Origin of the sequence: Azospirillum sp. BE72, assembly GCF_031455875.1 — a bacterium.
Taxonomy (GTDB): Bacteria; Pseudomonadota; Alphaproteobacteria; order Azospirillales; family Azospirillaceae; genus Azospirillum.
In genome coordinates this window covers 170,644-222,960 of record NZ_JAVDTO010000009.1, presented here as the reverse complement: position 1 = coordinate 222,960, position 52,317 = coordinate 170,644, and the positions used below count along the sequence as shown (strand labels likewise).

Below are 52,317 nucleotides of genomic sequence, written 5' to 3'. Positions count from 1 at the left end.
CCAATGGTACTGCGTCTTAAGACGTGGGAGAGTAGGTCGCCGCCAGGTCACTCAGGCTCAAGAGACGCACAATCCAAAGCACAAACGCTGGCATCTTCGCACATATCGGAAACGCCCCGGCTCCCATGAGCCGGGGCGTTTTTGCGTTCTGGACCGTCTTCTTCAGATCTCCCGCTTCGTCATCTGGTCGGCGATATACTCCGCCTGCCGGATCGCCAGCGCGACGATGGTGAGGGTCGGGTTCTCCGACGCTCCGCTGGTGAACTGGCTGCCGTCCGACACGAACAGGTTCTTGATGTCGTGCGCCTGTCCCCATTTGTTGACGACACCGTCGCGGGCGTTGGCGCTCATCCGGTTGGTGCCGAGGTTGTGGGTGGACGGGTAGGGCGGCGTGTGGATGGTCCGGACAGCACCCACTGCGTCATAGACCGCTGAGCCTCGCCCGTAGGCATGGGTGCGCATGGCGATGTCGTTGGGGTGATCGTCGAAATGCACGTTGGGAATGGGCAGGCCGAACTTGTCCTTCTCGGTGGCGTGCAGGCTGACGCGGTTGGTCTCGCGCGGCATGTCCTCCCCCACCAGCCACATGCCGGCGATATGGTCGTAGGCATCCATCGCCGAGCTGAAATCGCGGCCCCAGGCACCCGGATCGAGGAAGGCGGCCATGAAGGGCACGCCAAGCGACAGCGTTTCCATCTCGTAGCCGCCGACGAATCCGCGCCGCGGGTCGAAGCGGGACTCGTCCTTGATGATGCCGGCCATGGTGGTGCCGCGGTACATGTGGACCGGCCGGTCGAACACCGCATAGACCGAACCGGTCATGTGCCGCATGTAGTTGCGCCCGACCTGACCGGAGGAGTTCGCCAGCCCGTCCGGAAACATCGTCGAGGCGGAGTTCAGCAGCAGGCGCGGGCTTTCGATGGAGTTGCCGGCCACCGCGACGATGCGGGCCTTCTGCCGCTGGATGGCGCCGGTGCCGTCGGCATAGAGCACGGCATTGACCCGGCCCTTGGCGTCATGCTCCACCTTCAGGACCTGGGCGTTCGGCCGGACCTCCAGATTGCCGGTGGCCTCGCCCTTGGGGATCTCGGTGTACAGGGTGGACCATTTCGCGCCCGACTTGCAGCCCTGGAAACAGAAGCCGATCTGCTGGCAGGGGCCGCGGCCGTCACGCGGCTTGCTGTTGATCGACATGTTGCCGGTGTGGAAATCGGTGTAGCCCAGCTTCTTGGCGCCGGCCGCCAGCACCTTGTAATTGTTGTTGCCGGGCAGGCGCGGGATGCCGTTGGTGCCGGTCGTGCCCATCTTGAATTCGGCCTTGGCGTAATAGGGCTCCATCTCCGCCAGCGTCACCGGCCAGTCGAGCAGGTTGGCCCCCTCCACCTCGCCATAGGTCGTGCGCGCCTTGAACTCATGCTCCTGAAAGCGGAGCGAAGCGCCGGCCCAATGGACGGTGGAGCCGCCGACCGCCTTGACGATCCAAGCCGGCAGGTTGGGGAAGTCCTTCGCCACCCGCCAGGCACCCGAGGTGGTGCGCTTGTCCAGCCAGGAGATCTGCGAAAAGCTCTTCCACTCGTCGTTCACGAAATCCTGGATCTCGTGGCGCCCGCCGGCTTCCAGGCAGACGACCTTGATCCCCTTCTGGGCCAATTCGTTCGACAGAGTGCCGCCGCCGGCACCCGATCCGATCACCACCACGACGCCGTCGTCGTCCAATGAGAATTTCGCGGCCATGTCTCGATCCTCCCCGTTGCGGGTGTTTTGTGGGCGTTCATTGAGGCTGGTCGGCAGGGATGTCAGGCGTCCTTGATCCAATCAAGATCGTCGAACCCGCGATGGATGTAGCCGCCATATTCGGCGGACGCCCCTTCGTAGCCGAGCTTCGCCCACACCTCCGGCTGGTTGTAGAGGGCGACCACCATGTCGCCGCGGACCTTGCGGAAGAACGGGGTTGCTTCGATGGATTTCAGCACCATGACGCGGTCCGCCTCCGCCGGAATGGCGGCGTAGGGGGCGTTGCGCAGCTTGCGCGCGGCGGTATCGAGTGCCACGGCGCCTTCATTGAGCTGGCCGGCCAGAGTCGCGTCCTTGGCCGCTTCCTGATCCATGGAGGCCAGCGCCTTCTCGTAATAGGCGTCTCCCAGCCGGTCGTGCGGATAGAGGTCGCGGACCATGACCAGAAGCGTTTTGGCAGCGTCGGGCTTGATGGCCGTGAGCGCACCGGCCCAGGCCGGCGTCGCCGCGATCGACACCACACCGCTGGAAACCGCGCCCGCCGCCGCCACCGAAGCGGCCGAGGTTTTGAGGAAATTCCGCCTGTTGAACCGTGTCCGTTTGTCGAGAACGCGCATGATTGACGTCTCCTTCCCAAGTGGTTTGTTCTTGTCGTCAAAACTCAGCGGTAGCGGCCGTGGCGTTGCAGGACCTCGGTCTTGTAGCCGTCCGGATCGGTGACGAAGAAAAAGCGGGCCAGCAACGCGCCGCCGGGGGCGAACTCCTTCACCGGCGTCACCGGGAAGCCCAAGGCCGACAGCCGGGCGTGCTCCCGCTGCAGATCGTCCACCGCGACCGCCATGTGGCCATAGCCGTCGCCATGGGTGTAGGGGGTGGTGCGGTCATGGTTGACGGTCAGTTCCAGTTCGAAATCGTTCTCGGCATTGCGCAGGTAGATCAGCGTGAAGCCTTCGAAGGCCAGCCGCTCGGCCGGCTCAAGTCCAAAGGCCTTCGCGTAGAAGTCCAGCGACCGCTGTTCGTCGAGGACGCGCACCATCATGTGAATGATCTTGGCCATGATGCTTCCTGCGATGTCGTTGTGGGGCCGGGTCAGCGGGTGGCGCTGGTTTCCAGGAAATTGACGATGCTCTTGCGGACGCTGCCGTCTTCCTGCCGGTAGTTCATGTAGCTGCCCGGGAGGAACTCGTTCGAATTCGCCAGCCAGCGCTCCAGATGGCCGGCGTCCCAGGCGAAGCCGGCGCCGCGCAACGCGTCGGAATATTCGAAGCCGGCCGCCGAGCCGACCTTGCGGCCGATGACGCCAAACAGCGGTGGTCCGGCGCGCGGGCCATCGTCCTTCTTCACTGTATGGCAGGCTCCGCATTGCTGCCGGAACAGCGTCTCGCCTTCCGCCGCCGCGGACTTCCGCGTAAAGGGCGAGAGCGGTATGGACAGCAGGAGCAGCAGCATCACCCAGCGGTGCGGCGACAGTTTCGCGTGCATCGCATGCCTCATCTTTCAAAAACCCTCCCGATGCGTGGGGCGGCGCCTGCGCTTTTCTTTGCCGGATCAGCCGGGCAGGTGGCCGGGGCGGCGCCGTTGACTGGGAATAGCAAGCGTCATGCCACCTTGCGGGCGGTTGCCGGGAGCTTGGTGGCGGGACGTTTTCCCGTGGTGTCGCCGGTATCGAGTGTCTCGACTGTTTCGTTTTGAGACACCCGCCCGCGACAAGTCGTCTCATGATGGGACAGTGCGTTACACGAACGTTCTTTAAAATCGGTTTGCCGCCGCCGATTGCCGGCTTGGCATGGCCGTTGCTTTACAGGGTCGACGGTGCAGCCGCCCCCGTTCGGCGGACGCAATCGGTCTGAAGCCGGACGATCTCGGAACTCACGCCGTCGGCATCCCAAAGGCAGGCCGGCACGACTTTGCCCGGCAGCCAGTCGCCTGCCACCGGCGAACGACGCGATCCTTCAGGCCCGATCCTTAAGCCCTGTCATCGGATCAACATCATCAAAATCATGGGGAGAGACGACATGCCGGATGGATTGACGCTGAACAAGATCACCAGCCAGAAAGGCATCGGCATCAGCGAGGCGGCGCGCCGCGTCGCCGATCTCGGCTGGACGCCGTCCTACGTCAAGGAGGCGATGGCCTTTCCGACCGACTACAAGATCTCCAAGGCGCCGCGCGACCCGATGAAGCAGGTCCTGCGCTCCTACTTTCCGATGCAGGAGGAGAAGGACAACCGCGTCTATGGCGCGCTAGATGCGGCGCTGCGCGGCGACATGTTCCGCAATGTCGAGCCGCGCTGGATCGAGTGGATGAAGCTGTTCCTGGCGATCATCCCCTTCCCGGAAATCTCGGCGGCGCGGTCGATGGCGACGCTGGGCCAGCTGGCGCCGGGCGACGACCTGCGCACCGGCTTCACCATGCAGATGATCGACGAGTTCCGGCACTCGACGATCCAGATGAACCTCAAGAAATGGTACATGGAGAACTACATCGACCCGGCCGGCTTCGACATCACCGAGAAGGCGTTCGGCAAATGCTACGCCACCACCATCGGCCGGCAGTTCGGTGAGGCCTTCCTGACCGGCGACGCCATCACCGCGTCGAACATCTATCTGCAGGTCGTGGCGGAGACGGCCTTCACCAACACCTTGTTCGTCGCCATGCCGTCTGAGGCGGCGCGCAACGGAGACTATGCCCTGCCCACCGTCTTCCTGTCGGTGCAGAGCGACGAGTCCCGCCACATCGGCAACGGCCATTCCATGCTGATGTCGGTGCTGAAGGAGCCGGACAACCATCTGCTGCTGGAACGCGACATCCGCTATTCCTTCTGGCAGAACCACATGATCGTCGACGCCGCCATCGGCACGATCATCGAATACGGCACCAAGAATCGCGACAAGAACAAGGAATCCTACGCCGAGCTGTGGCACCGCTGGATTTTCGAGGATTACTATCGCACCTACATGCTGCCGCTGGAGAAGTACGGCATCAAGATCCACCATGACGACGTTCACGAAGCCTTCGACAGCATCGTCAAGAAGAATTACGTCCACAAGATCGCCCAGTTCTTCTCGGCCGGCTGGTGGGCCAATTTCTGGCGCATCGAGGCGATGACCGAGCGCGACTTCGAATGGTTCGAGAGCAAGTATCCGGGCTGGTACGACGAGTTCGGCGTCTGGTGGGAAAATTACGCCAAGCTCAGCAAGCCCGGCAGCGTACCGATCACCTTCGCCGACACCGGCTATGTCTACCCGCACCGCTGCTGGTCGAGCCTGGTGCCCTGCGTCATCCGCGAGGATTTCCAGATCGACGAGGTCGACGGCGAGCTGTTCACCTACGCCTCCGAAGTCGACCGCTGGACCCACAAGGAGGCCTTCGCCGCCGAATACCAGGGCCGCCCGACGCCGGCGATGGGCCGCTTCTCCGGCCGGCGCCAGTGGGAGGAGGTCTATGACGGCTGGGATCTCGCCGACGCCATCCAGGACATGGGCTTCGTCCGTCCCGACGGGAAGACGCTGGTCGCCCAGCCGCATCTGTCCTTCGAGGAGAAGGACATGTGGACGCTGGATCATGTGCGCGGCCACACCATCCGCAGCCCGCTGCTGGCCCTGCGCGAAATGACGCCGCAACAGCGTCAGGCGCATGTCGACGAGTACCGCAAGGGCTTCAAGATCCGCCGGGTCTGATTCCAGGGCTATCGCATAAGGAGCTCGTTCGCAGGGAAACGCCCTTCTCCCGCAAGGGGAGAAGGGCATCCGAACCGCAACGTCATTACTCCGACATCAAATGCGATGACCCATGGGTCTGATCCCCTGCCTCACCGATCGGGGCCGTTGCCTTTCCCAATGAAAAGAGGCGAACGCGCTCCCTTGCGGAGATCGACAGACCATGACCGCACAAGCGCTGCACAACAGTCCGGCCGTCCACACGGTGCGGCTGGAGCCGGTCGGCATCGAAATGGAGGTTGCAGAAGGGGAAACCATCCTCGACGCGGCCTTTCGCCAGGGCGTCTCGCTGATGCATGGCTGCAAGGAGGGGCAATGCTCCGCCTGCAAATGCCTGCTGATCGACGGCGACGTGGAGATGCTGAAATACTCCACCTTCGCGCTCTCCGATCCGGAGCGCGACAGTAACCACATCCTGCTCTGCCGCTCGCTGGCCTACAGCGACGTGGCGGTGGAATTGCTGAACTATGACGAGGATCTGCTGTCCCGCTCCATCCCGGTGAAGGACTTCAACGCGCGGCTGGCGGCGGTGGAGCCACTGACCCACGACATCGTCGCCATTGCGCTGGAACTGGACCAGCCGATGAAGTTCTGGGCCGGTCAATATGCCGACATCACGCTGCCTGGCATCGGCCTCACCCGCTCCTTCTCCATGGGCAACCCGCCGGCGGATGGCAATCGGCTGGAATTCATCATCAAGAAATACCCGGACGGCGCCTTTTCCCGGCAACTGGACGGAGGCCTGTCGGTCGGCGATCGGGTGAGCGTCCGCGGTCCCTACGGCACCTGTTTCCGCCGCGAGGGGCGAGAAGGGCCGATGATCCTGGTCGGCGGCGGGTCGGGCATGGCGCCGCTGCTGTCGATCCTGCGCGATCAGGCCGCCAGCGGCGAGACGCGGCCGGTGCGTCTCTTCTACGGCGCCCGCAGCCGCAGGGACCTGTTCCACCTCGACCTGTTCGAGGAATTCACCCGCAGCCTGCCGGACTTCGCCTTCGTCCCCGCCCTGTCGCATGCGGAGGAGGGCGACGGCTGGGCCGGCGAGACCGGCTTCATCCACGAGGTGCTGCGCCGGCACCTGTCCGACATGGCGGAGGTGGGGGAGGCCGACGTCTTCTCCTGCGGGCCGCCGCCGATGATCGACGCGGTGCTGCCGGTCCTGCAGATGGCCGGCGTCGATTCCGCGCGCGTCTATTTCGACAAATTCACCCCCGCCACCCGCTGAGCCGGGATTTTGCAAATTCGGGAGGAAAGACGATGACCATGCAGGAAACCGAAACCACATCCGCTGCCGCCGGGGCCAAGGTCTTTCCGGGATCGGACAGCCGCCGCTACAACTACTTCGAGCCGAAGGGGCGCAAGGCGACCCATTACGAGGACGTGACGGTCGATGTCCAGCCCGATCCGGATCGTTATCTGCTCCAGAACTGGATCATCTCCTTCGGCGACGGGACGCCGACCTATTCCAAGGACTGGACCGCGCTGAAATGCGCCGACTGGCACGGTTTCCGCGCGCCCGACCAGGAATGGGAACGCACCCATTACCAGCGCCAATCCACCATCGTCGGCATGATCCAGAACGTGGTGGAGAACGCACGCCGCGCCGGTGCGCCCCAGCGCTTCGACAAGGCCTGGGTCGCCGTGCTCCAGAACCATGTCGGTGCCTTCAAGCATGCCGAATACGGGCTGGGCACCGCTTTGATGCGGGCGCAGCGCTACGGCTACACCCAGATGGTGAACAACGCCATCCTGACCAACGCCTCTTACAAGCTGCGCTTCGCCCAGGATCTGACGCTCTATCTGGCGGAGGTCGGCAGCGACATCGGTGGGTTCGATCTGGACGCCGGCAAGGCGCACTGGCTGGACGACCCCATCTGGCAGCCCTGCCGCGAGGCGGTGGAGCATATCCGCGCAGCCACCGATTTCCTGGAGCAGTATTTCGCCGTCAACCTCGTCTTCGAACCGTTGGTGGGCGAGCTGTTCCGCAGCGGCTTCGTCATGCAGGTGGCGGCGGCGCAGAACGACTTCTCCACCCCGTCGGTCATCTCGGCGGCGGAGGCCGACTATGAACGGAACCTCGCCAACGCGGTGGAGCTGTTCGCCCTGCTGCTGCGCGACCCGGCGCACGGGCAGGATAACCGGACCATGCTGCAGAGCTGGTTCGCCCATCACGGCGGGTTGGCTGTGAAGGCGGCGTTGCAGTTGCAGCCGCTGTGGTCGCTGCCGCGGGTCAAGGCGGCGAGCTTCGCCGATGCCTTCGAGCGGGCGCGCAACCGCGTCGCCGCCATCGGGCGCGAGATCGGCATCGATGCCGACCTGCCGGCGCTGCCGCCGGTCGAGGTCGGGCAGCCTGCCGCGGCTGCCGTCACCGACGCCGCGGCCGAGTGATCCTTCCCGCATCTCCGCCACAAGAGGACGAAAACCATGAGCGTCACCACCGTGCAGCAGCTTTTCAAGCCGCTGAAGGACATCACCCAGGACGGCACCATCTCCCACCAGTGCGGCGTGACGATGAACGACAGCGTCGAGGCGCGCTGCATCGCCGAGGTGATGGAGAGCAAGCCCGGCATCACCGTCACCTATCTGCCGGCGATGATCCGCATCGACGGCGAGGGCAAGATCGAGTTCAAGATGAGCGAGATCGGCGAGGCCCTCGGCCGCGAGATGACCCCGCATATCTTCGAGATCTCCACCTCCACCCACTATGGCCGCATGGTCATGATCGACGAGGACACCGTCGTCCTCTTCGGCAACATGGATGACGCGCTCGCCTACGAATGAGTGGGCAGGCGGGGCTCGCTTCAGGTCCGGCGGGCTCCGCCTCTTTTTCAAATCCGCAAAATCAAGAATGGGAGGGAACGAGACCATGCCGAAGATGATGCTGCACCGTGCCGAGGCGCGGACCGCGCTTGCCCGTGGGGTGGGCAAGCTGGCGCTGGCGGTCCGCGGCACGCTGGGGCCGAAGGGGACGAACGCGATCATCGACCGCCCCATCGGCACGCCGATGATCTCTCGCGACGGCGTCAGCATCGCCGCCGAGATCGAGCTGCCTTGCCGCTTCGAGAACATGGGCGCCCAGGTGGTGCGCGAGGTGTCGAAGCAGACCAACGATGTGGCCGGCGACGGCACCACCACCGCCACCGTGCTGGCCGACGCGCTGATCCAGGATGGCGTCGCCGTGCTGGCGGATGGCCATGGCTCGGTCGAGTTGGTGGAGGGAATGGAGCGTGCCTGCGGCTTCGTCGTCGACCGGCTGCGCCGCATGGCCCGGCCGCTGGAAGGCGATGCGCAGCTGGAGCAGGTGGCGACGGTCGCGGCGACCGATCCGGCGCTCGGCCGGCTGGTAGCGGATGCTCTGCGCCGGGTGGGGATGGCGGGGGTGATCGACATCGAATACGGCCAGCCGGGCGCGCCGACCGCGCTGCATGTGCTGGAGGGCATGGTGCTGGACCGCGGCTTCCTGTCCCACCACATGGCGACCGAGCCCACCGGCCAGACCGCGGTGCTGGAGCGGCCCCACATCCTGATGACCGACCACAAGATCACCGATCCGGACCCGCTCCTGCGCCTGATCGACCGCATCGCCGCCGGGGGGCGGCCGCTGCTGGTCGTCGCCGATAGCGTGGCGCCGGAGGTGGTGGCTGCCCTGATGGAGCTGCGCCGCGGCGGACGCGCCACGGTGGTGGCGATCAATCCGCCGGAATTCGGCCATTGGCGTACGGCGACGATGGAGGACATCGCGATCCTGACCGGCGGGCGCGTCATCGCCCGCGACCTGGGCGGGCGCCTCGACAGCGTGACGGCGGAGGATCTGGGGGGCGCCGACCGCATCGAGGTGTCCGCCGGCCGCACCACCATCCTGCGCGGGCACGGCAATCCGGACATGCTGGCCGCCCGCCGCGCGCTGGTGCAGCGCCAGTGGGAGGAGGCGCCGCCCAACATCGAACGCGACAAGCTGTCCCAGCGGCTGGCGAAGCTGACGCATGGCACCGCCCTGATCGAGGTCGGCGGCGCCACGCCGGTGGAACAGAAGCGCACGGCCCAGCTTCTGGAGGATTCGCTCGCCGCCGCCCGTGCCGCGCTGGCGGAGGGTGTGCTGCCCGGCGGCGGCACTGCGCTGGCCCGCATCGCCCCGCTGCTCGACCGGCTGGCCGAGGATGTTGGGGAGGGCGAGCGCGCAGGGATACGGCTGGTGCAGCGGGCGATGCTGCAGCCTCTGGTCTGCATCGCCGAGAATGGCGGACTGGACGGGGCCGGCATCGCCGCTCGCCTCGCCGAGCTTCCGGACGGCGCCGGGTTCGATGCGCGCACCGGCCGGTTCGGCGACCTGTTCGCCGCGGGGATCATCGACCCTGCCAAGGTCACCACGCTGGCCCTGTTGAACGCGGTGTCGGTCGCCAAGCTGGTCCTGACCACCCACACCCTGATCGCCGACATCCCCGACGACGTCGATCCAACCGCCGGTCCGGCCCGCGGCGGCGGGATGGAGCGCTACGGGCGCGACTGATCCGCATCCGGCGGCACGAAACCTCCACCTTCGGGGAAAGGGGCAGGGAAAAAAGCCATAGAGTATTCCGCTACTACCGCTCCCGCTTCGGTTCGGCTTATGATTTTTTACACGAACAATCAGAAATGCGGAGGATCGGGGGCGGTCCTCCGCATCCGGACCGAAGGACAATCGGCGCACGGGCAATAAAACAGCAAAAGACGCCGGGAAGCAGGGAGGGGACAGTGTTGGCCAATGAAGAGGTCGCCATCGGCCGTTCGGCCGTTGCGTCATCCGGTCCGGCGTTCCATGCGCTGGCCAAGAGCGAACGTGACGGCGAACGGGCGACGATGAAGGCATGGGAAGACTTCGTTTCCGGATCGAGGCAGGAAAACCTGCCGGTCCGTGACGTGGTCATCCGATCCTGGGCACGGTGCCAGAGTTTTCTGGTCGACGCACGGGCGGACGCGGCGCCGGTGGTCGGCGCCGACCATGTGGAAGCCCTGAGACGGGAGAACCGCGAACTTCTGCAGGCCGCTGCCACCACGATGGCGGAGGCGGCGGATCTTCTCGCCGGCACGCGGACGGTGATGCTGATCACCGATGCCAACGGCGTGGTGCTGGAGGCGGCGGGCGACCGGGCCACCTTGAGCGCCGCACGCGACATCAGCCTGGGCTGTGGCGGCCATTGGAGCGAGAGCTGCGCCGGGACCAACGGCATCGGCACGGCGCTGGCGTCCAAGACGCCGGTGCTGGTCCAGGCGGCCGAGCATTACTGCGCCGGCATCAAGGGGTGGAGCTGCGCCGGGGCGCCGATTCACGATCCGCTGGACGGGTCGGTCGTGGGGCTGCTCGACATCTCCGGGCTGAAGCAGGGATTCAGCGCCCAGGCGCTGGCGCTGGCAGTGGTAGCCGCCCGGCAGGTGGAATGGAACCTCGCCCGCCAGACCGAGGCGGAGCATGTCCGTCTGCTGGAAGCCTGCCTGGAGGACAGCCAGAAATATGCCGGAGAGGGACTGATCGCACTGGATGCGCGTGGCCGCCTGCTCTACGCCAGCCGAAAGGCGGCGCATCTGCTGAAGGCCAGTCTCGGGTCCGACCTGCCTCAGCTCAGCCGCGGCACGAAGCTGCCCATCGTCGGGATCGCCGGCACGGTGGCGGGCAATCCGGCGGATGGCCAACTGCCCGTGCCCGCCGACTGGGTCAGGCCCCTGATGCTCGACGGCGAGCGGCGGGGCACGCTGCTGGTCATTCCCCGCGCGGCCGCCTGCCGCCTGCCGTCCGGCCGCCGCACGGCGTCCGACGAGACCGACCATGCGCGGTCGCGCTTCGGCGGCATCGTCGGGGCCAGCGACAGCCTGCGCGTGGTGATCGGCCAGGGGGAGCGGCTGGCGCCGTTGCCGGTCCCGATCCTGATCGAGGGGGAAACCGGCGTCGGCAAGGAACTGTTCGCGCGGGCCATCCACGGCCACAGCGCCGTGGCCGGTGGTCCCTTCATCCCCTTCAATTGCGGGGCCGTGTCGCGCGAGATGCTGGGCAGCGAGCTGTTCGGCTATGTACGTGGCGCCTTCACCGGGGCGGCGGCGGAGGGACGGACCGGCCGTTTCGAACTGGCCGATGGCGGAACGCTGTGCCTGGACGAGGTCGGCGAACTGCCGCTCGACCTCCAGCCCTATCTGCTGCGGGTGCTGGAGGAAGGGGTGTTGTACCGCATCGGCGACAGCACGCCGCGCCGGGTGTCGGTCCGGCTGCTCGCCATGACCAACCGCAACCTGCGCCATGAGGTAGCCGCCGGCCGCTTCCGCCGCGACCTGTATCACCGTCTGGCCGTCACCGCCCTGCGGGTGCCGCCGTTGCGGGAGCGGCAAGGCGACGTGCTGCGGCTGATCGCCCATTTCAACGACCTGCTGGCCGACCGGCACGGGCGGGATCCGGTCCGGTTCACGGCGGCGGCGCTGGAACGCCTGCACCGCTATGACTGGCCGGGCAATGTCCGGGAGTTGAGGAATTTGGTGGAACGCGCGGTCCTGCTGTCCACCGGCGGAATGGTGGACGTCGGCGATCTTCCCGAGGAATTGCGGGATGGCTGCGGCGGCGTGGACGCGGAGGGCTGGCCCCTGCCGGGTCCGCCGATGCCGATGCAGATGCCTGCGTCTCCCGGTCTGCCGGCGATATCCCCGCCGGCCATGTCCCTGACGGTGACGGAGCAGCGGACCATCGAGGACGTGATCGCCGCCACCGGAGGAAACCTGTCGGACGCCGCCGCGGTGCTGGGCATCTCGCGCAGCACCCTGTACCGCAAGCTGAGCCAGCATGGCATCCGGCGCGAGGCTATTGGAAAGGGAGTGGGCGCCGCCCGTGCCTGATCCCGTTTGCCGCAGGACAGCGTAACCGCTTCAGGGAGGGCCGGTGCATGTGCCAGATCTTCGTCAACACCGACCCCATCCTGTACGAGGCGCGGTCCCGCTCGGTCCGCATCCACGGGATGGTGACCAGCATCCGGTTGGAGAACCTGTTCTGGAACGTCCTTGCCGACATCGCGGCGGAGCAGGGAATCACCACCAATCGCCTGATCGTCACCCTGCATGACGAGGTCGTGGAGGTCCATGGCACGATCCAGAATCTCGCCTCGTTCCTGCGTGTCAGCTGCGTGCGCTATCTGACCATGGCTCCCGGCTCTGTATCCGAGGCTGGCGGGCAGGCGAGGATTGCGGTTCCCGCATCGGATGGCGGCGCGTCCGTCCTTGCTTTCCAGCGGGACCGTCGCCTGCCCGATGACGCGTGACGGTGCGGTCAGGAAGCCGCGTCAGCTTCCGGACGCAAGCGCCCGGTGGCCGGCTTGGATGCTGTCGATGATCGCCTGCCCACGCTCCAGCAGGTAGCTGCGCAACTGCGCATGCACCGGCAGCAGCGGCAGGCTGCGGCGGTGGGCGATGTACCAGGAGCGCATCAATGGCAATCCTTCCACCTTCAGCTCGCGCAGCATTCCCAAAGCCAGTTCCAGGTCTACGGTGTGGCGCGACAGCAGGGCGACGCCGATGCCGGCCATCACCGCCTGCTTGATCGTCTCGTTGCTGCTGGAGGTCATGACGATGCGCGGCGAGAAGCCCTGCCCGTGGAAATAGGCGTCGGTCAGCGCCCGCGTGCCGGCCCCTTCCTCCCGCGCGATGAAGCCGCTGTCGGCCAGATCGGACAGGCGCAGGGCCGGGGCGTCGGCCAGCGGATGGGTCGGCGCGCAGATGATGATGCTGGGATGGCGGGCGAAGGGTTCGGCCAGCAGTTCATCCGCGTCCAGTGGGCGGCCCATGATGGCGAGATCGACCTCGCCCTTGGCGACCATCGCATTCACCTCCCGCCGGTTGCCGTCCTGGAGATGGATCGACACGCCCGGCCGTTCCACCTGGAAGCGGGAGACCATGTGCGGAGCGATGTATTTGGCGGTGCTGACCAACCCGATGGTGACGTTGCCGCCGGTCACCCCCTTCAGCGCCTGCATCCGCCGGTCGGCATTGTCCAGCGCCTGGAGGATCAGCGTCGCATGCTCCAGCAGGTCACGCCCGGCCTCCGTCAGGACGACGCGGCGGCCGACCCGCTCGAACAGCGGGAAGCCGCAATGGCCCTCCACCTGCTTGATCTGGAACGAGACCGCGCCGGGCGTCAGTCCGAACCGCTCCGCCACCCGGGCGAAGGACAGGCTGCGGGCGGCGGCGGTGAAGATTTGGAGCTGGCGCAGCGTGGCATGCTGGATGGTCATCGGCCGGCCCATTCATCAGGAATCCCTATCCATACTGTGCTGTGTATTTGAATTTTCCTCAATAGTACGTGGGGCTAACGTTTTCATCGGAACGAACCGAACGCCACCGGCGAGGTGAAGACGATGAACTACGTATCGACGACTCTTCCAACGGATCAGAAGGCCGCCGATGGAGTTGTCAGCGACCCGAAGGCCCGCTACCGGCCTGGCGTGTTGAAATACCGCCAGATGGGCTATTGGGAACCCGACTACGAACCGAAGGACACCGACGTGCTTGCCGTCTTCCGCATCACGCCGCAGGACGGCGTCGATCCGGAGGAAGCGGCGGCGGCTGTCGCCGGCGAAAGCTCCACCGCCACCTGGACCGTGGTGTGGACCGACCGTCTGACCGATTGCGAGCGCTACCGGGCCAAGGCCTTCCGCGTCGATCCGGTGCCCGGCACGCCGGGGCAGTATTTCGCCTACATCGCCTATGAACTCGACCTGTTCGAGGAAGGGTCGATCGCCAACCTCACCGCATCGATCATCGGCAATGTCTTCGGCTTCAAGCCGCTGAAGGGGTTGCGGCTGGAGGACATGCGGATCCCCATCGCCTATTTGAAGACCTTCCAGGGGCCGGCGACCGGCATCGTGGTGGAACGCGAGCGGCTGAACAATTTCGGCCGGCCGCTGCTGGGCGCCACGATGAAGCCGAAGCTGGGCCTGTCCGGCCGCAACTATGGCCGCGTGGTGTACGAGGCGCTGAAGGGCGGGCTCGACTTCACCAAGGACGACGAGAACATCAACTCGCAGCCCTTCATGCATTGGCGCGACCGCTTCCTCTACTGCATGGAAGGGGTGAACCGCGCCATCGCCGAGACCGGGGAGGTCAAGGGCACCTATCTGAACGTCACCGGCGCCACCATGGAGGACATGTACGAGCGCGCCGAGTTCGCCAAGGAACTGGGCAGCGTCATCGTCATGATCGATCTGGTGATCGGCTACACCGCCATCCAGTCGATGGCGAAATGGGCGCGGCGCAACGACATGATCCTGCACCTGCACCGCGCCGGCCATTCCACCTACACCCGGCAGAAGAGCCACGGCGTGTCCTTCCGCGTGATCGCCAAGTGGATGCGCATGGCCGGCGTCGACCACATCCATGCCGGCACCGTCGTCGGCAAGCTGGAGGGCGACCCCAACGTCATCCGCGGCATCTACGACACCTGCCGCGAGACCCATGTCCCGCAGAACCTGCAGCACGGCATCTTCTTCGACCAGCCCTGGGCTGGCCTGAAGCGGGTGATGCCGGTGGCGTCGGGCGGCATCCATGCCGGGCAGATGCACCAGCTGCTGACCTATCTGGGCGAGGACGTGATCCTGCAGTTCGGCGGCGGCACCATCGGCCATCCCGACGGCATCCAGGCCGGCGCCACCGCCAACCGCGTCGCGCTGGAAGTGATGGTCAAGGCCCGCAACGAAGGCCGCGACATCTGGAACGAGGGGCCGGAGATCCTGCGCGACGCCGCCCGCTGGTGCGCCCCGCTGCGCGCCGCGCTCGACACCTGGAAGGACGTGACCTTCGACTACGCCTCCACCGACAGCGTCGATTACGTCCCCACCCCCACCGCGGCGATGTGAAGGAGCGAGTCCCATGCGTCTTAATCCTATGCGTTTGACTCAGGGCCAATTCTCCTTCCTGCCGGACCTGACGGACGAGGAGATCACCAAACAGGTGCAATACGCCCTCGACCAGGGCTGGGCCGTGGCGGTGGAGTTCACCGACGATCCGCATCCGCGCAACAGCTATTGGACGATGTGGGGCAACCCCATGTTCGACCTGCGCGACGCCAAGGGCGTGATGATGGAGATCGACGCCTGCCGCACCGCCCATCCCGACCAGTACGTGAAGGTCCTCGCCTTCGACAGCTCCCACGGGTTCGAGACGGTGCGCATGTCCTACCTGATCAACCGCCCGGCGGCGGAGCCCGGCTTCGAGCTGCTGCGGTCGGAGGGGCCGGGGCGGCGCATCGGCTACACGGTGCGCAGCTATGCCACCGGCCGTCCGCCGGGTGAGCGCTATGGCGGGGAGGTCCGTCATGGAGCGTGAGATCAGGCCGGGCAATCTCCTCGCCCCCTCCATCCTGTCCGCCGACTTCGCCCGGCTGGGCGAGGAGGTGGAGCGGGTGGTGGAGGCCGGTTGCGAGGTCGTCCACATCGACGTGATGGACAACCATTACGTTCCCAACCTGACCATCGGCCCGCTGGTCTGCGCCGCCATCCGTCCGCGCACCCGCGCAACGCTCGACGTGCATCTGATGGTGCGGCCGGTCGACGCCCTGGTGCCGCAGTTCGCCAAGGCCGGCGCCGACATCATCAGCTTCCACCCCGAGGCGTCGGACCATCCCGACCGCACCCTGGCGCTGATCCGCGAGCAGGGCTGCCGCTCTGGACTGGCGCTGAACCCGGCCACGCCTCTGGCGTATCTGGACCATGTGATGGACCGGCTGGACCTGATCCTCGTCATGTCGGTCAACCCCGGCTTCGGCGGCCAGTCCTTCATCCCCTCCGCGTTCGAGAAGATCGCCGAGGTCCGCCGCCGCATCGACCGCCACCGCGAGCGTACCGGCCGCGCCATCCGGCTTGAGGTGGACGGCGGCATCAAGCCCGACAACATCCGCGCCGTCGCCGAGGCCGGGGCCGACATCTTCGTCGCTGGTTCCGCCATCTTCGGCGATGCTGACGCCGACGGCGGCTATCGCGGCGTGGTCGGCCGCATGCGTGCCGCCCTGGTGGCCAAACCGGAATGGAGGGCGGCATGAGCGGGGCGGCCGACCTTCTCGCCCCGGAAACCCGTGACCAGCCGCGCGACGCTCCGTCCGTCGATCTCGACGCGCTCTACCGCGAGTCCGGCATCGGCGAAATGCTGGCGGGGATGGACCGCGAACTGGTCGGGCTGATGCCGGTGAAGACCCGCATCCGCGAGATCGCCGCCCTGCTGCTGGTGGAACGGGCACGGCGCAGCATCGGCCTTCGGGCGGAGCCGCCGTCGCTGCACATGTGCTTCACCGGCAATCCCGGCACCGGCAAGACCACGGTGGCGCGGCGCATGGCCGGGCTTCTCCATGGGCTGGGCTATATCCGGCGCGACCATGTGGTCAGCGTCACCCGCGACGATCTGGTCGGCCAGTATATCGGCCACACCGCGCCGAAGACGAAGGAGGTGCTGAAGCGCGCCATGGGCGGCGTGCTGTTCATCGACGAGGCCTATTACCTCTACCGGCCGGAGAACGAGCGCGATTACGGCCAGGAAGCCATCGAAATCCTGCTCCAGGTGATGGAGGACAACCGCGACGATCTGGTCGTGATCCTCGCCGGCTATCGCGACCGCATGGAGGTGTTCTTCCGCTCCAACCCCGGCATGGCGTCGCGCATCGCCCATCATGTCGATTTCCCCGACTACGAAGCAGCGGAACTGCTGGAGATCGCCCGGCTGATGACGGAGGGCATGCAGTACCGCATGGCTCCGGAGGCCGAACGGGCGATGGGCGACTACATCCTCCGCCGCATGGCCCAGCCGCGCTTCGCCAACGCCCGCTCCATCCGCAACGCGCTGGACCGCGCCCGCCTGCGTCAGGCCAACCGCCTGTTCGAGGCGCGCGGCAGCGCCATCGCCGCCGCCGACCTGCTGACCATCGCCGAGGAGGACATCCGCCAAAGCCGCGTCTTCACACAATAGGCCGCCAACGAAGCCGGCCGCAGAAAACATGAATGAGAGGGGGAACCGATGCCGCACCGTCACACGACCTTCAGCAAATTCATCATCGAGGACCAGCGCCGACGCGGCGGGGCCGACACCGACCTGACCGCGCTGCTCAACGACGTGCAGACCGCGTGCAAGTTCATCGCCAGCGCCGCCGCCCGCGGGTCGCTGACGCCGTCCGCCGGCCAGCCCGCCACCGCCCATTTTGCGGCTCCGGCTCCCGAACCCGGCGTCAACGTCCATGGCGAGACGCAGAAGCCGCTGGACCTGATCGCCAACGAGATCATGCTGCGCACCTGCGAGTATGGCGGCAAGCTCTGCGGCATGGCGTCGGAGGAGATGGAGGAGCCCTACCGCATCCCCCGTGAATATCCGCGCGGCCGCTATCTGCTGGCCTTCGATCCGCTGGACGGCTCGTCCAACGTGGACGTCAACCTGACGGTCGGCACCATCTTCTCCATCCTCAAGGCGCCCGACGGGGTGGACGAGCCCGAGGTGGAGCATTTCCTGCAGCCCGGCACCCAGCAGGTGGCGGCGGGCTTCGCCCTCTACGGTCCCGCCGACATGATCATCGCCACCTTCGGCGAGGGCGTGCACGGCTTCACGCTGGACCGCGAGATCGGCGCCTACACCCTGACCCACCCCGACATGCGCATCCCCGACCATGTCTGCGAATTCGCCATCAACAGCTCCAACGCCCGCTTCTGGGAGCCGCCGGTGCGCCAATATGTCGAGGAATGCATCAAGGGCAGTTCCGGCCCGCGCGAGGCGGATTTCAACATGCGCTGGATCGCGTCGCTGGTGGCGGAGGTCTATCGCATCCTGATCCGCGGCGGCGTCTTCCTCTATCCGCGCGACGCCCGCCCCACCCACAAGCCGGGACGGCTGCGCCTTCTCTACGAGGCCAATCCCATCGCCATGCTGGTGGAGCAGGCGGGCGGGGCGGCCAGCACCGGGCGGCAGCGCATCCTCGACATCAAGCCGATGGCCCTGCACCAGCGCGTGCCGGTGATCCTGGGATCGAAGGCGGAGGTGGAGCGGTTGGTCGCCTATCACGCCGCCTACGACCGGGGGGAGGAGCTGGCCTTCCACGCCCCGCTGTTCGGCAGCCGGTCGCTGTTCCTGCCGTCCGAAACCGCGGCACTCGGCTGAGGGAGGAACACACCATGTCGGCCCGTCATCCGATCATCGTCGTCACCGGCTCATCCGGCGCCGGGACTACCACCGTCACCCGCACCTTCCAGCAGATCTTCCGGCGCGAGGCCATCGCCGCCGCCATCGTCGAGGGTGACAGCTTCCACCGCTACGACCGCCGCGAAATGCGCGCCAAGGTCGCCGAGGCGCAGGAGGACCGCCATTCGACCTTCAGCCATTTCGGTCCCGACGCCAACCTGTTCGAGGAGTTGGACGACCTGTTCCGCAGCTATGGCGAGACCGGCGGCGGCCGCTCCCGCAAATACCTGCATGACGAGAAGGAGGCCGAACCATACGGCCAGGATCCCGGCACCTTCACGCCGTGGGAACAGATCGAGCCCGGCACAGACCTGCTGTTCTACGAGGGGCTGCACGGCTGCGTGCGCACCGACCGCGTCGATCTCGCCCGTCATGCCGACCTGAAGATCGGCGTGGTTCCCATCGTGAATCTCGAATGGATCCAGAAGATCCACCGCGACCGCAACATGCGCGGCTATTCGGAGGAGGCCATCGTCGACACCATCCTGCGGCGCATGCCCGATTACGTGAAATACATCTGCCCGCAGTTCAGCAGCACCGATGTGAATTTCCAGCGCGTGCCGACGGTGGACACCAGCAATCCCTTCATCGCCCGCGACATCCCGACCTCGGACGAAAGCATGCTGGTCATCCGCTTCACCCGGCCGAAGGGCATCGATTTCCCCTATCTGCTGTCGATGCTGAAGGACAGTTTCATGACCCGGCCCAACACCATCGTCTGTCCGGGGGACAAGATGGCGCTGGCCATGCAGCTGATCTTCACGCCGATGATCTGGCAACTGGTCGACCGCAAGAAGAAGGCGTTCTGAGGGGGCGCCCCTCCTGCCGCCGCAAGAACACCCACCAGGGGAAGGACACCAACCATGAACGCGTCGATGACCGCGGCCGTCGAGGTCCGCGAACAGGACCGGCTTGCCTTGCCGCCTGCCGATACTCCCGACCGTGGTTCCGGACGCCGCCTGCTGGCGAACGCCTTGCGCGTGCTCGCCATCGATGCGGTGGAAGCCGCGAACTCCGGTCATCCCGGCATGCCGATGGGAATGGCCGACATCGCCGAGGCTCTGTGGCGGCGCCATCTGCGCCACAATCCGGCCGACCCGCGCTGGCCCGACCGCGACCGCTTCGTGCTGTCGAACGGGCACGGCTCCATGCTGCTCTACGCGCTGCTGCATCTGACCGGCTACGATCTGCCGATGGAGGAACTGCGGCGCTTCCGGCAGCTCGGCTCGCGCACGCCGGGGCATCCCGAGTATGGCCTCACGCCGGGGGTGGAGACGACCACAGGGCCGCTGGGGCAGGGCCTTGCCAACGCCGTCGGCATGGCGTTGGCCGAACGGCTGCTGGGGGCGGAGTTCAACCGGCCGGGGTACCGGATCGTCGATCACCGGACCTTCTGCTTCGTCGGCGACGGCTGCCTGATGGAGGGGATCAGCCACGAGGCCTGCTCGCTGGCCGGCACGCTGGGGCTGGAAAAGCTGGTGGTCTTCTATGACGACAACGGCATTTCCATCGACGGCCCCGTCACCGGCTGGTTCGCCGACGATACGCCGCAGCGGTTCGAAGCCTATGGCTGGCGGGTGATCCGCGAGACCGACGGGCACGACGCCCACGCGCTGGACACCGCCATCGACGATGCGCTGGCCCCCTGCGGCAAGCCGACTCTGGTCTGCTGCCGGACGGTGATCGGCCTTGGCTCCCCCAACCGGGCCGGCTCGGCGGACGTGCATGGCGCGCCGCTGGGCTCGGCCGAGGCCGCCGCGACCAGGGCCGCACTCGGATGGAGCTACCCACCCTTCGAGATGCCGGACGAGGTGCGCGCCGGCTGGGATGCGCGGCGGCGTGGTGCGGCGGTGCAGGCCGACTGGCAGTCCCGGTTCGACGCCTATGCCGACGCCCACCCGCAGGCCGCCGCCGAGTTCCTGCGGCGCATGCGCGGCGACCTGCCGCAGAGCTTCGCCGAGGCCGCCGATGCCTGGATCGCCGCCGTCGCACGGCAAGCCGAGCCGATGGCGACGCGCAAGGCCTCCCAGCAGGCAATCGGCGCGCTGGCGGAATTGCTGCCGGAACTGCTGGGCGGATCGGCCGATCTCACCGGTTCCAATCTCACCGACTGGCGGGGGAGCGGCGGGCGCCACCTGCATTACGGCGTGCGGGAATTCGCCATGGCCGCGGTGATGAACGGCCTCGCCCTGCATGGCGGCTTTCTGCCCTTCGGCGGAACCTTCCTGGCATTCTCCGACTACTCCCGCAATGGCCTGCGCCTGTCGGCTCTGATGGGGCTGCGCGTCGTCCATGTCTTCACCCATGACGGCATCGGCCTGGGCGAGGACGGTCCCACCCACCAGCCGGTGGAGCATGCCGCCAGCCTGCGGCTGATGCCGAACCTCGACGTCTGGCGCCCCTGCGATGCCCTGGAGACCGCCGTCGCCTGGCGCGCCGCGGTGGAGCGGGCGGATGGACCGAGCGCACTGCTGCTGTCGCGCCAGACCCTGCCGGCCCAGACAGGTGAGGACCGCGCCCGTGATGCCGCCCGCGGCGGTTATGTGCTGGCCGACGATGAGGATCTCGACGTGGTGCTGATCGCCACCGGGTCGGAGGTTGCCATCGCCATGGAGGCGCGGCGGCTGCTCGCCGGCCGGGGCGTCGCCGCCCGCGTCGTCTCCATGCCCTGCTGCGAGGTCTTCGACCGCCAGGATCCGGATTGGCGCCGTGCCGTGCTGCCGGCCGGCGTTCCCCGGCTGGCGGTGGAGGCCGGGGCGACCGGGCTGTGGCGCGCCCATGTCGGGCTGGACGGCGACGTGGTCGGCCTCGACCGCTACGGCGAATCCGCCCCCGCAGCCGACCTCTACCGCCATTTCGGCATCAACGCGGAGGCGGTGGCGGAACGCGCCCAACGCCTCTGCTCCCCCCAGAACTGAACCGGAGACCTCCCCCGATGGCCCTGATCTCCCTCCGACAGCTCCTCGACCATGCGGCCGACCATGGCTATGGCGTGCCGGCCTTCAACATCAACACCATGGAACAGATTCAGGCGATCATGCAGGCGGCGGACGATTGCGCCAGCCCGGTGATCCTGCAGGCGTCCGCCGGCGCGCGCAAATATGCCGGCGAGCCGTTCCTGCGCCACATGGTGCAGGCGGCGGTGGAGATGTGGCCGCACATTCCCGTCTGCCTGCACCAGGACCATGGCGCCAGCCCGGCCGTCTGCCAACAGGCCATCCGCTCCGGCTTCACCAGCGTGATGATGGACGGCTCGCTGCTGGACGACATGAAGACGCCGGCCGGCTACGACTACAACATCCGCGTCACCCGGCAGGTGGTGGAGCAGGCGCATGCCGTCGGCGTCTCGGTGGAGGGCGAGCTGGGCTGCCTCGGCTCGCTGGAGACCGGCCGGGCAGGGGAGGAGGACGGCTCCGGCGCCGCCGGCATCCTGTCGCACGACCAGTTGCTGACCGATCCGGAGCAGGCGGCGGATTTCGTGGCGCGGACGGGGGTGGATGCGCTCGCCATCGCCATTGGCACCAGCCACGGCGCCTACAAGTTCAGCCGCCGACCGGACGGCGAGGTGCTGGCCATCGGCCGCATCCGCGCGATCCACAACCGCATCCCCGACACCCATCTGGTGATGCACGGCTCCTCCAGCGTGCCGCAGGAGTGGCTGGAGATCATCCGCGCCCATGGCGGCAGCATCCGGGAGACCTACGGCGTCCCGGTGGAGGAAATCCGCGAGGGCATCCGCAACGGCGTGCGCAAGGTCAACATCGACACCGACATCCGCCTCGCCATGAGCGGCAGCCTGCGCCGTGCGATGATGACGCGGCCGGAGGAGTTCGACCCGCGCAAGTTCCTGGCCGAAGCCACCAAGGCCGCCCGCGCGCTCTGCCGCGAGCGGTTCGAGGCCTTCGGGTCGGCAGCGCAGGCGGAGCGGATCGCCCCGCTTCCGCTGGAACGCATGGCCGCCCGCGCCGCCTGATTCCCCAACAATCCCAACACCCCATCCGACATTCCCACCCAGCGGAAGGCGATGATGATTTAGGATGCTGACTTTCAGCAAAGGATGCGTTACCGTGGCATCTGGTATACGAGACACCAGGAACTCGGATCGCGACACCCAGAAGCGCGGACCATCCAGCAGAGGCCAGAAACGCCGTGACCGCATTCCCTCCGATCATCAGCGCAAAGCCGCCGGGCGGCGTTCCTGCCCGCAGTATCCATCCCGGCTCCGGCCGCCGCAAGACGCGCGACCAGCAGAAGGGCCGCCAAGTCGACCCCGTCAGCCTTGAGGAGGTTCGGGCGCTTCTCGGCGACCGCTCCCGTCAGGCGGACCTGCTGATCGAGCATCTCCACCTGTTTCAGGACCATTACGGCTGCCTGCATGCCCGCCACCTCGCCGCTCTGGCGAAGGAGATGAAGCTGGCACTGGTCGAGGTGTTCGAGGTCGCGTCCTTCTACGCCCATTTCGACATCGTGATGGACGGGGAGCCGGCGCCGCCGAAGCTGACCATCCGCGTCTGCGATTCGCTGAGTTGCGCGCTCGCCGGGGCGGAGCAGCTGCACGAGGCGCTGAAGGCCGGCGTCGACGAGCGCGAGGTCCGCATCCTGCGCGCCCCCTGCATGGGCGGCTGCAACAACGCGCCCGTCGTGGCGATCGGCCATGCCCCGCACGAGAACGCGACCGTCGAGAGCGTGCTCGACGCCGTGGCCCACGGCCATGTCCACCCGGACATCCCCGACTATCTCGGCTTCGACGAGTATATCCGCGGCGGCGGATACAAGATGCTGGCCGAATGCCTGGACGGCGCGCGCGACGTCGATCAGGTGCTGAAGATGCTGGAGGATTCCAGCATCCGCGGCCTCGGCGGCGCAGGCTTCCCCACCGGCCTGAAATGGCGCTATGTCCGGGCGGAGCCGGGGCCGCGCATGATGGCGATCAACGGCGACGAGGGCGAGCCCGGCACCTTCAAGGACCGCTTCCATCTGGAGCGTGACCCGCACCGCTTCCTGGAGGGGATGCTGATCGGCGCCTGGACGGCCGAGGCGACCGACGTCTACATCTATCTGCGCGACGAATACCCGCAATGCCGGGAAATCCTGCTGCGCGAAATCCCCAAGGTCGAAGCCGCCGGCTTGGCCCGCCACACCCGCATCCATCTGCGCCGCGGCGCCGGCGCCTACATCTGCGGCGAAGAGTCGGCGATGCTGGAAAGCATCGAGGGCAAGCGCGGCCTGCCGCGCCACAAGCCGCCCTTCCCGTCGGTCGTCGGCCTGTTCGGCCGCCCGACCCTGATCAACAACATCGAGACGGTGTTCTGGGTCCGCGAGATCCTGGAGAAAGGAGGGGCGTGGTTCTCCAGCCACGGCATGAACGGGCGCAAGGGGCTGCGCACCTTCTCGGTCTCCGGCCGGGTGAAGGAGCCGGGGGTCAAGCTGGCCCCGGCCGGCATCACCCTGCAGGAACTGGTGGACCAGTATTGCGGCGGCATGGCCGACGGCCACACGCTGAAAGGCTATCTGCCCGGCGGCCCGTCCGGCGGTATCCTGCCGGCGTCGATGGCGAACATCCCGCTCGATTTCGGCACGCTGGAGCCGCACGGCTCCTTCATCGGCTCGGCCGCCGTGGTCGTGCTGTCCGACAAGGACAACATGCGCGACGTGGCGCTCAACCTGCTGAAATTCTTCGAGGATGAGAGTTGCGGCCAATGCACCCCCTGCCGGGTCGGCACCGAGAAGGCCGTGCGCCTGATCAGCGAACCCGAGTGGGACGAGGAGTTGCTGACCGCGCTCGCCACCGTGATGGGCGATGCGTCGATCTGCGGCCTCGGTCAGGCGGCGATGAACCCGATCAAGCTCGTGATGAAGCACTTCCGCGAAGACTTCGTGTCGCGCCAGGGTACGGCGCAGACCGTGGCCCCGGACGCAACCGGATCGCAGGGGTAAGGAGACCGACATGTCAAACGGCATCACTTTCACCCTGGACGGCACCGAGGTCGAGGCACGCAACGGCGAGACGATCTGGCAGGTCGCCACCCGGATCGGCACCGAGATCCCGCATCTCTGCCACCGGCCGGAACCGGGATACCGCCCCGACGGCAACTGCCGCGCCTGCATGGTGGAGATCGAGGGGGAGCGCGTGCTCGCCGCCTCCTGCATCCGCAAGCCCAAGCCCGGCATGACCGTGCGCACCGCGTCGGAGCGGGCCAAGGCGTCGCGCAAGCTGGTCTTCGAACTGCTGCTGGCCGACCAGCCGGAGCGGGAGACCGCGCACGACCCCAACTCCACCTTCTGGAACTGGGCGGACAAGGTCGAGATCGCCGGCAGCCGCTTCCCCACCGTGGACCGGCCGAACAAGACCGACGACATGTCGCACCCGGCGATGGCGGTCCAGCTCGACGCCTGCATCCACTGCAACCTGTGCGTCCGCGCCTGCCGCGAGGTCCAGGTCAACGACGTCATCGGCATGGCGGCACGCGGGCATCTGGAAAAGATCGTCTTCGATTTCGACGACCCGATGGGCCAATCCACCTGCGTCGCCTGCGGCGAGTGCGTGCAGGCCTGCCCGACCGGCGCGCTGATGCCGGCGACCATGGTCGACGAGAAGGGCGTCTATACCAACGCGCCCGACCGCGAAGTGGACTCCGTCTGCCCCTATTGCGGCGTCGGCTGCCAGCTGACCTACAAGATCAAGGACAACAAGATCGTCGCCGTCGATGGCAAGGATGGCCCGTCGAACCAGAACCGGCTCTGCGTGAAGGGCCGCTTCGGCTTCGATTACGCCCATCACGGCGACCGGCTGACCGTGCCGCTGATCCGCAAGGAGGGCGTGTCCAAGCACGACGTCGACATCGACCCGATGAACCCCTTCACCCATTTCCGTGAAGCGACCTGGGAAGAGGCTTTGGCGGTTGCGGCCGGGGGCCTGCGCAAGATCCGCGACGAGCGCGGCGGCAACGCGCTGGCCGGCTTCGGGTCGGCCAAGGGCTCCAACGAAGAGGCGTATCTGTTCCAGAAGCTGGTGCGCACCGGCTTCGGCACCAACAACGTCGACCATTGCACGCGGCTCTGCCATGCCTCGTCGGTGGCGGCGCTGATCGAGGGCGTCGGGTCGGGGGCGGTGTCGGCACCCTTCATGGCGGCGGAGGATGCCGAAGTCATCGTCATCATCGGCGCCAACCCGACGGAAAACCACCCCGTCGCCGCGACCTTCTTCAAGAACGCGGCGGAGCGCGGGGCGAAGCTGATCGTCATGGATCCGCGCGGGCTAGCCATGGCGCGCCATGCCACGCACATGCTGCAGTTCACGCCCGGCCGCGACGTGTCGATGCTGAACGCCATCCTCCATACCATCATCGCGGAGGGGCTGTACGACCGCCAGTATGTCCAGGCCAACACCGAGGATTTCGAGGCGCTTGCCGAGACGGTCAAGGATTACCCGCCGGAGGAGATGGAGAAGGTCTGCGGCATCCCCGCCGCCACGTTGCGCACGGTGGCGCGTCTGTTCGCCCGGGCCAAGTCGTCCATCATCTTCTGGGGCATGGGCGTGTCGCAGCACATCCACGGCACCGACAACAGCCGCTGCCTGATCGCGCTGTCGCTGGTCACCGGCCAGATCGGCCGTCCCGGCACCGGCCTGCACCCGCTGCGCGGCCAGAACAACGTCCAGGGCGCGTCCGACGCCGGCCTGATCCCGATGTTCTACCCCGACTACAAGTCGGTCGAGGATCCCGAGGTCCAGTCCTTCTACGAGAATTATTGGGGCACCAAGCTGGACGGCAAGCGTGGCCTGACGGTGGTCGAGATCATGGACGCCGTCCATGACGGCCGGATCAGGGGCCTCTATATCGAGGGCGAGAATCCGGCGATGTCCGATCCGGACGTGACCCACGCCCGCGAGGCGCTGGCCATGCTCGACCATCTGGTGGTGCAGGACATCTTCCTGACCGAGACGGCGAAATACGCCGACGTGGTGCTGCCGGCCTCGGCCTGGCCGGAGAAGGACGGCACCGTCATCAACACCAACCGGCAGGTCCAGATGGGCCGCGCGGCGGTGCCGATGCCGGGCGAGGCGCGCCAGGATCTGTGGATCATTCAGGACATGGCGCGTGGGCTCGGTCTGAACTGGAACTACACCCATGTGTCGGAGGTGTTCGCGGAGATGGTCGGCGCCATGCCGTCGCTCGCCAACATCACCTGGGAGCGGGTGGAGCGCGAGGGCTCCGTCACCTATCCGGTCGACGGCCCGGACGAGCCCGGCCACGACATCGTCTTCGGCAACGGCTTTCCCACCAAGACTGGGCGCGGTCGCTTCGTGCCGGCGCGGCCGATCAACCCGGCGGAGACGCCGGATATCGACTACCCGCTGGTGCTCACCACCGGCCGCCAGTTGGAGCATTGGCACACCGGGTCGATGACCCGGCGGTCGAGCGTGCTCGATGCGGTGGAGCCGGAGGCGGTCGCCTATGTCTCCCCGCACGACCTGACCCGTGCCGGAATGAGGACCGGCGACTACATGCTGGTGTCGAGCCGGCGCGGCACCATCCGGCTGAAGGCCCGCATCGACGACCGCATGCCGGTCGGGCTGGTCTTCATCCCCTTCGCCTACGCGGAAGCGGCGGCGAATGTGCTGACCAACCCCCAGCTCGATCCCTTCGGCAAGATCCCGGAGTTCAAATACTGCGCGATCAAGATCGAGAGGGCGGAGATGGCCGAGGCGGCGGAGTAGTGCCAGGAAAACCGCTCATGGCGGCGGCGACCCGCGCCACCGCCTGCGGGTCGAGGCCCGCGGTCCGCTCCCCGCCGCAGAGCGCGCCGCGGAAACCGAGGTAATCGGGCGACAGGGCCGAGAGGGCCGGGATGTCTGCAACGCGCAGCGACCCGGCCAGCCCGGTCAGCAATCCGTGCGCCCGTGTGCAGCACACGAACGCGGATAGATTCTCATCGTGCCAGTGGTGGCGCAGCCCATGGCGCTTGCCGGCCGTGTCCAGCATCGCCCCGTGAAAGCCGGCGGATGCCAGCCGGTCGATGGGCAGGCAGCCGGGATCCGGCGGCCAAAGGTCGGCGAAGAGCACGGCGACCAGTTGCACCCCTTCCGCCGCCAGCGGAGCCAGCGCGTCGATGCAGCGGTCGGGCGCTCCATCCGGCGCAAAGCCGATCTTGACGAAATCCACGCCGGTCCCGGCGACCCGGCGCGCTGCCGGTTCCACCGCCTCGGGCCGCATCGGATGGTCGCCGATGGTGGCGCTCAGCCGCGGGCGTTCGGGCAGGGCCGCCAGGTCGCGCACCGTCGCGGCGATATCGTCCGCTGCCCATGCACCCAGTGCCCCGGCGGAGGGATCCTTCAGATCCAGGATGTCGGGGCCTGCCGGCAGGAGCAGGGGGATTTCCGCCGCGGTCGCGACGCTGGCCAGCCATCCGGTCATGACTCCTCCCCTGTGCGGTGGGCTGCGATGCGGTCCATCAGCCAGCCCCAGCCCTCCAACTCATGTGGGCCGGCGGTCTTGCCGATGGCGATGGAGAGGTATTCGACCTCCCGTTCAATCTTGTCGGCGGGCAGCATGTGCAGCCGGCTGACCAGGATGGCCGCCTCGATCACCGCCGCCTGCGCCCGGTTGTGGCCGCGAAAAGGGGCATGGGTCGCGGCATGGATGCTGCGGCAGTGGAAGCGCGGGCGGACCGGGTCGTCCTCCACCTCTACCACCACGATCTCCTCGTGCGACAGGCAGTCGGCCAGACGGGGGGCGTCGATCCGCTCCGCCGGAACCGTCGGCCAGTCGCGGCGGCGTCCACTGATGCAGCCGGCGAAGACCCGCACGTCGTCGGTGTGGTTGACGACGGCGCAACGGCGGGCGAGCAGGTTGTCGAGCGTCCGTGACGGCCGGAACGGAGCCAGGATGAAGCGCTCCCCGTCGCCGTTCCACTCCACCGTCACCCCCATCGGCGCCACATGGGGCTGTCCGTCGTCGCCGGTGGTGGTGATGATGGTCTCGCGGATCAGGGGCATGGGTCAGCCGCCTCGCTTGGTCGGGCCGATGGCGTGGAAGCCGGTCGGGTCGTCCTGCGGCTCGTCCGTCGCGACACCCCAGCGCAATTCGCTGTCCTGGGCGTAGCGCTTGCCGAGTTGCCACGCGATCTGCGCCCGCGCCAGTTCCACCCCCAGATAAAAGGCATGGCCGGTGTCGGTTCCCAGATCAAGTTTCGTGAACAGGTCGAACGGATCGGTGGCGCGGTGATGGCCGTCGCGGTTGTAGAGATGGATGCCCTCCGCGCTGACCTCCACCCGGTAATTGGGGTCGCGGATCTGCGCTGCGGTCTCGGCGACCTGTTGGGCATTGCGGACGAAGGGCCGGCGGTCGCGCAGGCAGAGCAGGCCGCTGCCGAAGCCGCGTGGCATGCTGTGCGCCGCGCGGGCGGCGAAGAACTGGCGCCGGGCGGCGTCGAATTCGCGGATGGCGCGGCGGCAATGCGGGCTGACCTGCACTGCCAGGACACTGCCGATCCGCAGTTCGGACACCACCCCCATCAGCACCGCGGTGATGCCGGAGGTGTCGGCGTCGGTCAGCTCGGTCACATTGCCGATGCCCATCAGGATTTCGGCTTCGGGCCAGCGCTCCCGCACCGTACGGTAGCGCAGCAGGGAGTCGGTGAAGCCATGGTGGATCGGCTCCAGGATCGGATCGACCAGGAAGCGCCGCCCACGGCGGGTCATGGCGTCGACGGCGCGTCCCAGGCTGTCGAGATCCGGCGGGGTGGTCGGGATCAGCACCGGCACCGCATCGCCCTCCTCGGCGAGGTGGACCGTTTCCTCCGTCAGGCTGAGCAGATAGTCGGCACCGGCCCTCGTGGCGCGGCGCAATTCGTCGGCATTCAGGGAATCGACGCTGACGGCAAAGCCGGCGTCTTGCAGTGCGCCGATCGCCTCCTCCAGATGCGGGAAAGGCGTGTCGGGCAGGCAGCCGAGGTCGATGACGTCGGCACCGTCGGCGCGAAGCTCCGCCGCCTTGGCGAGGATGGCGGCGGTGTCGCGCGAGGGCGCGTCCACGATCTCGGCGAAGATGCGGGTGTCGTGCCGGCTGAGGTCGAGGGGGCGGGCCTGACGTTGGAAGTACTGGGGCAGATCCTCCAACTCGTCGGGGCCGCGTTCGACCGTCGTGCCGAAATGGGCGGCGAGGGCGGCGAGATCGCCGCGGAACCGGCCCGGCAGCAGGATCAGGTCGGCGCCCCGCGCGGAGTCCAGCCGCCGCAGCACGATCTCGGTGGTGGCGAGCGCCGCGACCTTGACGCCGAGATTGACGATGGTCGCCTCGAAGGGCAGGGGGGCGAGCGAGTCCAGCACCTGACGCAAGCGGCTCTCAGCGAGGGAACCGGTCAGGAAAAGGATGTGCCGGGCCATGCCGCCTCCCGTTCCCGCTCCACCCACAGCCGGGTGCCGGCCGGCGGACCGCCACGCAAATCCGCCACGAACAGCGGCAGGTCGTCCCGGCCGACGCAGCGGACCTCCGCCGACAGCCGCTCCATGCGGCCGGGCAGGACCGGGTCGATCACGCCGGCCCGCGCCAGCGCCCGCGCATCCGCCGTTCCCGGCGGCAGCGGCGCCGATTTCACCAGCACCAGCCGCTCCGCTTCCAGCCGTTCGGCGAGCCATGCCGCCAACGTGTCGGAGGTGACGTCCCAGCTCTCCTCCACATCCGCGTCGGCCGACAGGGTCGCCGGCAGCCACACCGCCGTTCCGTGCGTGTCCGCCAGATCGGTCATGGTCCGTGCCGGCTGCAGTCGCGGCTCGAGGTCGAGCAGCGCCAGCCCATATTGTTCCATGCCCAGGATCGCCATCTGGTGCGCCGCGGACGCGCCATAGCCCAGCACCGGCTGCGCATCGCGGACCGCATCGGCGAAGGGACCGCCGCCGGGAACGATGACGATGCGCCGCGCCCGCTCCGCAGCCAGCGCGGCGAGCCAGGGGCGCAGGGCAGGGCCGTTCCACAGGCTGCCGCCCAGCTTGACGACCCAAGTGGTGGCCGAAATTCCGCTCATCGCGCTTGGTCCCGCGCGCCGGTCAGCACGACGCCGACGCCGGCCGACTGGGGGACGATCTCCAGCTTTTCCACCTGCACCCGTGCGAAGACTGCTTCCGGCGGCGACAGGCACAGCGCCAGCAGCTTTTCGGCCAGGACCTCCAGCAACTGGATGTGCGGACTCTGCTGGAAGGCCTCGACACCCTGGATCAAATATTCGTAGGAGACGACGGCGTCGAGATCGTCGACAAAGGGGCGGTTCGGCACCTCGACCGTGACGGTCAGGCTGACGCGCACGCGCTGGGTGCGGGTCTTCTCGTGGTCCCAGACGCCGATGCGGAACTCCCCGACATAGTCGCGCAGCACAAGGTCGTAGCGGCGCATGACGGCGCTGGCGGGCGGCGGCCGCAGGACGTTCATGATGGTGAGGTAGCCGCTCTGTGAATCGTCCGGCATCTTCTGGTTCCTCTTTGCCGCCTGTCCTTCTTGGAGCCGCCCGGCTCACCGCCCGGCTCATCGCTTGGCCGGTGCATGCTCCGCCAGCCGGTGTTCGACCAGCCAGGCGACGCCGCGCGACCAGGCGGCGGCATTGTCGCCGCGGATGTCGCCGCGGGCCGTCGTCACCGCGCGGCCGGTGCCGACATCCTCGACCGCCACGGCGATCCACAGGATCAGGCTGCTGATCTTGCGGACCGCGCCAAACACGACCAGATCGGCACCGGCGGCACGCGCGATGTCGGTCTCGCAGCCGTTGCAGGTCCGGATCTGCGTCCCCGGCGGCACCAGCCCTGCCGTGGTCGCGTCGTCGATCACGTCATACCCCTTGGCGTCCAACGCCCGGCGCAGCTCCGCGCTGACCCGTTTCAGACGCTCAGCATGCTCCGCCGACTGGGGTTCGCCGCTGCTGTCCTCAAGCTCCAGATCGAGAACCAGCGTCCGCGCCGACGCGGCTCCGGCGCCCGTGAAGCCCGGTGCCAGACCGAGGACGAGCCCTGCGATCATAGCGGCTCCGATCCTCCTCCCCGCATGATCCATCGGGCTTCCCCTTTTGCGCAGCGGTTCCGATTGCACCGGATCGTTGGTGTTGCCATCATTCTCGGCATGCATCGATCATCTCCCATCGCCGCTGCGGTGTTGGCCGCGGCACTGATCGCAGGACTGCCCGCCCTTGCGGCAGCCCAGCCGGCTTCTTCGGATCCGAAGAATCCCGACTGGCCCTGTCCGCAGGTTCTGGTCCCGGCCCTGTCGCCGGCTTCGGTCTGGGACGGTCCGTCGATCGACGGGCTGGGGGACGAGTGGCAGCGCGATTCCGCCATCGCCACCCTGGTGCGGCGCGCGGCGGACGACAGCATCGACCCCGCCCGCCTGGAACCGGAAGCGAACGCGCTGGCCGGCCCGGTGCAGAAGGGGGCGGAGCAGGAGCATGACCGGAAGCTCGCGCTGGTCTTCGCCGGGACCTTCCAGACGCTTGACCGCCAGCGCACCGCCGCCATCGCGTCCATCGAGCGCTATGCCCAGCATCAACGGGCCCTGCGCGAGCGTATCGCCGCCGCCCTGCGCGACCTCGATGCCGTGTCGGCCGACGCCGCCCGCGCGCAGGAGATCAAGGCCGCCATCGCCTGGGATCGCCGCATCCTCGACGACCGCCGCCGGGCGCAGACCGCGGTTTGCGAGCAGCCGGCCCGCATCGAACAGCGGCTCGGCCAGATCGCGCGCATGCTGTCGGCGCTTCTGTCCTGAGGGCGGCACTCAGTTCGCCACCTTGGGTTCGGGTTCGACCGTGACGAGGTCGCGGCCCGTGGCCGTCCAGCCGTCAGTGCCGGCCGGATACCATTTGACCGCCTGATACCCGAGCGCCACCGCCCGTTTGGCGGCATTCCAGCTCATCCAGCAATCCGGCTGGCAGAACACCACCAGCGGACGCTTGCGGTCGCCGGCAGTCAGCGCCTCCAGGCTGGTGCGGAAATAGGCCTCCTGATCGGCGGAAGGGGCGCCGTAGCCGACATTCGGCAGCCAATGGGCTCCCGGAAGGCTGCGATGCGGCGGTGGGACCCAGCGGCTTCCCGGCGCCAGCCCTTCGGGCTTCGGCGGGGTGGGCAGCACGTCGACCAGGACGGCGCCGGCCTTCGCCAACCGCTCGACCTCCTCCGCTCCCACCGTCTCGGCGCCGCGCAGGGCCGGTGGGGTGGGGGCGCGGTAGTCGGCCATGCGGTAGCCGTCCGGTTCCGGCACCCCTGCTCCAGTCGCCGCCGCCTTGGCCGACGCCGCGCGGATCGACCCGTCGGGATTGGCAAGTGGGACATGGTACTCGGCAAGGATGCGGTCGATGTCGCCCTGGCGGCGGACGATGAAGTCGTTCAGCCAGTGGCGCCAGTCCGGCTCGTCCGGGCGGATGCCCATGGAGATCATGTATTGGAAGGGTGAAGCGCCCGGCTCGTCCTTCAGCGGCACGACCGCCAGCGGCACGGACTGCCGGGCGGCGAAGAAGCCGGCGATGGGACCCCAGACGATGGCGGCGTCGGTGTGGGCCGCCGCGACATCCTCCACCGCCTGTTGGGCAGGGTGGTGGGCGCGCGTGTCGGTGTCGAGCTGGTAGGGTTCCAGGTTGGTCAGCCCGTGGCGCAGCATCACCGCGGACGGCGGCGTGCGGGCGACGACGCCGATGCGCGCCCCCTGCAGCGACGGATCGGCCAGCGTCGTGGCCGTGATCCCGGAATCCTTGCGGTAGACCAGCGCGTAGGTGGACCGGTAATAGGGGTTGGTGTTCTGCATCAGCTCTTCGCCGACCGCCGTCCCCATCACCAGATCGCATTGCCGGGTGCGCAGCGTGTTGCGGACGAAGCCGATGGTCTGCGGCCACCAGGTGAAGGCCAGCGGCACCTTCAGCTCGTCGGCGATCAGCTTGGCGATGCGGTTCTCGAACCCCTCCTGCCGGTCGTTGGAGAAGGGAAGCAGGTTGCCGTCGGCGCAGACGCGCAGAACCTCCGTCGGAATGCCTTCCGCAGCAAAGGCGGACCGGCCGGCGGGAGCCGCCGCACAGAGCACGGCGGCCAGCATCAAGGAAAGGGCGGGCCGGCGGATCATGCCGGACTCACGATGCCGACTTGATCCGTTCGGGCCGGCCGCGGCCGACCTTCTCGTCGGAGCGGGCCTTCAGATACCGGTAGATGTCGGCGAGATTCGACATCACGTTCGGATCGGTGCCGAAGGTGGGCATCACCCGGTCGCCGGTGGCCCCCATGTTGGTGCGGCCGTTGGTGACCACGTCGGTGAACTGCCAGTAGTCCATCCGCTTCAGCGAGTCGGTCAGGGCCGGGGCGAAGGACGATCCAAGCCCGTCCGGCCCGTGGCACACATGGCAGGACGAGGCATAGCGCCGATAGCCGTTGTAGGTTCCCTGGTCCACCTTGCCGTCCCGCACGGCGTAGAGCGGCACCCCTTCGTCGTCCACCAGTTCCTCGGGCTCGGCGATCTTCGCTTCCTGCGGTGCGCTTCCGCTCGACGGTGCCTGAGCCGTCTGGTTTTGTGTCGGCTGGTTTTGCCCCGGCTTCTGGGCGGTATCCTGCTGGCCGAACGCGCTGCCGAGGGCCACCGTCGCGGTGAACCCAACAGCGGCGCACAGCCCGATCAGGTATTTGGGCATCTCACTGTCTCTCCCCACTGCCTTTGTTCGTGTCTTGCCATCAGCTTGGAAAAAAGGGCTTGGCGCCGGCCCCTTTACCGGGGTGGCGCCAAGCCTTGGCCATTACTGGTTGTCCGGAAGCGCAAAGACGGTCAGCGTGCCGCCAAGCTGGGTGTATTCGCCCAGCGACTTGTGCGCGCCGACGGCGCCAAGGCCTTCCTGTTCGCCGGTCAGCCCGGCGGCCAGCCCGATGCCGGCCCAGCCGCCGACACCCGACAGCACGGCGATGTACTGCTTGCCCTTGTGCGTGTAGGTGTTGACGTTGCCGATGATGCCGGACGACGTCTTGAAGTTGTAGAGGTCCTTGCCGTCACGCAGGTCGAAGGCCTTCAGATAGCCTTCCAGCGTGCCGTAGAAGCCGATGCCCCCCTTGGTCGTCAGCGCACCGCTCCACACCGCGAAGCGTTCCGGCTTCGACCAGACGATCTTGCCGGCTGCCGGATCCCAGGCGATGAAGTTGCCCATGCCGCCGTGCGAGTTCGGGGCCGGATACATGCTGAGCGTCGCGCCGACATAGGGCTGGCCGGCCGAATACTCCACCTTGAACGGCTCGTAATCCATGCAGATGTGGTTCGTCGGCACATAGAGCAGGCCGCTGTCCGGCGAGTAGGAGGCCGGTTGCTGGTCCTTCGAACCCAGCGCCGCCGGGCAGACGCCGGTGGTGTTGGTGTCCTCGCCCTGGGCGAAGGTGCTGTACTTGTCGACGACCTTGGGCCGGCCGGTCGCCATGTCGATCTCGGTCGCCCAGTTGACAGTCGGATCGAACTTCTTCGCCACGAGAAGCTCGCCGGTGTTGCGGTCGAGCGTGTAGCCGAAGCCGTTGCGGTCCATGTTGACCAGGACCTTGCGCTGCTGACCGCCGATGTTGATGTCGGCCAGAATGTTCTCGTTCACGCCGTCATAGTCCCACTCGTCGAACGGCGTCTTCTGGAACACCCACTTCGCCTGTCCGGTATCGGCATCGCGGGCGAAGATGGTCATCGACCATTTATTGTCGCTCTTGGCCCGGTCCTTGTTGACGGCGCGCTGCGCCGGATTCCAGGTGCCGGGGTTGCCGGTGCCGTAATAGATCAGGTTGAGGTCGGGATCGTAGGTGTACCAGCCCCAGGTGGTGCCGCCGCCGATCTTCCACTGGTCGGCCGGCCAGGTCTTGATGCCGAGGTCGGGCTCGCCGATCGGCTTGCCCATCATCAGCGTCTTCTGCGGGTCGATCATCACGTCCTTGTCGGCACCGGTCGAATAGGCCCGCCACACCATCTTGCCGGTGTTGATGTCGTAGGCCGTCAGATGGCCGCGGACGCCGAACTCGCCACCGCTGATGCCGACATAGACCTTGTCCTTAACGACCAGAGGTGAGGCGGTCAGCGTCTCGCCCTTGCTGGCGTCGCCGTTCTTGGCCGACCACAGCACCTTGCCGGTCTGCGCATCAAGCGCCACCAGCGTGTTGTCGGCCTGACCCAGGAAGACCTTGTTGCCGGCCACCGCGACGCCGCGGGTGACGGTGTCGCAGCACATCACCGGGATGACGGACGAATCCTGCTTGGGTTCATACTTCCACTTGATGCGGCCGTTGTCGTTCAGGTCCAGCGCATAGACGATGTTGGGGAAGGGCGTCGATATGTACATCGTATCGCCGATCACCACAGGACCGCCCTCGTGCCCGCGCAGCACGCCGGTGGAGAACTGCCAGACCGGCCTGAGGTTCTTCACGTTCTCACGGGTGATCTGGTCGAGCGTGCTGTAGCGCTGGCCGGCATAATTGCCGAGCTGCATCGCCCAGTTGGCCGGATCCTTCTGATTTTTCAGGGTGTCTTCGTTGGCATAGGCGACCGTGGCGGTGGCCGCCTGGATCGCGGCGGTGACGAGCAGACAGCGCACAAAGGGGTTCATCTGTTTCCTCCCGTTTTTTTAGGGGTGGTCCGTGGTCCCAGGGACTGTGCGACGACAGGCGGCGGTGTCGGTGAAGCGGTCTTTTGAGAGGGCGGTCTCCCTCCATCGTTGGCGCATGATGTCGATCAGACGGCGTCGGCGGTGCATCCGCACCCAAAGTTCCGAATCACAATGCTTCCGGCATCCAGGCGTGCCGGTATCAAGTGCCGGAGCACGGCCCTTGGCGGGGTTCTAAACTGCCCCGCATTATGTTGGTGATGCTGACAATCAGTTTGATCAAATAAAGATAGGCTGTGAAGATTATTTTCCGCCGCCGTTCGAAAGTTTTTGAACGAAGCGAAATAGTGGGTAGGTAAAGCCGAAATAGGTAATCCGAGTGGCGGAGATGGTCGAGCTGGCGCTCGCGCGATCAGGCCTGTTCCGCCGGTCCGCCCCGTCTTGCCCAGAATCCGCGGCCGGGATCATAGGCCAGCACCGCAGCGCCGAGGAACAGCGCGAGGCAGCCGGCCACCCACAGCAGGGCGGTGACGTCGACTCGGAGATACAGGCTGAAGCGGATCAGCTCCACTGCCTGGGTGAAGGGGTTGTAGGCGGCGATCAGGTACAGGGTCGGGCTGCCTTCCCGGATGCGCCAGAGCGGGTAGAGGGCGGAGGAGGCGAAGAACATCGGGAAGATGACGAAGTTCATCACCCCGGCGAAATTCTCCAGCTGCTTGACGAAGGACGACAGGAGCAGGCCCAGCGCCCCCAGCATCAGGCCGCTCAGCACCAGCGCCGGCAGGACGGCGAGGTAGCCCAGCGGCGGCGGCTCCACCCCCCACAGCCATGCGATGCCGAGGAAGACATAGACCTGCGCGATCGACACCGCGACACCGGCCAGCAGCTTGGCGACCAGCAGGTACCAGCGGGGCAGCGGGCTGACCAGCAGCGTCCGCATGCTGCCCATCTCGCGGTCGTAGACCATCGACAGGGAGTTCTGCATGCCGTTGAACAGCTGGATCATCGCAACCAGGCCGGGGACGACATATTCGTCGTAAAGGATGTAGGTCTCGTAGGGCGGGATGATCGACACGCCCAGCACGGCGCGGAAGCCGACGGCGAAGATCGCCAGCCAGACCAGCGGTCGGACCAGCGCGGCGAAGAAGCGTTCGCGCTGGTGCAGGAAGCGCAGGCCCTCGCGCACGATGATGCTGCGCAGGCAGTACCAATAGGTGGCGGCGCTCATGGCCGGCGCTCCCCCGCCGTCAGGGTGGCGAAGGCGGCGGGCAGGGCGGCCGTGCCGGTGTCGGCACAGACCGCGCGGACGGTGCCGGAGGCGCGCAGGCGACCCTGGTGCAGCACGACGACGGAGTCCTCGTCCGCCGCCTCGTCCATCAGGTGGGTGGCCCACAGCACCGCCAGCCCCTCGTCGCGGCAGAGCGCGCGGACATGGGCAAGGATGTGGCGGCGCGAGTCCACGTCGAGCCCGACGGTCGGTTCGTCGAGAAGCAGCAGGCGCGGGCGGTGCAGCAGGGCGCGGGCGATCTCCACCCGGCGGCGCTGCCCGCCGGACAGGGCGCGCACCTTGTCGTCGGCGCGGTCGGACAGGCCGATGCGGGCCAATTCCTCGCGCGCGCGGGCTTCGCAGTCCGATGGCCGCATGCCGTGCAGGCCGCCATGGTAGCGCAGGTTCTGCCGTACCGTGAGGTCGAGGTCGAGCGTCGGCTGCTGGAACACCACGCCGATGCGCTCCAACGCTCGGGTCGGCTGGCGCCGCAGGTCGAAGCCGAAGATGCGGATGTCGCCGCTGCGGCTGGAATAGAGCCGGGTGATCAGCGAGAACAGCGTGGTCTTTCCCGCGCCGTTCAGCCCCAGCAACATGGTGAAGCCGGCCGGCGGCACGGTGAAGGATACATGATCCAGCGCCACGCGCTTGCCGAAGCTGTGGCTGAGGTCCTCCACAGCCAAGGCGGCCACAGCCCCGGCGGCGGATCTTTGAATGGCGGGAATCGACGGAGACTCCGGAAGAACCACGGCCTCGAACATCCTGTCTTCCCCAACTGTCCTTCCACGGGCCGCACCCCGTCTTCACCCGAATGGGCGCAGGAGTGGCGGCACGTGCCGTTGTTCGGAAGGGTGATTGCAAAGATGGCTTTGCCGCATGATTGTTGGGATTGCGGATGAATGTTCAAGGCGCTTTCGCGCCGGGACGTGAGCTTGACCCCGACCATACTCCCGAAGAGTGATGTCCTGGTGGTGGCGCTGTCGGCACGGGCCCTGGCGGCCAGCGCACGCCGCAGCGGCCTTGGCGTCACGGCCCTGGACCTGTTCGCCGACGCGGACACCGCGGCCATGGCCGACCGCTGTCTCGCCCTGCCGTCAAGGCGGGTGCGCCTTCCCGGCCTCGCGCTGCGGCGCGCCCTGGCGGCGCCCGATCTGCGCGGCGTGCCGCTGGTCTATGGGGCGGGGTTCGAGGACAGACCGGAACTGCTGGCGGCGCTCGAACGCGACCGGCCGGTCCTCGGCAATGCTGCGGGGACGGTGGCGAGGCTGAAGGACCCGTTTGCCTTCGCCGCTCTGCTCGCCCGCCTCGGCATTCCGCATCCGGAGATTGCCACCTCGCCGCCGGATGATGGCGTGGGATGGCTGGTGAAACGCGCCGGAGCCAGCGGCGGCGGCCACATCCGGCCGGCGGGTCGGCGGAGCCACCCATTGCCGGCCGGACATTACCTCCAGCGCCGCATGCCGGGGCGTCCGGTGTCCCTGCTGTTCCTGGCCGATGGCCGGCGCGTGCTGCCGGTTGGATTCAGCCGGCAATGGATGGCCCCGGCACCCCGCCAGCCCTTTCGCTATGGTGGTGCGGTCGGCCCGCTGCCGGTGGCGCCGATACATGAGGGGTTCGCGGCGGCCATGACCGCCGCCGTCTCGCGGATCGCCGCGGAGGTCGGGCTGGTCGGGCTCAACAGCGCCGATTTCCTGGCCGGACCGGGCGGCTGGTGCCTGCTGGAGATCAATCCGCGGCCGGGGGCGACGCTGGACCTGTTCGACCGTCCGCCGATGCCGGGCCTGCTGGGCCTGCACATGGCCGCCTGTGCCGGGGACCTGCCGAAGGCTCTGCCACCCTTGGCCGGCTGCCGCGCCGCCATGGTCGTCTATGCGCGGACGCCTGTTCTGCTGGACAGCCGCATGCGCTGGCCGGATTGGACCGCCGACCGTCCCTGCACGCCGGCCCACATCCCGGCGGGTGCGCCGCTCTGCACTGTCCTGGCAGATGCCGCCGACCCGGCGGAGGCCCGTCGCGTTGCCGGCCGGCGCGCGTGGGAGCTTTTCCGGCGGCATTCCCTGGCGGAGGCGGCATGAGCGGCATAGTCGCCCTGTTCACCGATGGTGCCGACTGGCACGCGGCAAGGCTGGAACAGGCGATGACGCGTCGCGGCGTCGAATGCCGCCGCGTGCCCCTGAGCGCCTGCGGTTTCGCCGTCGGGCGGACGGCGACGGGGCTGCTGCTGCCGGGTTTCGGCGATGCGCTGCCGGCGGGGGCCTTCGTGCGGGTGGTCGGGCAGGGCAGTTTCGAACAGGTGACGCTGCGGCTGGGGGTGCTGCATGCGCTCGACCGGCTGGGGGTGCCCGTCTACAACACTGCCCGCGCCATCGAGCGTTGCGTGGACAAGAGCACCACCAGCTTCCTGCTGGCCCAGGCCGGCCTGCCGACGCCGCCCTCCGTTACCGTGCAGGACGGCGCGACGGCGCGCGCGGTGGTGGAGGCTTGGCCCGACTGCGTGCTGAAGCCGTTGTTCGGCGCCCAGGGCCGCGGCCTGCGCCGCCTGCCGCGTCCGGACGACGTGCCGGAGCCCGAGGCGGTGGCCGGCGTCTATTACCTGCAGCCCTTCGTGCCGCCGCGCCGCGACGGCGAGTGGCGCGACTGCCGGGTCTTCGTGGTGGGAGGGCGCGCGGTGGCGGCGATGATCCGCCATGGCCGCAGTTGGATCACGAATGTCCATCAGGGGGGGCGCTGTGAAGCCCTGGTGCCGGAGGGCGCGGCGGCCGAACTGGCGGTGCGTGCCGCGGCGGCGGTCGGTGCCGACTATGCCGGGGTCGATCTGATTTCCGCCCCCCATGACGAAGGGCAGTGGCTGGTGCTGGAGGTGAACTCGATGCCTGCATGGCAGGGGCTACAGTCGGTCAGCGACGCCGACATCGCCGACGCGCTAGTGGCGGATTTTCTCGCCCGCGTCGAGGCCGCCGCATCGCGAGGGCCGCAATGACCGCCCGCATGCTGCGGCTGTACCCCGGCCCACCGGAGGAGATCGCACTCAGTGGCGCCTATCTTTCCCACCGCCTGCATGAGCGGGGGAGTGCCGGGAGCCCGTTCGTCTACGCCAGCTTCGTCGCCAGCCTGGACGGGCGCATCGCCCTGCGCGACCCCGCCACCGGGGACAGCCGGCTGCCCGCCGGGCTGGTCAGCGGCAACGACTTCCGGCTGTTCCTGGAACTCCAGGCGCAGGCGGACTGCTTCGTCACCCATGGCGGTTACCTGCGCGATCTCGCGGCCGGCCGGCTGGACAATGTGCTGCAGGTGGGGACGCAGGAGGCGACACGGGACCTCGCACGATGGCGCGCCGACAACGGCTTGGCGCTACAGCCGACCCTGGTCATCGCCAGCGCCAGCCTGGATTTCCCAATGCCGGACTCTCCGGCCCGCCATGGCCAGCGTGTCGTCATCGCCACCGGCGCCGCGGCGCCGGCCAAGCGCATCGCGCAGTGGCGTGCCGCCGGCCATGAGGTGCTGATTGTCGGGGCGGGAGCGTCAGTGGAGGGCGCGCCGCTGGCCGATGAACTTGGCCGGCAGGGGCTGCGCAGCATCTATCTGCTGACGGGGCCGCGGATGCTCGACACCATGCTGCGGGACCGCAGGCTTTCGCGTCTGTACCTGACCACTGCCCATCGCCTCCTCGGCGGCGAGAGCTTTCACAGCATGCTGGCCGGGCCGGAACTGGGCGATGCCGGCCGGCTGCGGCTCTGCGCGCTGCATTACGATGCCAGCGCGCCGGACGGCACCGGGCAATTCTTCGCCCATTTCGAGCCGCGGCCGGCCTGAGTGGCCGAAGTGAACGTTTCTTTTTGAGTGGGAACGTTCCGTGCCGGTTACAGGCCGGCGCAGGCGTAGGCGTTGATTTCCGTGCCGACCCGGATTTCGGCGGTCTTTGGTTTGCGCCAGGTTTTCATGTCCGTTTCCTCCGCTGGAATGGGCGAACCGGCATGATTGCCCTGATGCCCATTAGGAAATGGTACCGGTGATGTCCCGGCGCCACCATCACCCGAATGGATAGAGAAGTGAGAATTTAGGCTAGTTCTTTGTGCGATGCGAAATGAACTGCGCGACCGTTTTTCTTTGGAATTGGAATAAATCAACGCGTTAAGCGCTGATATGGCGCAATCCCGTGTTGGACCTTTATTTGAATCAAATATCCCCATCAGTCCGGCGTCGGTGCCCAGCCTGATTTTGGCGCTCAGGGCTAACCGCAGAATAGTTTAACGACGGAAGGTATTCGGTCCTTTGTTCGCTGCTCCGTTCAAGCAAGGCTGAAGGTGGCAACCACTTTCCGCGAATACGAAAGCCCCTCTCCCGCAAGGGGAGAGGGGCTTTCGAAAAGAGCGGATCTTGGTGAAGAATCACGCGGCGAACGGGTGCTTCGCGATGTCCTTCTGGTTCATCAGATCCTTGGCGGTGGGATAGCCGGACACCGCGCGCTCAATGGCCTCCTTGGTGGCGCGGTAGTTGTAATCCTGGATCTTGGCGTTGTCCTTCGCCTCCCAATGGATGAAGACGCCGACGCAGATGAAGATGTTGTCGATCTCGTCCTGCGGGATGGTGCCTTCGGCCACGCAGTCGGCGACGGCCTTGGCCACGCCGTGCTGGGCCGGGCCGAACATCTGGACCGCCTGTTCCGCACCCTTGATCGTGACCTTGTTGAACAGGATGGTCGAGGGCTTGCACTGAAGATTGGGGGCGATGACCGCCAGCAGGCTGGTGAAGCCGTCCTTGTTGTTGGTCAGCGCGTTGCAGAAGGCGGTCTCCGCGGCACTGCCGCGCGGCCCCATGATCAGGTCGATGTGGGCCACCTCGTTCCCGTCGCCGACCAGCGACTCACCCACCAGCACGCGATTGATTTTCGGGGATGACCCCTGCCACATGCCCATCGCCGTTTTCTCCCATGTTTTTGATAATCATTGGAGGACCGCCGCAGTCATGCGGTCACGCCGGCCAGTTCGATCCTGTCAGCTCAATCCGGCCGGGTCGCCGGTAACGCGGCATCTGGATTGTCTGAGAGTACCGGCGTCGGTCACGGTGGGCATTATGCCGGTTTGTTTGTTAGTAAAACAAACTCACAAAAGGGTTCCGGAGTACCTTGAAATCGCAGCCGCCGTCTTCGTGCCACACCAGTATCGACTGGGAAGGCATGGCCGTTTGGTGGTTGTTACCCCATCTTTGCGGCGGCTGCGATCGATGCGCTGGATGGTGTCACTGCTGTCCTTGCTTGTCGGTCGATCCGGCCGTTCCGCCCGACCCGCCCTGCGTCACCGGGTCGCCGCCGATGGTGCCTTGCCGCTGCTGCTGGAGCGACGTGTCCGGCAGTTGTCCGGTCGGCGCTGCGCTGCCGCCCCCGGTGGTCGATCCGCTAGCAGAACCGCTGGCAGAGCCGCTTGACGTGCCGGAACTGCCCTGAGGCACCGGAGCGCCGCCGATGGCACCCTGGCGCTGGCCGGGCAGGGAGTCGGACGGCAATTGCCCCTCGGTGGCCGCCGGGGCGTTCTGTGTGCTCGTGCCGGTGGTGGATTGGGCGGAAGCCGACGGGGCCATGGCTGCCATGCCGAGGATGCCGGCACCGACCACGGCTGCACAGGCCAGGGCACGGACCGGGCTGTTGGAGAGCTTCATTGTCATGATTACACCTCCCTAGGGCCGGGCCGTCGCCGACAGCCGCCGCCGCACCCGGCCTTCCCCTCAACCGGGCGCTGCGGTCGCAGGTTCCGCGATGTCGTCACCCATCCATTACGGTTTCACGACGACCCCCCAGGGTGCGCCGCCGACGGCGATGCTCTTGATGACCTTGTTGCGCTCCAGGTCGATCACCGACAGATCGTTGCTGATGCCGTTGGTGGTGTAGAGCCGCTTTTCGTCGGGAGAGAAGGCGAGGTTCCAGACACGCTGGCCGACAAGGAAGTACCGTTTCACCTCGAAGCTCTCGGTGTCGATCTCGGCGATCCGGTTGGCGGGGCCGAGCGCCACGAAGGCACGCTTGCCGTCGCGGGTCATCTGGATGCCGACCGCCTGGATCGCTTCGCGCCGGACGCCGGTGACCTCGAAGCGGATCTTCTTCACCACCTTGCGGGTGCCTGCGTCGATGACGCTGACCGTGCCGCCGATCTCGCTGGACACCCAGACATGCTTGCCGTCGTCGCTGAACCGGGCGACGCGCGGCCGGCTGTCGACCAGCACGTTGCCGACGACGGCGCGTTTCTCTGTGTCGATGAAATGCGCCATGTTGGTGGTTTCAGAGGTGTTGACCAGGATCTTGCCGTCGGGGCTGATGCCCATGCCTTCCGGCTCCACCCCGACCTGGATGTTGCCGATCGCCTTGCGGCTGGGGATGTCGATGATGGTCACCATGTTGTCGTCCTCGTTGGCGACATACAGCCTGTTGCCGTCGGGGGAGAGGACGAACAGCTCCGGATCGGGGCCGGAGGGCAGGGAATGGATCACCTTGCCGCTGGCGATGTCCACCACGTCGACGCGGTTGTCGTCGCCGGCGCAGACATAGAGCTGTGTTCCGTCACCGCTCAGCGTGATCCCGCGCGGCCGGCGGCCGACCTTGATCTTGTTGGTGATCTGCAGGCTGTCGCCGTCCACCACGGCGATCTGGTTGTCCTTCTCGTTGGACACGAAAATGGTTTCGGCCAAGACCGGTTCCGCAATCAGGGCCGGTGCGCCGAGGAACAGCATGGTGCACAGTAAGGAACGCATGGGGTGGTCCGCCTCTTCAACGGTTGAAACGGCATTTGCTTTCCGGCGCGTCGTCGCCGAGCGTATCGAGGGGCGTCACGGGGTGCAGGAACCCCTCCTGGGGCGACACCGAGACCAGCATACGCGGCCCGGCGATCAGAATGGGTTGCCGCATCTGGCCGTCCCATTTGCGGAAGGACAGGGCTTCGCCCTTGAAGCCTGCCAGTTCGAAATCAGGGCTGTGCAGATAGGCGACGAGATCGTCGAAGCCGGTGGCGCCGGTGCGGGTCGCCGCCTCGCCCACGCTGCGCACCGCCAGCCAGGCGGCGTAGTCGCGCGGCAGCATCCAGCGGTCGGCGAGCTTCTCGAACCGGCTTTGCAACTGGGTGCCGCCCCATTGCTCGTTCACCCGCGACCAAGCGGTGGCGGTCAGGCCCTGGGTGCCGGCCACGGGTCGGGGATGCCAGGTGCGGCCGTCGAGGTAATCGCCGAAATTCCCCGCCTCGTCGGCGACGACCAGCACGTCGTAGTCCGGTCCCTGGGTGGCGAGCGGGATGTCGGACTGGATGGTGGTGACGCCGGTGTCGGTGCGGCGGTTGCCGGTGTCGAAGGTCCAGCTCTTCTCGGCGACGATCCGGCCGCCGAAGCGCTTGGCGGCGCGGCGCACCGCGTCGGCATAGAGCGTGTCGCCGGGATCGCGGCCGATCAGCAGGCTCCAGCCCGTCCATTTCTTCCAGGCGAGATACTGCGCCAGCGCGTCGGCCAGCATGCGCCGGCTGGCGGCGGTGTGCAGGATGTTGGCCCGGCACTGCTCGTTGCGTAGCGCATCGTCGGGCGCGCGGGCGTTGAACAGCAGCATCGACCGGGCTTCCGGCCGATCGGCGACGGCGAGCAGCGCTTCGCCCGGCAGATCGGCGACGACGAAGCGCACGCCTTCATCGGCCAGCGCCTTCAGCCCGGCGGCGATGTCGCCGTCCTGGGGCAGCACCTGTTCCACCAGCCGGAAGCTCTGGTTCAGGAACATGCCGGTGGAGTTGTTGTCGGCCAAAGCCAGCCGGGCGCCCTGGAGACCCTCGTCGGTCGCCACCGGTTCGAGGAAACTGGCCGGCGTGCGCGGATCCTCCTGCCGTCCAAGATAGCCGATCAGAATGGACTGTCCGCCGGCATCCTGGGCCAATGCCGCCGCTGCCGGCGCGGTCAACAGAAGTGCTGCGAGCGGCAGGGCGGCGATGAGGCGCCTTCGTCCCGTTGCCTTCGATAAGTCGGAGCGTCGCCTAGACAACGGCCAGAATTTCACCTCTTCCTCCTTCCGCAAGATCGCCGATGAAGCGATGGGCGCGGGTGGTGCCCGCGCGCTCGAACCAGCTTCCGGTGCCCTCCAGCGCGCGGCGCAGCAGGTGCAGGAACAGCCAATCCCGCGTGCCGCCATCGGCGAAGCCATCGGGCACAGCCTCTTGCGGCCGGCCGATCAGCAGCGTGCCGCGCCGCATGCCGAAGCCCGGATGCGAGCCGCAGCCGCCAGCGACGGCGAGCGTGCCGGCAACCATGAAGGCGGCGGCATAGGCGCCGGCCCGGCCGTCGACGACGACGATCCCGCGCCGCATCCGCTCGCCTGTCCGGTCGCCGGCATCGCCGCCGACGCTGATCAGTCCGCCGCGCATCCCCAGGGGCAGTCCGGGCAGAACGCCGCCCAGGCTGTCGCCGGCAGTGCCGTCGATGCGCAGCAGGCCGCCGGCCATGCCCGCACCGGCATGGTTGCCGGCGTTGCCCGCGACCAGGATGCGGCCCATCGTCATGCCGGCGCCGACCCGGTGCAGGATGGCGCCGGCCGGCCGGATCAGCAGCCCCTCTGCCGCATCGCCGGCCGACAGCTCGAAAAGGTCGCCCAGCCGCGCCGACCCTCCGCCGCAGGGCAGCGGCACCCCAGCGATGGCATCCGCCGTCAGCCCGGCCAGCCGCTCCGGCAGCAGCGCGGACATGTCCACCATCATGCCGGCGTCGCCGCGATAGGTCAGGGACAGGCCGCTCATGCCATCACCTCGTGCAGATGGAAGTGATGCGGGCCCAGCTTGCCGCCATAGTTGCCGGCGGTGATCGCCAGCACGCCGGCCGCCGTCCCGCCGGCGACGGCGGCGGCAATCCCCGCCCGCATGCCGGCGCGGATAGCGGCCTCGTCGGTGCCGTCCAGCACCAGTTCCAGTACCGCCTCGACATCGGGCGACAGCAGCGTCTCGGGTTCGACCGCCCGCAAGGTCGGGCAGAATCGCGTGTTGGTCGAGGCGATCAGCGCCTTGTATTTCGAGCCGACCTTGGAGCCCGAGCGCACCACCCCGCCGGGGAAGGGCAGGATGATGCCGGGCAGCGGCCGGATCGCCGCGACCGCCGCCTCCGCAGAGGCGAGGCATTGGCGGTGGCTGGCGGCCAGGATCAGGAAATTGCCGCCGCCGATGCCCTTGCCCACGGCGACGCTGTCCTCGCAGACGAACTCCCCATCCATCACCGGCAGGCGCCAGAAGCGGCGGTCGCCGAACTTCTTGGAGATCTGGTGCCCGTCGCCGAAATAGCGCAGTCCGCCGCCGAGCGGGATTCGCTTGGCGCCTTTGAGGAGCCCGGCATAGCAGGCCGACCCCGGCGAGGTCATGACGCATTGCCCGACCCGGTTGACGACATGCTTGGCAAGGTCGCCGCTGGACATGCCGAAGATCATCACCGCCGCTCCCGGCCGGCTGTCCGGCGTTTCCTCCGGCGTCAGCAGCCGTTCCACCGCCGCCTCGCAGCCGCAGCCGATGACCGAGGTGGCGAACCCGGTCAGGCTGGAGGTCGCCGCATCGACCCAGGCGGGGGTGTCGGCGGTGACGACGAGGCGCGTGTAGGTCATCGGAAAGGCTTCGGCGAAGGTGTCCTCGATGCGCACGCCGTTGATCCGCAGCTCCGCCATCACGGCACCTCCCGCCGCCGGCAGGGGTGGAGGAGGGGGCCGGCGCCGTGGCGGATCTCCTCGTCGCAGATGCGGAAATGCTTGAGGGACAAGCCGAGGCGCTCGTCGAAATGGCGGGCGATGCGGCGCTCGATCAGGTCGTCGAAGCCGGGGCGGACGACATGGGTGCAGCCCTGGGCCATCGCCACCAGCGTCCCGTCGCGCACCACCAGCCGGCCGCTCTTGAAGACGAGGTCGGGCCGTTCGAACATGGCGCGCCGGTCGGGCCGGTCGGTGTAGACGGTGACGTCGGCCGAGGCCCCCGGCGCCAGATGCCCGCGGTCGGCAAGCCCCAGGATGCGCGACGGCGCTGCACGGGTCATGACGGCGATCTCCGCCAGCGTGTATTCGCGGGTGATCGAGCCCAGCGTGGTATGGGCCGGCGCGTCGGGATGGATTTCCGCCAGCTTCGCCAGCCGGTAATCCCGGTCCATCAGCAGCCGGATCAGCTCGGGATAGAAGGTGAAGGGCGCGCCGTTGGGGTGGTCGGTGGTCAGGAACACCCGCCAGGGATCGTCCAGCAGCAGGAACAGCTCCAGCCCGATCGCCCATTGCAGAGCGTTGACATAGGAATTGTCGCGATAGTGGAACGGCACCACGCCGCAGCCGGCGTCGCATTCGATGTCCATCGCCAGCCATTTGCGCGGGTGGGCCAGCGGCGCGGTGCGGCGCTGCGCCATGGTGTCGGCTGACGCGGTCACCGTCTGCCCGAACATCACCTGCCCGATGTCCACCGACAGGGTCGGCGTCCGGTTCACCGCCTCCGCCAGCGCCGCGGCGCCGGAGGAGAACTTGCGGTCGCCTTCCGTGTCGTAGCTGTGGAACTGGATGTGCGTCATGTGCATCGGCAGGCCCGACGCCGCCTGGATGGTGTCCAGCGTCGTGGCGACGTTGCCGGGAACGCCCAGGTTGCAGCCATGGACATGCAGCGGGTGGGGCAGTCCCAACTCGTACACCGCGCGGGCCAGCACGGTCAGGACGCTGCGCGGTGTGACGCCGTAATAGGGGCCGGGCTCGTCCAGATCGAGGCTGCGGGCGTTGAACTTGAAGGCGTTGATGCCGCCGGGATTGACCACCTTCACGGCAAGGCTCTGGGTCGCCGTCAGCATCCAGGCGACATAATCGTTGATCGCGGCCTGCCCGGCATTGGTGGCGATCAGGTCCAGCAGGAAATCGTCGCTGCCCAGAACCAGATAGCCGCCGGTGTCGATATAGGGGATGTCGCCCATCTCCATGTGCGCATGCCGGGCGTTGGAGCCCAGCATCGCCGGCTCGAAGGCGGCGGTGAATCCCATCTCGATATAGCGGGCGCCGGTCGTATGGGTGGAGGGGGTGGCAAGCCCGCTTCCCCCGCCGCAGCCGCAGGCGCTGCCGGCGAAGCGGTGGTGTTCGTGCTCCTCCCCCATCAGCAGGCGGGCGAGGTTGACCTTGCCGCCGGCGATGTGGCTGTGGATGTCGATAGCGCCGGCCATCACCACCTTGCCGGTCAGGTCGTGGGTGGCGTCGGGCGTGGCGCCCGCTCCCGGATCGGCGGCGATGCGGTCGTCGCGCAGCCAGAGGTCGGCGACCTCGCCATGCCGGCCGTTGGCCGGGTCGAACAGCCGTCCGCCGGCAAGCTTCGTCAGCATCCGGCCTTCTCCCTGGTATCGGCGGATTGCTCCAGCGCCACGAGCATCCGGCCGATCACGTCGGCGACGCTAGGCAGGCCCCGGTCGATCAGCGCACCCGCATGCAGCGCCACCACGCTGTCGGCGCGGAACACGTCGCCGGCATGGTCGATGCCCGGCGTCCCCACCGGAATGAACAGCGCCGGTTCGGGGGTGATGGCCGTCTCCGGCGGCGCCAGCATGATGACGCTGCCGCTGGTGCTGAACTCCGGCACTTCGGGCCGAAAGGCGGAGATCCACAGCGTCACGTCGGCATCGCGCAGCCGTGTCCGCCAGTCGAACCTGTCCGGGTCGTGTGACGGCGCGCCCGCCTCGAAGCCGGTGCGCAGCGGAAAGCCGGTGCGCCATGTGCAGGCCTGGTTGGCGCCGATCAGGTTGTCGGCACCGGACAGCGGCAGGCCGGCGCAGCGCGTCGTGCCGTCCACGGTGCGGACCAGCCGGACCAGCGCTTCGACGATCAGGTCCGGTTGAGGCCCGTCGAACAGCCCCGCCGCCCACACCACCACCGCATAGCGCGCGGCCCGCAGCCGGGCCGCCAGTTCCGCCATCCGGGCATCGTTCGACGCCGTCCGGCCCGCCAGTGCCGTCCTCAGTCTCGTGACCAGGGTGGCGAGGTCCGGCTGCGGGTCGGCCTCCATGCCCTGCGTTTCGATCTGGCCGGCAAGGCACTGCACGGTCTCGGGCAGCGGCTCCCCGCCCAGGAAGACGACGCTCCGGCCGCCGCCGGGGACGAAGGCCGGTGCCGGTGCCACCCAGCGTTCCCACAGGCGCGGGAAGGCGGCGGCCGGATCCGGCCCGACGACCAGGACGAGGTCGCAGCGGTTGCGCAGCTCCGCCAGGGTGGTCACCGACCAGCCGAAGCGCCGCAGGACCGCGAGGTTGCGGAACAGGGCGTCGGACCGCTCATGGTCCACCGTCGCCCCGATGCGTGCGGCGAGCGTCAATGCGGCGAGCACGCCCTCGACATCGGCGGCCAGCCCGGCGATCAGCGGCGCACGGGCGGCGCCCAGCAGCCGCGCCGCCTCGGCGACGGCTTGGTCCATGGGGACCGGAGTGCCGGCCATGCGGGCATCAGTCGTCACCGCCATGGGCCGGCGGAACAGCCGGTCGGCCTGCGGACAGCCGCTGGGTCGGGGGGCGATGCCGGAATCGTCCTGATCGATCCCGATGTCGCCGCATCCCAGCCCGCAGAACGGACAGAGGATTTCGGGGTGGAAGGTCATGGCCCCCCAATCGCCTGAGCGGAGAATGAACCGCGGAGAATGAACCCGGAAGCGCAGTCGACCGCATAGACCGCAGGAAATATCTCCGGTGGCCTATGCGGTGAATTTCAGATGAGCAGTCGTCTTCGCCGGCAACCGTCCAAGCATCGGCCCCGATACGGAACACCCGATGCTTGGATGTGATCGGCCACGGACATGCCGTTCGGTCCGTTCATGACCAGTTTCCTCCCCGGAAATCCGCACCCCATTCGGGTTACTGCGCGCAGATACTCGTTCGCGCTACGGACAATTTTGTTCGTAACGCTAACATTGTGCCGGGACCCGCGCAAAGGGAATGCAGATGAGCCACCAGCGCAATCGGATAGGGGAGGTGCGGGTCCATGCGCCCGCGCGCCTGCATGCCGGCTTCGTCGACCTCAACGGCGGGCTTGGGCGCCGCTTCGGCAGCCTGGGCATCGCCATCGACCGGCCGGCGATCACCCTGCGCATCCGTCCGGCCGACCGGCTGACCGTCGACGGCCCGTCCGCCGACCGTGTCCGGCGCAGCATAGAACGGCTGGGCCGCGAGGCCGGCCTATCCGATATGGTCGCCGTAACGGTGGAGGAGGCGATCCCGGCCCATGTCGGGCTCGGTTCCGGCACCCAGACGGACCTTGCCGTCGCGGCTGCGCTCGTTTGCCTGGAGGGGCGCCGCACCGCCGCCCGCGATCTGGCCCGCGCGCTGGAACGGGGCGCGCGGTCCGGCATCGGGCTGGCGGCTTTCGAACAGGGCGGTGTGCTGCTGGACGGCGGCCGGGGCGGGCTGGATGCGGCGCCCCCGCTGATCGCGCGGGCCGAGTTTCCCGACGACTGGCGCATCCTGCTTCTGCTCCACCGCGGCGGGCATGGGCTGCATGGGGCGCCGGAGGTGGAAGCCTTCCGGCGCCTGCCGCCCTTTCCGCCGGATGCCGCGGCGCATCTGTGCCGGCTGATGCTGATGGTGGCACTCCCGGCCTTGGCGGAGCGGGACGTGGAGGCGTTCGGCCGGGCCATCGGCGAGCTTCAGCGCACCGTCGGCGACCATTTCGCACCGGCCCAGGGCGGACGCTTCACCAGCCCGCTGGTGGCGGAGGTGCTGGCGTGGCTGGAGGCGCAGGGGATCGCCGGCGTCGGCCAGAGCTCCTGGGGGCCGACCTGCTTCGCCATCGTCGGCGATGCCGCGTCGGCGGAGCGGCTGGCGGGCGAGATGCGCGAGCGCTGGGCCGGATCGCCGCTGGAGGTCATGGTCTGCCGTGGCCGCAACGTCGGCGCGACGGTGGAGAACCTGAACGCCGGGACGGGCTTCGTGCCCGTGGTCCGGCGGGCGGCCGGCGAATAACAAGAGGTGAACAACTGAAGGGAGGCAGGCATGAGCGCCCCTTACGTGCTGCACATGATCACGCCGCTGGCGAATGTCAGCCCGTTCGACGTCAACATGGCGGTGGACGCCGGCATCGACACGGTGGTCCCCTATACGGGTATCGAAACCGCGCAGGTCGAGGCACTGACCCAGGATGCCATGTTCTCCCGCGACCCGAAGAACGCGGTGCGCACCGGCCTGTTCATCGGCGGGCGCGACGCGGCGATGGCGCTGGACATGCTCGACGTGGCCCGCAAGGCGATGTTCCCGCCCTTCCAGATCTCGGTCTTCGCCGACCCGTCGGGCGCCTTCACCACCGCCGCCGCCATGGTCGCGGTGGTGGAGCGTGCCCTGCGGCGGGCCGGTCTGGAGGGCCTCACCGGGCTGGACGTCCAGGTCTATGGCGCGACCGGCGTGGTCGGCGGCATCGCCGGGCTGATTGCCGCCCAGGCCGGCGGCAGCGTCACCCTGGTCAGCCACCGCGGCGTGTCGGCCGTGCAGGGCAAGGCGGAGGAGTTCGGGCGCCGCTATGGCGTGACGCTGTCCTGCGCCGACACGGCGAGCGCCGGCAAGGCGGCTCTGCTGGAGCGGGCGGAGGTCGTGCTCGCCTGCGGCAAGGCCGGGATCACGGTTCTGTCCGCCGAGGATCTGCGGGCGGCCAAGCGGCTGCGCGTGGCCGCCGACATCAACGCCGTGCCGCCGGCCGGTGTGGAGGGCGTCGGCGTACAGGACGACGGGGTTGCCTTGCCGACTGCATCGGGTGCTGTCGGCATCGGCGCCCTCGCCATCGGCAACGTCAAGTTCAAGGTCCAGCACCACCTGCTGGAGCGGATGCAGACCGGCGGC

48 protein-coding genes (1 of these 48 only partly in view) are annotated in these 52,317 nt (G+C 67.8%); 23 read left to right on the top strand and 25 right to left on the bottom strand.

Annotated elements, in window-relative coordinates:
• Positions 1-162: 162 nt before the first annotated feature.
• The 4 genes from J2Y49_RS21300 to J2Y49_RS21285 all read right to left on the bottom strand — a co-directional run bounded on the left by J2Y49_RS21300 (position 163) and on the right by J2Y49_RS21285 (position 3,216).
• The gene (locus tag J2Y49_RS21300) at positions 163-1,734 is read right to left on the bottom strand and encodes a GMC family oxidoreductase (RefSeq protein WP_149228371.1); all 1,572 of its coding nucleotides are present in this window, start codon (positions 1,732-1,734) and stop codon (positions 163-165) included.
• A gap of 62 nt (positions 1,735-1,796) precedes the next feature.
• Positions 1,797-2,351: a twin-arginine translocation signal domain-containing protein gene (locus J2Y49_RS21295; RefSeq protein ID WP_310116949.1), complete on the bottom strand. Its 555-nt coding sequence runs from the start codon at positions 2,349-2,351 to the stop codon at positions 1,797-1,799.
• Between the two features lie 44 nt (positions 2,352-2,395).
• Positions 2,396-2,791 carry a VOC family protein gene (locus tag J2Y49_RS21290; RefSeq protein ID WP_310116948.1) on the bottom strand — a complete coding sequence of 132 codons (396 nt, stop codon included), beginning with the start codon at positions 2,789-2,791 and terminating at the stop codon, positions 2,396-2,398.
• A gap of 32 nt (positions 2,792-2,823) precedes the next feature.
• Complete coding sequence (locus J2Y49_RS21285) at positions 2,824-3,216, bottom strand: c-type cytochrome (protein WP_310116947.1); 393 nt, start codon at positions 3,214-3,216, stop codon at positions 2,824-2,826.
• A 533-nt stretch (positions 3,217-3,749) separates the two neighbouring features.
• Here J2Y49_RS21285 and J2Y49_RS21280 point away from each other — a divergent pair.
• The 7 genes from J2Y49_RS21280 to J2Y49_RS21250 all read left to right on the top strand — a co-directional run bounded on the left by J2Y49_RS21280 (position 3,750) and on the right by J2Y49_RS21250 (position 12,721).
• Positions 3,750-5,414, top strand: coding sequence for an aromatic/alkene/methane monooxygenase hydroxylase/oxygenase subunit alpha (locus J2Y49_RS21280; protein WP_310116946.1), 1,665 nt, complete (start codon positions 3,750-3,752; stop codon positions 5,412-5,414).
• 202 nt (positions 5,415-5,616) lie between these two features.
• Positions 5,617-6,675 carry a 2Fe-2S iron-sulfur cluster-binding protein gene (locus tag J2Y49_RS21275; protein WP_310116945.1) on the top strand — a complete coding sequence of 353 codons (1,059 nt, stop codon included), beginning with the start codon at positions 5,617-5,619 and terminating at the stop codon, positions 6,673-6,675.
• Between the two features lie 32 nt (positions 6,676-6,707).
• Positions 6,708-7,838: an aromatic/alkene monooxygenase hydroxylase subunit beta gene (locus J2Y49_RS21270; RefSeq protein ID WP_310116944.1), complete on the top strand. Its 1,131-nt coding sequence runs from the start codon at positions 6,708-6,710 to the stop codon at positions 7,836-7,838.
• A 36-nt stretch (positions 7,839-7,874) separates the two neighbouring features.
• Entirely contained in the window at positions 7,875-8,231 is a 357-nt protein-coding gene (locus tag J2Y49_RS21265; protein WP_085086548.1) for an MmoB/DmpM family protein, read from the top strand.
• Between the two features lie 85 nt (positions 8,232-8,316).
• Positions 8,317-9,957 (top strand): molecular chaperone GroEL, encoded by a 1,641-nt coding sequence (locus J2Y49_RS21260; protein ID WP_310116942.1) that lies wholly within the window; start codon positions 8,317-8,319, stop codon positions 9,955-9,957.
• A gap of 224 nt (positions 9,958-10,181) precedes the next feature.
• The gene (locus J2Y49_RS21255) at positions 10,182-12,302 is read left to right on the top strand and encodes a sigma-54-dependent Fis family transcriptional regulator (RefSeq protein ID WP_310116941.1); all 2,121 of its coding nucleotides are present in this window, start codon (positions 10,182-10,184) and stop codon (positions 12,300-12,302) included.
• 47 nt (positions 12,303-12,349) lie between these two features.
• On the top strand, positions 12,350-12,721 hold the full coding sequence (locus J2Y49_RS21250) for a ribbon-helix-helix domain-containing protein (protein ID WP_310116940.1): 372 nt from the start codon (positions 12,350-12,352) through the stop codon (positions 12,719-12,721).
• A gap of 21 nt (positions 12,722-12,742) precedes the next feature.
• Here J2Y49_RS21250 and J2Y49_RS21245 read toward each other — a convergent pair whose 3' ends face one another.
• Positions 12,743-13,702 carry a LysR family transcriptional regulator gene (locus J2Y49_RS21245; protein WP_310116939.1) on the bottom strand — a complete coding sequence of 320 codons (960 nt, stop codon included), beginning with the start codon at positions 13,700-13,702 and terminating at the stop codon, positions 12,743-12,745.
• A gap of 111 nt (positions 13,703-13,813) precedes the next feature.
• Here J2Y49_RS21245 and J2Y49_RS21240 point away from each other — a divergent pair, with 111 nt between their 5' ends.
• The 10 genes from J2Y49_RS21240 to fdhF all read left to right on the top strand — a co-directional run bounded on the left by J2Y49_RS21240 (position 13,814) and on the right by fdhF (position 27,384).
• A complete protein-coding gene (locus J2Y49_RS21240) occupies positions 13,814-15,310 on the top strand; it encodes a form I ribulose bisphosphate carboxylase large subunit (protein ID WP_310116938.1) in 1,497 nt (498 codons plus the stop codon).
• 13 nt (positions 15,311-15,323) lie between these two features.
• Complete coding sequence (locus tag J2Y49_RS21235) at positions 15,324-15,779, top strand: ribulose bisphosphate carboxylase small subunit (RefSeq protein WP_310116937.1); 456 nt, start codon at positions 15,324-15,326, stop codon at positions 15,777-15,779.
• Positions 15,769-16,491, top strand: coding sequence for a ribulose-phosphate 3-epimerase (rpe, locus tag J2Y49_RS21230; RefSeq protein WP_409017880.1), 723 nt, complete (start codon positions 15,769-15,771; stop codon positions 16,489-16,491). The genes J2Y49_RS21235 and rpe overlap by 11 nt, the downstream gene beginning before the upstream one ends.
• On the top strand, positions 16,488-17,408 hold the full coding sequence (gene cbbX / locus J2Y49_RS21225) for a CbbX protein (protein WP_310116936.1): 921 nt from the start codon (positions 16,488-16,490) through the stop codon (positions 17,406-17,408). The genes rpe and cbbX overlap by 4 nt, the downstream gene beginning before the upstream one ends.
• 48 nt (positions 17,409-17,456) lie before the next feature.
• Positions 17,457-18,584, top strand: coding sequence for a class 1 fructose-bisphosphatase (locus J2Y49_RS21220; RefSeq protein WP_310116935.1), 1,128 nt, complete (start codon positions 17,457-17,459; stop codon positions 18,582-18,584).
• Positions 18,585-18,598: 14 nt separating this feature from the next.
• Positions 18,599-19,474: a phosphoribulokinase gene (locus tag J2Y49_RS21215; RefSeq protein WP_310116934.1), complete on the top strand. Its 876-nt coding sequence runs from the start codon at positions 18,599-18,601 to the stop codon at positions 19,472-19,474.
• Between the two features lie 54 nt (positions 19,475-19,528).
• Positions 19,529-21,583 carry a transketolase gene (tkt, locus tag J2Y49_RS21210; RefSeq protein ID WP_310116933.1) on the top strand — a complete coding sequence of 685 codons (2,055 nt, stop codon included), beginning with the start codon at positions 19,529-19,531 and terminating at the stop codon, positions 21,581-21,583.
• Positions 21,584-21,600: 17 nt separating this feature from the next.
• The gene (gene fba, locus J2Y49_RS21205; RefSeq protein WP_310116932.1) at positions 21,601-22,638 is read left to right on the top strand and encodes a class II fructose-bisphosphate aldolase; all 1,038 of its coding nucleotides are present in this window, start codon (positions 21,601-21,603) and stop codon (positions 22,636-22,638) included.
• A 176-nt stretch (positions 22,639-22,814) separates the two neighbouring features.
• Entirely contained in the window at positions 22,815-24,602 is a 1,788-nt protein-coding gene (locus tag J2Y49_RS21200; RefSeq protein WP_310116930.1) for an NAD(P)H-dependent oxidoreductase subunit E, read from the top strand.
• A 10-nt stretch (positions 24,603-24,612) separates the two neighbouring features.
• Entirely contained in the window at positions 24,613-27,384 is a 2,772-nt protein-coding gene (gene fdhF, locus J2Y49_RS21195; RefSeq protein WP_310116928.1) for a formate dehydrogenase subunit alpha, read from the top strand.
• Here the strand turns inward: fdhF and J2Y49_RS21190 are convergent.
• Genes J2Y49_RS21190 through J2Y49_RS21165 form a run of 6 tightly spaced genes read right to left on the bottom strand, consistent with a single transcriptional unit; the run spans position 27,344 to position 31,672 of the window.
• On the bottom strand, positions 27,344-28,081 hold the full coding sequence (locus J2Y49_RS21190) for a (5-formylfuran-3-yl)methyl phosphate synthase (RefSeq protein WP_310116927.1): 738 nt from the start codon (positions 28,079-28,081) through the stop codon (positions 27,344-27,346). The genes fdhF and J2Y49_RS21190 overlap by 41 nt on opposite strands.
• Positions 28,078-28,662: a DUF447 domain-containing protein gene (locus J2Y49_RS21185; protein ID WP_310116926.1), complete on the bottom strand. Its 585-nt coding sequence runs from the start codon at positions 28,660-28,662 to the stop codon at positions 28,078-28,080. The genes J2Y49_RS21190 and J2Y49_RS21185 overlap by 4 nt, the downstream gene beginning before the upstream one ends.
• A 3-nt stretch (positions 28,663-28,665) precedes the next feature.
• Positions 28,666-30,051, bottom strand: a complete 1,386-nt coding sequence (locus tag J2Y49_RS21180) for a DUF6513 domain-containing protein (protein WP_310116925.1) — start codon at positions 30,049-30,051, stop codon at positions 28,666-28,668.
• Positions 30,027-30,689, bottom strand: coding sequence for an aspartate/glutamate/uridylate kinase (locus J2Y49_RS21175; protein ID WP_310116924.1), 663 nt, complete (start codon positions 30,687-30,689; stop codon positions 30,027-30,029). Before J2Y49_RS21175 ends, J2Y49_RS21180 begins: the two co-directional genes overlap by 25 nt.
• Positions 30,686-31,126, bottom strand: coding sequence for a dihydroneopterin aldolase (locus tag J2Y49_RS21170; RefSeq protein WP_310116923.1), 441 nt, complete (start codon positions 31,124-31,126; stop codon positions 30,686-30,688). The genes J2Y49_RS21175 and J2Y49_RS21170 overlap by 4 nt, the downstream gene beginning before the upstream one ends.
• Positions 31,127-31,183: 57 nt before the next feature.
• Positions 31,184-31,672: a DUF3280 domain-containing protein gene (locus J2Y49_RS21165; RefSeq protein ID WP_310116922.1), complete on the bottom strand. Its 489-nt coding sequence runs from the start codon at positions 31,670-31,672 to the stop codon at positions 31,184-31,186.
• Positions 31,673-31,771: 99 nt separating this feature from the next.
• Between J2Y49_RS21165 and J2Y49_RS21160 the strand changes: the two genes are divergently transcribed.
• Positions 31,772-32,410 (top strand): hypothetical protein, encoded by a 639-nt coding sequence (locus J2Y49_RS21160; protein WP_310116921.1) that lies wholly within the window; start codon positions 31,772-31,774, stop codon positions 32,408-32,410.
• Between the two features lie 9 nt (positions 32,411-32,419).
• Here the strand turns inward: J2Y49_RS21160 and J2Y49_RS21155 are convergent, their stop codons facing one another.
• The 5 genes from J2Y49_RS21155 to J2Y49_RS21135 form a co-directional block, all read right to left on the bottom strand.
• Complete coding sequence (locus J2Y49_RS21155; protein WP_310116920.1) at positions 32,420-33,754, bottom strand: quinoprotein dehydrogenase-associated putative ABC transporter substrate-binding protein; 1,335 nt, start codon at positions 33,752-33,754, stop codon at positions 32,420-32,422.
• A gap of 7 nt (positions 33,755-33,761) precedes the next feature.
• Positions 33,762-34,313, bottom strand: a complete 552-nt coding sequence (locus tag J2Y49_RS21150) for a c-type cytochrome (protein WP_310116919.1) — start codon at positions 34,311-34,313, stop codon at positions 33,762-33,764.
• A gap of 102 nt (positions 34,314-34,415) precedes the next feature.
• Positions 34,416-36,242, bottom strand: coding sequence for a methanol/ethanol family PQQ-dependent dehydrogenase (locus tag J2Y49_RS21145; RefSeq protein WP_310116918.1), 1,827 nt, complete (start codon positions 36,240-36,242; stop codon positions 34,416-34,418).
• A gap of 409 nt (positions 36,243-36,651) precedes the next feature.
• Positions 36,652-37,467, bottom strand: coding sequence for an ABC transporter permease (locus J2Y49_RS21140; protein WP_310116917.1), 816 nt, complete (start codon positions 37,465-37,467; stop codon positions 36,652-36,654).
• Positions 37,464-38,267 carry an ABC transporter ATP-binding protein gene (locus tag J2Y49_RS21135; protein WP_310116916.1) on the bottom strand — a complete coding sequence of 268 codons (804 nt, stop codon included), beginning with the start codon at positions 38,265-38,267 and terminating at the stop codon, positions 37,464-37,466. The genes J2Y49_RS21140 and J2Y49_RS21135 overlap by 4 nt, the downstream gene beginning before the upstream one ends.
• Before the next feature lie 165 nt (positions 38,268-38,432).
• Between J2Y49_RS21135 and J2Y49_RS21130 the strand changes: the two genes are divergently transcribed.
• The 3 genes from J2Y49_RS21130 to J2Y49_RS21120 are packed head-to-tail and all read left to right on the top strand — an operon-like array spanning position 38,433 to position 41,319.
• The gene (locus J2Y49_RS21130) at positions 38,433-39,581 is read left to right on the top strand and encodes an ATP-grasp domain-containing protein (protein ID WP_310116951.1); all 1,149 of its coding nucleotides are present in this window, start codon (positions 38,433-38,435) and stop codon (positions 39,579-39,581) included.
• On the top strand, positions 39,578-40,486 hold the full coding sequence (locus J2Y49_RS21125; RefSeq protein WP_310116915.1) for a RimK family alpha-L-glutamate ligase: 909 nt from the start codon (positions 39,578-39,580) through the stop codon (positions 40,484-40,486). The genes J2Y49_RS21130 and J2Y49_RS21125 overlap by 4 nt, the downstream gene beginning before the upstream one ends.
• Positions 40,483-41,319 (top strand): dihydrofolate reductase family protein, encoded by an 837-nt coding sequence (locus tag J2Y49_RS21120; RefSeq protein ID WP_310116914.1) that lies wholly within the window; start codon positions 40,483-40,485, stop codon positions 41,317-41,319. Before J2Y49_RS21125 ends, J2Y49_RS21120 begins: the two co-directional genes overlap by 4 nt.
• 47 nt (positions 41,320-41,366) lie before the next feature.
• Here J2Y49_RS21120 and pqqA read toward each other — a convergent pair whose 3' ends face one another.
• From pqqA to J2Y49_RS21075, 9 genes are all read right to left on the bottom strand, one after another.
• Positions 41,367-41,696 carry a pyrroloquinoline quinone precursor peptide PqqA gene (pqqA, locus tag J2Y49_RS21115; RefSeq protein WP_310116913.1) on the bottom strand — a complete coding sequence of 110 codons (330 nt, stop codon included), beginning with the start codon at positions 41,694-41,696 and terminating at the stop codon, positions 41,367-41,369.
• Positions 41,697-41,894: 198 nt separating this feature from the next.
• Positions 41,895-42,422 (bottom strand): formaldehyde-activating enzyme, encoded by a 528-nt coding sequence (gene fae, locus J2Y49_RS21110; protein ID WP_310116912.1) that lies wholly within the window; start codon positions 42,420-42,422, stop codon positions 41,895-41,897.
• 322 nt (positions 42,423-42,744) lie between these two features.
• A complete protein-coding gene (locus J2Y49_RS21105; protein WP_310116911.1) occupies positions 42,745-43,167 on the bottom strand; it encodes a hypothetical protein in 423 nt (140 codons plus the stop codon).
• Positions 43,168-43,275: 108 nt separating this feature from the next.
• Positions 43,276-44,247, bottom strand: a complete 972-nt coding sequence (locus J2Y49_RS21100) for a PQQ-dependent catabolism-associated beta-propeller protein (protein ID WP_310116910.1) — start codon at positions 44,245-44,247, stop codon at positions 43,276-43,278.
• 16 nt (positions 44,248-44,263) lie between these two features.
• On the bottom strand, positions 44,264-45,427 hold the full coding sequence (locus J2Y49_RS21095) for an ABC transporter substrate-binding protein (protein ID WP_310116909.1): 1,164 nt from the start codon (positions 45,425-45,427) through the stop codon (positions 44,264-44,266).
• Between the two features lie 73 nt (positions 45,428-45,500).
• Entirely contained in the window at positions 45,501-46,256 is a 756-nt protein-coding gene (locus J2Y49_RS21090) for a formylmethanofuran dehydrogenase subunit C (RefSeq protein WP_310116908.1), read from the bottom strand.
• Positions 46,253-47,164 carry a formylmethanofuran--tetrahydromethanopterin N-formyltransferase gene (fhcD, locus tag J2Y49_RS21085; RefSeq protein ID WP_310116907.1) on the bottom strand — a complete coding sequence of 304 codons (912 nt, stop codon included), beginning with the start codon at positions 47,162-47,164 and terminating at the stop codon, positions 46,253-46,255. The genes J2Y49_RS21090 and fhcD overlap by 4 nt, the downstream gene beginning before the upstream one ends.
• Positions 47,164-48,831, bottom strand: coding sequence for a formylmethanofuran dehydrogenase subunit A (locus tag J2Y49_RS21080; RefSeq protein ID WP_310116906.1), 1,668 nt, complete (start codon positions 48,829-48,831; stop codon positions 47,164-47,166). The genes fhcD and J2Y49_RS21080 overlap by 1 nt, the downstream gene beginning before the upstream one ends.
• Entirely contained in the window at positions 48,825-50,093 is a 1,269-nt protein-coding gene (locus tag J2Y49_RS21075; RefSeq protein ID WP_310116905.1) for a formylmethanofuran dehydrogenase, read from the bottom strand. The genes J2Y49_RS21080 and J2Y49_RS21075 overlap by 7 nt, the downstream gene beginning before the upstream one ends.
• Before the next feature lie 340 nt (positions 50,094-50,433).
• On the opposite strand from J2Y49_RS21075, the gene J2Y49_RS21070 reads away from it, so the two are divergent.
• Together J2Y49_RS21070 and J2Y49_RS21065 are read left to right on the top strand one after the other, a co-directional pair.
• The gene (locus tag J2Y49_RS21070) at positions 50,434-51,450 is read left to right on the top strand and encodes a beta-ribofuranosylaminobenzene 5'-phosphate synthase family protein (RefSeq protein ID WP_310116904.1); all 1,017 of its coding nucleotides are present in this window, start codon (positions 50,434-50,436) and stop codon (positions 51,448-51,450) included.
• A gap of 30 nt (positions 51,451-51,480) precedes the next feature.
• A protein-coding gene (locus J2Y49_RS21065) for a methylenetetrahydromethanopterin dehydrogenase (protein WP_310116903.1) crosses the window boundary here: on the top strand, positions 51,481-52,317 show its 5' portion. Its footprint extends 69 nt past the window's final position; 837 of the gene's 906 nt are visible here — the first part of the coding sequence; the start codon lies at positions 51,481-51,483; its stop codon lies off the right edge, out of view.

Coding starts and splice junctions, on each gene's coding strand:
- J2Y49_RS21300 (WP_149228371.1), bottom strand. CDS start 1,734: ATGGCCGCGAAATTCTCATTGGACGACGACGGCGTCGTGGTGGTGATC.
- J2Y49_RS21295 (WP_310116949.1), bottom strand. CDS start 2,351: ATGCGCGTTCTCGACAAACGGACACGGTTCAACAGGCGGAATTTCCTC.
- J2Y49_RS21290 (WP_310116948.1), bottom strand. CDS start 2,791: ATGGCCAAGATCATTCACATGATGGTGCGCGTCCTCGACGAACAGCGG.
- J2Y49_RS21285 (WP_310116947.1), bottom strand. CDS start 3,216: ATGCACGCGAAACTGTCGCCGCACCGCTGGGTGATGCTGCTGCTCCTG.
- J2Y49_RS21280 (WP_310116946.1), top strand. CDS start 3,750: ATGCCGGATGGATTGACGCTGAACAAGATCACCAGCCAGAAAGGCATC.
- J2Y49_RS21275 (WP_310116945.1), top strand. CDS start 5,617: ATGACCGCACAAGCGCTGCACAACAGTCCGGCCGTCCACACGGTGCGG.
- J2Y49_RS21270 (WP_310116944.1), top strand. CDS start 6,708: ATGACCATGCAGGAAACCGAAACCACATCCGCTGCCGCCGGGGCCAAG.
- J2Y49_RS21265 (WP_085086548.1), top strand. CDS start 7,875: ATGAGCGTCACCACCGTGCAGCAGCTTTTCAAGCCGCTGAAGGACATC.
- J2Y49_RS21260 (WP_310116942.1), top strand. CDS start 8,317: ATGCCGAAGATGATGCTGCACCGTGCCGAGGCGCGGACCGCGCTTGCC.
- J2Y49_RS21250 (WP_310116940.1), top strand. CDS start 12,350: ATGTGCCAGATCTTCGTCAACACCGACCCCATCCTGTACGAGGCGCGG.
- J2Y49_RS21245 (WP_310116939.1), bottom strand. CDS start 13,702: ATGGGCCGGCCGATGACCATCCAGCATGCCACGCTGCGCCAGCTCCAA.
- J2Y49_RS21240 (WP_310116938.1), top strand. CDS start 13,814: ATGAACTACGTATCGACGACTCTTCCAACGGATCAGAAGGCCGCCGAT.
- J2Y49_RS21235 (WP_310116937.1), top strand. CDS start 15,324: ATGCGTCTTAATCCTATGCGTTTGACTCAGGGCCAATTCTCCTTCCTG.
- rpe (WP_409017880.1), top strand. CDS start 15,769: ATGGAGCGTGAGATCAGGCCGGGCAATCTCCTCGCCCCCTCCATCCTG.
- cbbX (WP_310116936.1), top strand. CDS start 16,488: ATGAGCGGGGCGGCCGACCTTCTCGCCCCGGAAACCCGTGACCAGCCG.
- J2Y49_RS21220 (WP_310116935.1), top strand. CDS start 17,457: ATGCCGCACCGTCACACGACCTTCAGCAAATTCATCATCGAGGACCAG.
- J2Y49_RS21215 (WP_310116934.1), top strand. CDS start 18,599: ATGTCGGCCCGTCATCCGATCATCGTCGTCACCGGCTCATCCGGCGCC.
- tkt (WP_310116933.1), top strand. CDS start 19,529: ATGAACGCGTCGATGACCGCGGCCGTCGAGGTCCGCGAACAGGACCGG.
- fba (WP_310116932.1), top strand. CDS start 21,601: ATGGCCCTGATCTCCCTCCGACAGCTCCTCGACCATGCGGCCGACCAT.
- fdhF (WP_310116928.1), top strand. CDS start 24,613: ATGTCAAACGGCATCACTTTCACCCTGGACGGCACCGAGGTCGAGGCA.
- J2Y49_RS21190 (WP_310116927.1), bottom strand. CDS start 28,081: ATGACCGGATGGCTGGCCAGCGTCGCGACCGCGGCGGAAATCCCCCTG.
- J2Y49_RS21185 (WP_310116926.1), bottom strand. CDS start 28,662: ATGCCCCTGATCCGCGAGACCATCATCACCACCACCGGCGACGACGGA.
- J2Y49_RS21180 (WP_310116925.1), bottom strand. CDS start 30,051: ATGGCCCGGCACATCCTTTTCCTGACCGGTTCCCTCGCTGAGAGCCGC.
- J2Y49_RS21175 (WP_310116924.1), bottom strand. CDS start 30,689: ATGAGCGGAATTTCGGCCACCACTTGGGTCGTCAAGCTGGGCGGCAGC.
- J2Y49_RS21170 (WP_310116923.1), bottom strand. CDS start 31,126: ATGCCGGACGATTCACAGAGCGGCTACCTCACCATCATGAACGTCCTG.
- J2Y49_RS21165 (WP_310116922.1), bottom strand. CDS start 31,672: ATGATCGCAGGGCTCGTCCTCGGTCTGGCACCGGGCTTCACGGGCGCC.
- J2Y49_RS21160 (WP_310116921.1), top strand. CDS start 31,772: ATGCATCGATCATCTCCCATCGCCGCTGCGGTGTTGGCCGCGGCACTG.
- J2Y49_RS21155 (WP_310116920.1), bottom strand. CDS start 33,754: ATGATCCGCCGGCCCGCCCTTTCCTTGATGCTGGCCGCCGTGCTCTGT.
- J2Y49_RS21150 (WP_310116919.1), bottom strand. CDS start 34,313: ATGCCCAAATACCTGATCGGGCTGTGCGCCGCTGTTGGGTTCACCGCG.
- J2Y49_RS21145 (WP_310116918.1), bottom strand. CDS start 36,242: ATGAACCCCTTTGTGCGCTGTCTGCTCGTCACCGCCGCGATCCAGGCG.
- J2Y49_RS21140 (WP_310116917.1), bottom strand. CDS start 37,467: ATGAGCGCCGCCACCTATTGGTACTGCCTGCGCAGCATCATCGTGCGC.
- J2Y49_RS21135 (WP_310116916.1), bottom strand. CDS start 38,267: ATGTTCGAGGCCGTGGTTCTTCCGGAGTCTCCGTCGATTCCCGCCATT.
- J2Y49_RS21125 (WP_310116915.1), top strand. CDS start 39,578: ATGAGCGGCATAGTCGCCCTGTTCACCGATGGTGCCGACTGGCACGCG.
- J2Y49_RS21120 (WP_310116914.1), top strand. CDS start 40,483: ATGACCGCCCGCATGCTGCGGCTGTACCCCGGCCCACCGGAGGAGATC.
- pqqA (WP_310116913.1), bottom strand. CDS start 41,696: ATGGGGATATTTGATTCAAATAAAGGTCCAACACGGGATTGCGCCATA.
- fae (WP_310116912.1), bottom strand. CDS start 42,422: ATGGGCATGTGGCAGGGGTCATCCCCGAAAATCAATCGCGTGCTGGTG.
- J2Y49_RS21105 (WP_310116911.1), bottom strand. CDS start 43,167: ATGACAATGAAGCTCTCCAACAGCCCGGTCCGTGCCCTGGCCTGTGCA.
- J2Y49_RS21100 (WP_310116910.1), bottom strand. CDS start 44,247: ATGCGTTCCTTACTGTGCACCATGCTGTTCCTCGGCGCACCGGCCCTG.
- J2Y49_RS21090 (WP_310116908.1), bottom strand. CDS start 46,256: ATGAGCGGCCTGTCCCTGACCTATCGCGGCGACGCCGGCATGATGGTG.
- fhcD (WP_310116907.1), bottom strand. CDS start 47,164: ATGGCGGAGCTGCGGATCAACGGCGTGCGCATCGAGGACACCTTCGCC.
- J2Y49_RS21080 (WP_310116906.1), bottom strand. CDS start 48,831: ATGCTGACGAAGCTTGCCGGCGGACGGCTGTTCGACCCGGCCAACGGC.
- J2Y49_RS21075 (WP_310116905.1), bottom strand. CDS start 50,093: ATGACCTTCCACCCCGAAATCCTCTGTCCGTTCTGCGGGCTGGGATGC.
- J2Y49_RS21070 (WP_310116904.1), top strand. CDS start 50,434: ATGAGCCACCAGCGCAATCGGATAGGGGAGGTGCGGGTCCATGCGCCC.